The organism is Nocardia asteroides, assembly GCA_019930625.1.
Classification (GTDB): Bacteria; Actinomycetota; Actinomycetes; order Mycobacteriales; family Mycobacteriaceae; genus Nocardia; species Nocardia sputi.
The window spans coordinates 288,358-346,028 of the sequence record CP082844.1; the positions used below are offsets into that span (position 1 = coordinate 288,358).

Genomic DNA, 57,671 nt, shown 5'->3' on the forward strand with positions numbered 1-57,671 from the left:
CATCATGCCGAACATCGACACCATCATCATGGCGGGGAACATCAGCATCATCGGATTCATTGCTCCGCCGCCGCGGAACATCATGACCATCATTCCGGCCATGGCCGCCACCATGACCACGGGCATGATCATTCGCAGCCGCGACGGTGGAACCGGTTTGGGCAGCTCGGTGGGTGGCTGCAACCGCAACTCGGTCACGGCGGGAGCTTTGGGACCGCGCACCATCCGCGCGGGTCGCACGAAGCGACGAGTGCTGGTCACTACGAACCACCGAGCCCGGCGACGATCTTGTTGTTCGGGATACCGTCGTGCTGGATGCGAGCGTCCTTCTGGGAAAGAGGGGGGCCGACCGCGAACAGGGCGATGATGCTCCACGGCGCGGGGACCGGCGCCCGCAGCCCCAGCGCGGTCAAGGTGGGATCGCCGGTGCCACCGCTCGGATCGGTGACCACGCCGTAGCGGACGCCGCTGTCGGAAACCCAGTAGAGCGATTCCCGCAGCGGCGAGCCCGGTTCGCTGCCGGTGACCTGTACGAAACGGCCGGTGTCCCGGGGCAGATAGGCCGCATCGGCGGTCGTGCCGCGCGAGGCGGCCGAGGTCACCAGATCCACCGCACGGTTCTGCTCCTCCTGCTTGAGCGGCAACTGCCTGCCCACCAGCAGCTCGGTGGTCGCGTTCGGATCATTCCCGGACCGCGACCAATGCAAGCAGGTCACGCCGGATCGTTCGGGTTCGACCAGCCGAATAGGCCGGGTCGGGTAACTCGCGGTGCCCGGCCACTGTCCTGGGCGGAGATTCGCAGCGATCACGTCGGGTCCGACAGTCCGGGTGGATACCGCGCCTTGGGAGTCCGCATTGCGAACCATCGCCGCCAACACGGCGCTGATCCGCACCAGCCCCGACTGTGAGACGAGATAGTACGAAACCCCTTGGTCCGGCGTCGACACGGTGAGTACCGACCCGACCGGCGTGGTGAATCCGTTGTTGAGGGTGATCGACTCGCCCTTACCGGGTACGTCGGGTACTCGCAGGGGCGGTGCCTCGGGGATCGCGTTGACCAATCCCTTCGACGCCGCCATCACCGGGGCGGTCGAGTCGATGCCGAGCGCCATGGCCACCGCGGTGCTGGCGAGGTCGATGGAGGCGCGCACCACGCCCTTCTCGGCGTCGCCGTAGACCAGCCAGGTCGTGGTGTCGTCGCGCAGCAGTCGGGCCTCGTTATCGACCAATAGGCGGATGGCCTCACCGTCGACGGTGAGTGGGCCGCCGATCGCGGTCGTCCGCACAGCGGAGCGGCTCACGGTCGGCAGACCGGTCGCCGGGTTGACCGGCGCCGCCGCACCGGTCCTCGCCGTGTCGCACACCGTCCACGACGAATCCCTCTCGTCGGTGTCGGCGATATTGCCGGGCGCTCCTGGAATGCCGACCCATGGTCCGCGCGGATACTTCGACAGCTCGTCCCGGGAAACCTGCACCGGCTTATCGGGGGACCCTACGATCAGCCGAGCCGAGGTGAGATTCAGCGCGGGGAACAGCCGGTTGTTCAGACGCACGAACAAAGCACCGGTGTCCTTCTCCGCCACGATCTTCGAGTCCCCGACCTTCTTGGCCGGTTTGAAGAATGCCAGCACGGCGGCGCCCGCGATGATCACGCATGCCAGCGCGATGCCGATCGCGAGCGCGGTGGACCGACCGCGCTGCGGGTCATCGATCATCGACGCGTCTCGACGGACGAGCGCGTGCTCGATCCGGCGCAGCAGAAATCGCCAGCCAGAGATCTGGTGTTTGGTCACAACCCGGAAGCGCGCCACCGACTATCGTTCCTTCCGCCGCCCTGCTGCCACAGCGCGACCACCGGTCACATCGTGGCTACGACCTTCATTCCAGCATCGGGAATACTGGATCAGCGGACGCCTCACACCCGCGTGCTCGGCGCCAGACCCTCCAGTGCCGCGGTGACGTCGAACGCGTCGATCGTCATGAGTTCCTCATCGGTCATCGCGGCGATGTCGACGTTTTCCCTGGTGAAGCGGTAGTCACGCTCGGCTTCGGCGGCCTCGACCACGTTGCGGACGAAGCGGCCGTTGCCTGCCAGGTCGATCAGCCGACGACCGTTCTTGGTCTGTCCCGCCAATTCCTCACACCGCAGCCGCAGCACCTCGCGCGCCTGCTCGGACAGTATCGAATCCTTCTTCTGCGCGATGTGCTCGGCGATCTGCACCAGTTCATCGGCGTCGTAGCTGGCGAAACGGATGCGCTTGGTGAAACGGGAGGCCAGACCGTCGTTGGACGCGAGGAACCGGTCGATCTGGTCCTCGTATCCGGCGATGATCACGACGAGCTTGTCGCGGTCGTTCTCCATCCGGGCCAGCAGCGTGTCGACCGCTTCCTTGCCGAACGCGTCCCCGCCGGAAAGGCCTTCCTGGATCAGCGTGTACGCCTCGTCGATGAACAGCACACCGCCGAGCGCCGAGTCGATCAGCGCGTTGGTCTTGGGCGCCGTGTGACCCAGATGGGTGCCGACCATGTCATTGCGGGATACCTCGATGACGTCGGCGTTCTCGACGACGCCCAGGCCGGCGAAGATCTTGGCGATCACGCGAGCGATGGTCGTCTTACCCGTGCCGGGAGGACCGGAGAAAATCAGGTGCTGCGATTTCGAATCCACGGCGAGGCCGCGCTTGGCGCGAACCTGGTCCATCAGCACACCGGACTTGAGCCGGTCGACCTGCTCTTTGACCGAATCCATGCCGATCTGCGCCTGCAGCAGATCCGAAGCCTCCGTAAGGAGACTCTCACGTTCGGCGCGGGCCGCGTTGGCGGCCGCTTCGCGGGGGTCGTCACCCGTCTTCGGGTCCCACTTGTTCGTCCGGGAGGCGATGAGTTCGGCGGTGGCGACCTCGAACCGGTAGGACTTGTCCCGGACGGCGCGCTGCCATTCCTCGCGCTCGGGCCACAGCGCCGATCCTTGCAGTCCGTTGAGGATCTTGTCGGCGGCGTCGTGATCGCCGTTGTGCCGCATCAGCATGCCGAGCAGGAAGTGGGCATCGGCCCAGATGTAGGACAGATTGCCCGACGAGCTGTCCTCCACGATCCGCTGCGCGCGTGGCATGGCCTCACCGAAGCGCCCGAGGTGCGCCAGCGACTGGGCGGCCATCAGCTCGGCGGCGATATCCAGCAGGCCGTCTTCCAGCACCGGCCGCGCCGTGCGCGCGGCGAGCACCTCCGGCCACTGCTTCGTCCGGAAGAACAGCGACATGCGCACGAAATCCGCGACATCGTCGCTGGGGACCTCATCGAGAATCGCCGCCGCTTCCTGCCATTCACCGCCTTCGGCATACGAGCAAGCCTGCGCAATCGCGATCTGGTCGCGATCGGCCATCGCGACACGCAGCCCGTACATGCCGATTTCGACCTGGCACCACAGGGCGCGGTCTACCAGACCCGCTCGCTGCTGGTCGCGATAGAGGTTGTGCACCGACCGATAGGCACCGTAGATCACCTCAGAGGTGACCTCCCCCGCCATAGCGCGCCCGAGCCAGGCATCGCACATGTCCGGGTCGAGGTCGGTGGCGGCCCGAAACGCCGCCGCCGCGTGCTGTTCGTTGCGCACGCCACCGGCGACCAACCCAAGATTCTGAACACCCGTGTAGAACGCGTCCTCGGCCGCTGACACTCGGACTTCCCTTCCGCCGAACTAGCCTGCTCGAACGATAGATTCCGGTGGTCACGCTCAGGACTCGACGCCTTCCCAACTATGGGAAGTGGCCCCGGCGGCGGCGCACCCCAGTTCCGGCCCATCGACATGCCAATTTTGAACGTGCCGTCAGTTAACGGTATGTTTACTTCGGGGTCGGCGATCATCCCCCTGCAGACGACCCTTCGGCGGCGGCTGGCCAGCCGCGATCCGGTTCCTCCAGCCGCCGCACAAGCAGGTCACCGAACCTTCCGAAAATTTCTTGCCGCTATTTAGGTGCACACTATTGAACGTTCCGACAGAAGAGGGTACTGTCTGAACACAGATCGCCGGTCCCTCATCCCGACGATCTGAACCCAAAGCAGCGGCCGGTGGCACCGGCAGGTCACCGGCCGTTGTGGGGGTAGGAGACCCGAGGTGTACAGAAACCTCCGGGTTGCCGACTACGTTTACCACTCTCACGGACTTCGACTTCGAGACCCGTTCCCGCCGCTGGGAACGGGTCTTTTTCGCGTGCCCTACCGGGCGGTGGATCGCGCCTCCCCAGCCTGGGGACCGAGTGAGTTCATGCGATCGGAAGGCGGGGCCGTGACCGTCGAAGGCGCAGGCTGCGCGTGACCCGGACCGGCGTTCTCTGCGCTGCCCGTTTCGGTGTCCTTCTCCCGTATCGCGGGCAGCGGGGGCCGATCGACGACGGGAGCGTGCACCACGGCGGGAACCTCGCGGGCGCGGCGCGCTGCGGCCCATGGCGTGACCGCGGGCCGACGCCCTTTCCGAGCGACCTTCCCCGGACGTTCGGCTCTGAGCGGCAGGGCATTCGAGGTAGCCGACTGCTCCCCGGTGCGCCTCCAAGGGGTGGTCGCAGCCCCTGTGCTCTGCTGCGGGATGGGCGCGGCGCCCAGTGGTCCGCCCTGAATCGAGCCCTCGACCGCCGGGTACCCCGCGAGCGAGGCGGATTCGGCTGCCGAGCCGGGCCGGTGGATCCCCGTCTCATGCGCCGACCTCACCGAATCGTCGACTCCCGCACGAGGGGCCGCCACTGTTCCGCTGTCGGAAGCGGCGACCGCGGACACCGAATGCGGAGTCCCGGTTCCCGGCGGTCGTCCCGCCGCATCCGCAGCCGGGCTGTTCGGAATCCCACCCGACACCGGCGCGTTTCGCGCGGCGTCCGTGATCGAGTTGCGGTGCTCCGCCGCCGCCCGCGGAGCCGACGAGTCCATGGCGCCGTTCCGTGCACCCGGATCGCCCGCGACGCCAGCAGCCTTCTCCCCCGCGCCGGCCGCGTTCGCGGCAACCGGGACGCGCGCGTCGTGGGGGTTGTCGGCGGAGTCGCTCGGCCGGACCGGAGGGTTCGGATCGACCCGTGACTCGAAGTGATCACGCGGGCGCAACGCGGCTTCGCCGACGGGTGCGGTGGGACCGACAGGCGGCTTCGCGTCCGGCACAGCCGAGTACTCGGTGGGGTCGATTCGCGATCGCGTGGTGAAGTCGAGTGTCGACACGTTTTCGGCGAACGTCGCCGCGTGCTGCAAGATGTCGTCGGCGTGGTCGTCGAGCACCTTGGCGAAGTGCTGCACCGCGTCGGGCTCCATGTGCAACGGCGGGGGCCGGCCCGAGGACGGGACATCGAGCGCATCGCGAGTGGCGTCGTAGACGACGCCTTTGACCATGTCTTCGATGGCCTGCTCGAGCGGTTCGATCGCCTTGCCGATGACCTCGGCGATGATGTAGCCGATCAGGTACTGCGACATCTCCTCGCACAGCCTGCGCGCCGCGGCGGCCACCAAGGGCGCGGAAGGCGCGAGCGGTGGTGTCAGCAGGATCGAGGTATAGGCCGCGGCCAGCGCGGCGAGTTCGGCCAGCACGACGACCTTCACCACAGTGATGACCGTCGCCGCCGCGTCGAGTGCCTGCCCGACGATCTCGCACGCACTGTCGAGTTGCCGCATGTGGGTGGCGCTCATGCCCGCCCAGGTAGCGAGCAGCTGCTGATACGACTCGCCCGAATAGAAGTCGCCCATCTGATTGATCACGCCGGTAGCCGAGGCGTGTGTTTCCTGCACCTGTTCGGCGAAGGATCGGACGTACTCGGCAAGGGCGCGCACATCGTCTTCGTTGATGTCCGGGTAGGGGACGCCGCATAGGTTCAGGAAGAACGCGACCTCGCTGGGAAGGTCTATGGCCACGCCGTGTTCCTCCCCATGGTCACCCTGTCACAGCACTCGCACGACGACGGAGTTGCTGTCCATGCGTGACCACTTCACCACCGAGCCGGTGTACGGCGCCTCTATGACCATGCCGTTGCCTGCGGCGAGCTGCACGTGCTCCGGTCCTCTGGTGCTGAAGGATGAGCCAGGAAACACCAGGTCTCCAGCACGTACGTCGTCCGGGTGCACCCGAACCCCGCTGTAGATCTGCTCGTATGTAGTGCGGGGCAGCACCACTTCACCGTTACTGGCCTGGGCGATCGCGTACTGTGTCAGGCCCGAGCAGTCGAAGCCGCCGCCACTCGGGCCACCAGCGCCGCCGCCGCCCCAGACATAGTCCGTGCCTAGCCATTTGCTGGCGGCCAGCACCGCGTTCCCGCCCTTCGTCCCGTCCGAGCGCACCATGCCGTCGCGGCGCAGCCGAGAAGCGGACCTGGACCTAGCCCTGGACCTGGTACGCCGCCGCCTGCGCGGCACGCCGCCGTGCCTGGCCTGCCGGGTCGGCGGCGTCGCGGGCGGCATGATCTGCGAGGCTTGCTGCCGCGCGGCTGCGACGTCGGCATCGACCTGCTTCGTGGCATTGGAGATGGTGGTCTGCGCGGCAGCGAGCAGTGCGGGACCGCTGAATCGGGTATCGCCCACCGAGGCGATCGCCTGCATGCGGGCCTGGAAGTCCGCGATGTGGTTGGTCAGGCGGCCACGGCCGTTGACCGTTCCGTCGCCGGACTCGCCCACGGCTTTGCTGACGATGCTGTCCTTGCCCGCATGCGATTCCGCGATCGACAGCTGCATCCCCTGCGCCTCGCCGTATCGTAACGCCACCGCCCCGGAATGAGCACGCATGTCAGCGGCGATCGCCTGGGTCACGCTCGCCGCCTGGCCGGCGGGCTGACCGTCGCCATATAGGGCGACCAGCGATCGAAGTACTCCGTCCAGGTCGTCAGTCAGTGCAGGTGCCATTCGACCGACTCGCCATCGCTCATCACCGACCGCCTCTCACACTTTTCAGCTATTGTGTCGTCTCCACCGGATCGGTCGTATTCCCATTCATGGGTGGGTAATCGAACTATGGACTACTTCCCAAGTTTGAGAAGCCGGGACAATGGGTGTGACTTCTGAGAGGCGGTGGCGACGGTATGGCACCAATTGCGGCGGATACCACAGCGAAGAAGGCGTCGGTGCTGGCGTCCACCCCCCTGGCCAGTGCGGCTGCCGAAGCCAAGCATTTCTGGTTGGTCGACTTGCATTGCCCACCCGGTGCCTCGGAAGGGTTGCGTGCCTTCATCGCATTGGCGGACACCGCCATTCAGACCGCGGTAGATCTGCTCGGCCGCGGCATGACGACTCCCCCGCCGAAAGTCGACGACCTGCTCAAGCCCGCGATCTACGAAACTCTCGGTAAAGGCGAGGCGGACGACGAATACCGCAAGACCATCGACAAAGTCGAGGCCAGGCAGCTGAAGCTGTTGCAGATGGACGATCAGGTCGTCAAGACCTCCGTCACGGTAGCCGCCGAACAAGTTCAGGCCCTGCGCTCCATCAAAACCATCGTGACCGAACTCAACGCCAAGCTGAAGGCGGCGGGCACCGCCAAACTCAAGCCCGCGCAGGAGCTTCCCCTGCTCAAGGCGGTCGCCGCCGCCGTGGAAGCGGTCTACGACAAGGTCACCGCGATCGCCGACCTCAACGAGGACATGGCTAACGGCGGTGGAAAGAACAACTCCGGTGGCGGCCAGGCCGGCGGGGGTGGCGGCGCGACCGGCGGTGGCGGTGGAGGCGGCGATATAGCGAGTAGCTTGGCCTCCCTGCTTCCGATGCTCGCGATGCTGCCGATGGCGGCGATGCCGCTGGTCCAGCAGATACCGGAAATGATGCAGAAAGCCGAAGAGGACAAGGCCAAGAAGGCCGAGGAGAACCGGAACAACGGCGCTCCCGGACAACCTGGCCAGACTCCGCCGGCCAACCAGAACGCAGCCACCGTGCCGCCCCCGGGGAATCCGAATGCTCAACCGGCCGCCCCGCAGCCCGGCGACCCCAATGCGGCTCCGGCTGCGAATACCGCGCCGCCCGGCGAGCAAAACGCGGCTCCCGCAGTTGCCTCGGTGCCCGGTGTGATCCCGGCTCGGCGGACCAGAGACGGCTCGCCGACCGATCGGCCGGGTCGAGGAGATGCCCCGCAGGATGCAGCCGTCGATGACGAAGTGGACCAAGAGGCAGGTCAAGTCATCGAGGCGTAGCCGTATCGAACGGCTGAGCGGACGGCCCGCAGGGGCGTTAGCACGTTACGCGAAGTCTGCGCCGAGTCAGTGCGCTCCGGAAGGTGTACTCCTGACGTTGCCTCGGGCGCGCAGCCCGAGATGGACTGAACCTGAACGGTCGGGCAGATCGTGCGGGTCGCCCCGGGCGACTCGATGTCGGTCTCGCAGCGATCACCAGCGCAGACCGTTCCGGTCCGCTGTGCCTGGCCGATGCTGTTGACCAGTTGTCATAGCTCATGCCGTACCGTCGGATTCCGCTATCCGGCGGCGGCTACCGTAACAGGATCGGCTATCTTCCCCCAAGCCTCTCGTGCGAACACCGGCCACGATTCCGGTTGAAGCTGCGAACACACGGAATCGCGCCGCTAGGGCCGTCCTACCGGAATCGCGTGCGATCCAGGTCGCGGCACCGAAGGAACCACCGTGCCGTGACCCGGATCGCCGGATCTCTTACCTTCGAGTCACCTTCACGACCGCTCCGGCGGCGCCACCGACGGAGGTGATGTCGTCGGCGCGACCACGATACCGGGCGGCGGCCCGCCTGCGACGTCGGGCGCGGTGACCGAGGGAACCGTCGGCCGCGTGACGCGCTCGGGCTGCACGGCGGTGGACACGGGTGCCGGTGTCGAGACGAACTGCGGATGCTGCGTGATCTGTTCGTGCGCGTAGACGGCGTCACGCAGCGTCTGCCTGCTCGGTTCGTTCGCCAGCAGCAGCAACAGCTCGTTGCAACGGCGCTCGAAGACCATGCTGCGCAACGGGGAAACGCCGGCGTCGAGCCGCAGCTGCCCGATCTCCACCCGGCCCACGTCGACCCGCTGCCCGAGCATCGAAGCCGCCAGCAGATCGTCGGCGTCGCGCAGTTCGTCCCACAGTTCGCGTGGCACTGTCTTCCCGGATTGCAGTTCGGCGAGAATCCGTTCGCGAACCCGGCGCGACGTGGCCGCTTCCGCGGGTACCGATCCGGAGCGTCCGACTTGCCCGTGGGCATCCGCGGCGAGTTCCACACAGCGGGAGACCACCTGCGCGTCGGGTACCGACGAGACATGTTCCAGTCCCGCGATAGAACCGGTCAGACCGAGGCGGTCGGCGGTGTCCGGGGTGAACTCGCGCAGGTCGACGTCGTAGGAGGGGCCGACGAGCCCTTCCATCGCCGCCTCACCGAAGCGGGAACGCAGGCCGGGATCGATCGGTCCGGACGACACGAGGGCCGACAATTGCGCGTTCGCCTTCGCACCCCATGCCAAGCCGAATTCCGCCAATACCCGAGCCGGGTCCGTGACGCCCTCCCACGGCGATCCGCTGCCGTCGTCGGCTGTGAGCAATTCGTCCCAGTTCCACGGGGTAGAGACCTCACGAGGCAGGAACAATCCGGCGGGCAGCCAGCCACGGCCTTCGTTCGAGGTGATGAAAATGCCAGTGCCCCCCGGACCACGCATCACCGATACCGCCCAGGCCATGCCCACCGGAGAATCCACTGCGGCGAGCACGCTGCCGAGCAGCGTCCTGGCGAGTACCAGATCGTCGTTCACCTGGTTGCCCACCATGTACGACGGCTCGGCCTCCTTGTCCTTCGCCGAGGCGACAGCGGCGGCGAAGGGACTCGAGACCGGTACGGGCATGGGGGGCAGGTCCGACCGGCCCGTGGCACCGCTGGGCGGCTGTGTCGAACCACGGTCCTCCGCGCCGGAATTGAGCGGCCCCACCCCAGCGGGCGGCATGCCTCCTGTCGTCGGCGACGTCACGCTGGTGCTGGACGGTCCACCCGGTGTCGTCCCGGTCGCGTTCGGTGTGCCGTTGGTGCTGACAGATTCCGTCGGCATGGCAGTCGCGCCGGGCACACCCGTACCCGACGGTGACGCCCCATTCGGCCCGCCGGGCGAGGTACCGAGCGGGTTGTTCTGAGTGCCATCGGGTCCGACGGAAGTGGGACCGGCCGAAGTGGGACCGGCCGAGATGGGCGCATCGGACGGCCCACCGGGCACGGTGGTAGACGGCGACGTCGGCCCGCTCGAACCCAGCGGATCGGTCGAGCTTCCGACCGGCGCCGTCAGGGACGGTTGATCGGTGACGCCGCCCACCTGTCGGATGTGCGAGGCGAAATCCTCGTCGGACTGCTCATAAGCGTCCGCGGACGCACGCAACGAGTCACGAGTGCGCTCGTGCTCGCTGGCCAGCGCCTCGCCCGCACGCTGCCGGGCGTCGTAGTACCGCTCCAGCGCTTCGTAGACCGGATAGGCGATCTTGCCGTAGGTGGGCAGGAAGTTGGCGAGCCAGTCCGCGGGCGGTTTGGCCCATTCCCGCGTGTCACGCGCGACCCGGTCGTGTTGGTCGGCCAGCTGACGCAAAACCGCAGGGTCGATTTCCATGCTGTTCGGCATGCTCGATCAGATCCTTTCCCACCACACGTTCCCCTATTGTCGATCCTTCCCAGACATGGGGAGCCGATTGTCGTGACCGACGCGCCGAGGGGCACCACGTCTTTCCCCTCATTGGTTTCGACGTATCGAGGCGATGGCTCAGACCTGCTCAGCGGCTCGGCCCCGCCGTGATGGTCGGGCGGCGAGCCGGACCGCCGGTGGGAGCGGGAGCCGGAGCGATGAACGACGGGTGGCCCACGACCTGGGCGTGCGCATACATCGCGTCGCGCAAACTCTGGCGTGTCGCGGCCTCCTCCAGCAGCAACACCAGTTCGTCGCACCGCCGCTCGAACACCATGGCGCGCAGTGCGCTCATCTCCGATGCGAAGCGTCCGTCGGATTGTTCGGCGCGCAACTCCCCCAGCGCGACTCTGGACACATCGGCGCGCCGCGACAGCATCGTCGCCGTGAGCAGGTCGTCGGCGTCCCGGAGTTCTTCCCACCACTCCTGCGGCACCTCGCGTCGCTGCCGCAGCGCGGTGAGGATCCGCTCGCGGACAGCGGGCGCACCCAGCGCGGCCGGAGAGCCGAGACCGGCCTTGTGCACGCGAACGTGCGCATCCGACGCCAAGTCCCAGCGGCGCCCGGCGATTTCCGCTTCCGGTGTCGTCACGGCCCGCTGCACCAGCGCCGGGGCCCCCACCAGTTCGAGACGGTCGACCAGACTCGGCCTCGGAGCGCTGAAGTCCATCGCCGACGAGGCGGTCACTTCACCCTCGATCGGCACTTCGCCCAACTGCCGCCGCAACTCGGCGTCGATTTCTCCCGACGCGACGACGGCGGTCAACCGAGCGCCGGACTTACGTCCCCACGCGATCGCGAACTCCGCCAGCACGCGCGCGGGGTCGGCCACACCCTCCCATGCCTGTCCTTCGGAAACCTCCCATACCCAGGGAGTCGAAAGCTCGCGCGGCAGGTACAGCCCGGCGGGCAGCCAGCCGCGGCCCTCGTTCGAGGTGACGAACGCGCTGATACCGCTTTGATGGCGCATCACCGAAACCGCCCAGCCGAGGCCGAGCACCGCGTCGCCCCCTGCCGCCAGGACGCCGCTCAGCAGCGTGCGTGCCAGCACCAGGTCGCCGTCCACCCGCTCACCCAGTACGAATGCCGGGGCCGCTGCCGACGTCATGGCGGCGCCGACCACAGCGCGGATCGAATCGTCGCTGCCGTCGGTCTCATCCCGGTCGGCATTCGCGCGCTGCTCGGTCCGTTCCGGCGGAGGCGCCTTGACAGCGCCGCCCGAACCTGGGGGCGGACCGGCGGTGCCCACCGTGATCTTGGGCGCGACGGCCGGTCCGCGTGCTTCGCTCGGGGGCGTCGCCTGCTTGGCCTGCACTTGCGGCGCACCTGGACCCGCCTGTGCCGCCGGAGCGGAGACCGCCGGCCCCGGCGGATTGACCGATGCCGCCGGTGCCGATGGCGCGAGGTGCGGAGGCGCTACGAGGGGTGGCGGAAGGACGTATGGCATCGGCGGTGACGCACTTTGGTCGGACACGGTCACCGAGGAAGCGGCGTACCGCTCCGGCCCGGCTGCCTCGGGCGCTTCCGTTGCCGACGCGGTCGTGGATCGGTCGTCGGAGCCGGGTTCCGAGCCATCGATCGAGGCATCCGGATCCCTTCGATCCGGGTCGCTGCCCTCCGAAGCCGACTCATCCTGCTGGTCGCCGTCGGTCTGGACATCCCGATCGGCGGCTACGGGCTCGGTGTCCGTGACCTGCGTACGAGGCGTTCCGGCCGCGGACGGCAGGCCCGTGCCGTCGTCGGACACCGCGCCGGGCACGGGGCTCACGGGGACAGGCGTTGTCCCACCAGGCGGGTATTGCGTGGGCTCGGAACTTGTCGGTGAAGGCGGACCGGCCGAAGGTTCATCGGCAGGAAGGGAATTCGGCTGCTCCCTGAGTTCGTCACCGGGCAGGAGCGGGTCGACCGGATCGGCGGCAGGCTCGTCGGCGACGACCTTCGGCAACAGCGGGACCGGAGAAACGTCCTTCGGTCGATTCGTCCCTTGCGGTCCGTCATCACGCGGAGCACCGGAGTGGTCTCCGGCCTGCCGGTGCTCTGGATAGTCGTCGGTGTCTCCTTCGTTGCCGGGCGCCCAAGGTCCCGGCTGTCCCAGCGCGTCGGCGATCAAGCCGAGACTGGGCAGGCCCTGCGGGTTGATCGAGCCGAGCGCTGCCCGGACGACATCCTCCACGTCGTCCCTGGCGGCGGCGATCATGCCGGGAATTCGGCTGCGAATGGCCTGGGCGTCGGATTCGTCGTCCTCCGCGGCGGCCGCGCGTTTGGTCTGGTTGATCCTCGACGTGGTTTCGTCCACGATGTCCAGGATCTTGTTGCGGGTCCGGTACACCAGGTCCGAGAAATCCCGGAAGGTGTCCGCGGCGGCCTCCAAGGCGTCCGCGAACGACTGCGGGTTCATTCTCTGCCGCAGCATGTCGTCCTTGACCGGTTGCAGACCGGCACTGGAGCGGACCCGCTCGTCGAACTCGCGGCGTTTGCTGTCGGCGTCGAGCAAGTCCAACGCCCCCGCACCGTCCCGCGCGAGACGTTCCAGCGCATTCCAGTCCCCCGGCGAGATCACCGGCCAGTTGTCGCCGACGATCGCGTCCCAGTACGGACTGCTGCGCTCCGGTTCCATCAGCGAATCAGATGGATCGGGTCCGACGACGCACCTCGGCCGCACCTGCGCGATCGGCGTCGCCATGGGTGTAGGACACCTGGGCGGTGACCTGAGTCGCCGCGTCCACGCGGCGTCCGTTTGCCCGTTCCGCGCGCTTGAACATGGCCCGCATCCGGTGCGTGAGCGCCACGAGTTGCCGATCGATCTCCGATTCGGGCCGTCGGGGCGCGACGAAGCCATCGCTGATCGTCGCGACTTGGCCGCCCACCGTGGTGATCGCGGTTCGGAACTTGCGCGCGGCGGCGACCACCTCGTCCGGGTCGTCGGTATCGAATTTGTCGGTCATGTCGCTGTCCTATCTCGCCGGCTACGGCGGTCTGCGCTCAGGTATCGCGCCGGAACTCGGCCTCCTCCATGGCGCGGTACGACGCCTCGGTCGGAAGGTCGAACGAGTCGATCGTGTAGGAACGGGTGCCCTTGTACTCCATCTCGGCCCGCAGGCCGACGCGCGACTTCGCATGCGCCAGTCGCGCGAGCTTGACAATCTGGGACGCCAACCAGTCGTCGCCGTTGTCACGAGCGTCGTCGGTGATGTACAGGCCGATGATCTCCCCGTCCCGGTCGCATCCGACGCCGACGCTGTGGTCGGGGTTGAACACCTCGTAGGTCAGGTTCCGCCAGTCCGGTGTGTCGGCTTCCCGCTCATCGTCATCGTCGATGTCGAAGTCGTCCATCTGAAAAGGATGCATGTCGGTCATCGGCTGCTCTCCGAGAATCGTTCGCCGGACTGGGGATCGAGAGAATGGTCGGAATCGTCGGCCGCCGAATCCAGGCGTGCCGCGAGCACGGACCAGGCGGCGTCCTCGATGCGCATGATCTGGCGCATCTGCCAGAACCGGGCACCGAGATACATCTCGCCGGTACCGTCCGCGGCGACGTCGAGATGATCGGGACCGTCCGTGGTCGCGTTCAAGGTCACCGCCGTGACCGGCGGGCGCGTGTCGTCTACGTTGACCAGGGTCGCACCGCCGCCCGGGATGAAACTCTGCCGCAGCCGGGCGCTGGTGCCGATCGCGACGTCGGCGCTGTTGGTAGTAATTGTGATCTCGGGATTCAGCAGCAGTTGCAGCACCCAGGACCTGGCCACCTGCGCGGGATGGTCGGCGTTGATCGCGATCGTCAGGGTGGCCGCCAGATCGATCACGAGCACCGCATCCGTGGACGTGACACCGACGACCACCAGCCGTCTGGCGGTGCCGACCGGGTAGGGCAGATCGTCGGCGGCCAGCGACACAACGTCCGCCCCGACACCACCTCCGGTCGCCGGGTGGGCGGAGACGGTTCCGGTGGCGACATCGATGGTGTAGGCGACGATCGTCTCCGAGATACCGTCCGTTACCCCGGCCAGACGTACCAGCCCTTCGTCGTGCAGCCACCGCACCGTGTCCGCGACGGTGACCTCCGGGGCGGGCTCGGTCATCCGGGCTGCCCCGAAACAGTGGCAACCGGCTCGGTTTCGTCGACGGGGACCTCCATGACGCTTTGGTACTGCCGCGCGGCGTCCGCGGTGCTCTCCCGGATGGCGGCCATGATCTCGGCCACCAGTTCCGGGCTGCTGAGCCGCGCGACGGTGCCCGGCGCCAGGTAGAGATCGGTCAGCCTGCCCATCGCGTCGACCTCCGGGATGACCGCGCCGCTCGGCGAGGGCCTGCGGGCGCGAATGTTATCGATCTTTTCCCGCATCTCGGCGATCCGGTGCCGCAGATCGCGGGCGGCGTCCAAGGCTGCCTGCACGTCCGGGTGGATGGAACTCACGACTCCACCTCGCTGCGCTCACTCATGCGTTACCTCCGGGTTGAGAAGGGGTCTGGTTGCTCGGCGCGGGCGTCGGCGGAGTCACGGTCGGGGCTATGGTCGGCCGTTCACCGATCACCGCTTCGGTGTGCGGTGTGTCGTCCACGTACATCAAGCGGTCGGGATGCCACGCCACGACACGATTGCGGTCGTTGTTGCCACCGGCTCCGTTGCCCATGCCCGGCGCCATCGGCATGTACGGCATCATCGGTGCACCGCCGCGGGCGGCGGCGGCATTGGCGCCCGACGACGCGGCGAGGGGTTCGATCACCGAGGTGCGCGGCATGCCCGAACCCAGGCTGGCCGCCGCGGCCACCGGCAAGGCGCTGGCCTGGATGGTTGCGGCCTCGACATCCGGGATGCCGGCGCCGGGGCTGCCTGCGGGCATCCCACTCGGGCTGCCCGCGCCGAGTCCGCTCGGGATGCCCAGGTTGTCGTAGCCGTATTCGTCGAGGCCGTAGTCGTCGTAGGCCTGCGACGTATCCTGCTGCCCGAGCTGGCTCAACGGCATTCCGGCCGAGGCCATAGCGCTCATCAGGGCCGGCAGCATCTGGGTCAGCGCGCTGGTGTCACCGCTGCCGTTGCCCTTACCAGCGGCTTCAGCGGCGCCCTCGCCAGCACCGACCTTCGAGCCGACCTCGGTCGAATAGCCGGTGATCGTCTCCGCCGAGCGAGCGTTCTGTTCGTTGAACTTCGCCAGAGCGGCCTGGATGCCGAGTTCGTTCTTGGAGCGCATCGCCTTTATGAGCTCCTTGCGCGCGGCGATGATCTCCTCCGGTGTCGGGTGTTTCGCTTTGGCCGTCCGGAATGCGTTGCTGTAGGTGTCGATTCCGTCGGCCAGCAGCCCGATACCGGTGCCGAGCTGGTCCAGCCACCCGCGGCGCTGGCCGAGTTCGGCGGCCGCCGCGGCGCCGACCGGTTCCCAATGCTGCATCGCCTTGGCCGCGGAGTCCACACCATCGACGGCCGCAAGGTGGGGGCCGAGGGCGAACTTGCGCAGCGCGTCCGCGAAACCCTTCGCCGCACCGGGCCCAGGTCCGGAGTGCAGCTGCTGGGCGAAGGTCAACGGGTCGACGGCGCCGCCCGCGACGGGAAACCGCATCGCAGGCGGCCGCCGCTGCCCCAGTTCCTGTACTTCGCCCACCGGATTGGCGACGAGTTCGCCACCGCTGCCGTTGATCTCCCGGGCTCCACGGTCGTCGGCGGCAGTGTAGTCGGCGGCCGCCGCGCCGATGTTGAACGCGGTGCGCTGGACATCGGTGAGCACACCGGCCAATCCGTTGAGCAACGACGCGGCCTGCGCATTGAGCTGGGGCACCGCGGCGGCCGAAATCGGATCAGCCCCCGCGGGCACGACCCATCCGCCGGGCAGCGCCATCCCGGTATCGCGCGCCACCGCAGCGAGTTTCGACGCCGCAGCGACGAGTTCCTGCGGATCCACATTCAGCGCCATCGCGACCTCCTCTCCTCATCTGCCGCCTCTCGCACTTCTCGCGCGATCAGCCCGCCGCGACAACCGGCATTGCCGCGTTCGCGGGCTGATCGGCCGCGCCCGGCGTCACGGGGGGCGCGCCCTTGTCCGCCGGCGCGGTCAGCTCGATGCCCTTCGGGTGTACGAACCCGGAGAACTGACCGAATTCCCCGCCACTGTCGGACATCTCCGGTGTGAACGGTTTCAGCTCGCCGTTGATGACGGCCTCCAGCGTGCCACCCTCCTCGGAACCGAACACCACGAGGATCGCGGTGCCCTTGTCCCACGTGGCGACGTCGCCGGTCATCAGCTGGTAGGGATCGACGCGATCGCCGATCTGCTTCTTGTCCGACCACTTCGCCGGTGTCTTCTCGTAGGCCTTCTGGGCGTCGGTGCCGCTGGCGTTGCCGAACGCCGCGTCGAGCGCTTGCGCGACCATAGCGGACACCTTTTGCGTGCGACCGTCGGGGAAGGTGTAGATCACGCTGCCGTCCGCCTCCGGTGTCCGGCCGGGCGCCACCGCGGGTTGTGTGGAAGGCGCTGTGCCGGCGGGTGCTCCGCTGTGCTGGGTCGCCGGAGCCGTTGTGGCGGGCTGCACGGTGGCGGGCTGTGCCGTAACCGGCGCGGTGACCGGCGGCGGAGGCACCGGAGCGAGTTCGTCGTCGAAGCGGTGCGGATCCAGTTCGGCCCGCCGATTGTTCAAGTCCTGGTCGGCCATGTTCCGCATCATCGCCTGCTGCATCATCATCGGCAGCATCGAACTCATCATGTCCATGCCCGAGCCCATCGGCGACGTGGCCGGGGTCGACGGCGGGATAGGCGTCGTGGGTGTCGCGCCAGGGATGTTACCGATGCCGTCGACCCCACCGGGCGTGTTCACGCCGGGAAGGTCCGTACCGGGGTCACCCAAGTCGGGTGGCGTCAAACCGGAGTTGTCCGGATTATCCAAACCGTCCAAGCCATCCAGGCCGGGCGGGAGGAGACTGTCCGTGCTCGGGGGATTCGGAGGCTGCTGTATGCCGGGCGTCCACGTGTCGATAGGCGGCGGATTCAACGCCGGATTCTTCTGCGCTGCCTCCAGATCCTTGATCTGCTTCTTCAGGTCTTCGATCATTTTGGTCTGGTCGTCGATTGTTCCCGCAACCCCGCGCTGACCTTCACTTACCTTGTCTACCTCGGTAGCCGCGCTGCTGCCCGCGTCGGCAACCCAGTTCCAGATGTAGTCATCGATACGTATTCCCTGAGGTGGGACGGTCGGCGCCAACGCAACGATTTTTGTATCGATCACCGAATTGATTGCTACCTGCCCGCGATTGGACCACTTCTTGGACTCTCGCACCGAGGTCACCAGATTACTGCTGGAAGTGTGGAGCGTGGTCCACGCATTCCGGAGTTTCACCGCGACTATTGCATAGTCCTGAAAACTCCCGATTGCGCCACTCGGGGCGACCTGCGGCACCTGCGGTGCGGCAGGGGGATCTTCCGTGGCATTCTTGCCGAAACTCTTGTAAATATCATCGAAGTTGTTCCACAGATCCTTGAAGATGGACTCGGTGAATTCAGAATAAACAAGTTCACGAGGATAGTTGCCGTTCGCGATCGCCTGCCGATCGGGCATCAGCATTGGGTGCATCTCCACAGAACTGCTCCTCAGCGGGTGAACTGCGTCAATTCATTCAAAACCTTGGTTGGAAGCGTGCCCACCCCCCCAACGATCCCCGTCATCGGCGCAGGAGGCACAGCCTTATGCTGCCCGCCCGCAATGCCGGCGCCCACGCTCGCCCCGCCCAACCAACCGCGGGCCGCATTCAGCGACGCACCTCTCGCATTCCATGCATCTCCAAAGGCCATGCGATTTGCCGGGTTACGAATACTCGGATTCACCGCTCCCGAAAGCGCCCGCCGCGCCAGATTCTGCCCACCCATCGTCGCGAATCCGCCGCGGATGGCGCCACCGATACCGCCTCCCAGCAAGGCAAAGGCGCCGGTTTGAGCGCCATTGGTCACCGCTTCACCGAAGCTGCCGCCCTCGGCCCCGGTTATGGCCGCTTCCGTTAGTCCCGCGAACAAGGCAGCGCCCGCCGCAGTCCCGACGCCAGGAAGGAGCACCGACCCGACCGCGCCACCAACAAAGGTGGCGCCGGTGGTCAACGCGAACTTTCCGACATCTCCCCATGAGATACCGAAGAAGCTCATGAGATCACCTCCCGGTTGCTAGAGCGAGCGCCGGTCCCCGGCCGACCGGCCGGCCAGACGCCTGGTCGTCGGTTACCCCCATTGCGGCCGGCACCAACCGGTGGGCCGAAGGCGCGCAAGGTTCGAGCCTCACCACGGCTGAGTCCGCCTCTCGATCGAACTCATCGCCGAACGGGAGCGACGCATGCCAACGACCGACCATGAGTGAGACCTACTTTCGACGTCTTCATTGTCGAGGCTTCCCAACTACGGGAAGCACGGCGTTGGCAGAACCGGGGAGGCTGGTCCCAATCCCTTTACACTGACAGGCGCGAATCGACCAGGCTGCCTATCAGTTGACAGCAACCAAGAGGATGGGTCGGATGCACCTCTGCCACCTGTGGGTGGAACCTCCGGTTCGGGCGTGGTTCCACCTGCCGATGGCACCGACGACCGGGGGAAGGTCATGACCTCTGCTGAAATCTGGCCTCCCGAGGTCGAGGTAGAAGCGAAAGAGCCGGGCACGGCTGAAGCTCAGCGGCCCGCGCCGGTGACGCCGTGGTCGAGCCGACCGGATCAGCGACGGCCACAGCCGGCTACCGCCATACCGGGACAACCAGGCGGTCCGCCTGTGCCGGGCCAATCGGGTGCTCCGGCGCCCGGTTCCTCCAATGGCGCCGGGCAGCCGGGCCAATCCGGATCGCCAGGTCCTTCTCAGTCGGTTCCGGTTCAGCCGGGTGTGGCTCCTCCGGTTGCTGGTCAGCCTCAATCTGCTCCTGCTCCTGGTCCGGGTGTTCCGGGTCAGTCGCTGCCGGGTCCGGGTGATGTGGTGCCGGGTGGTGTGGTGGCGCCGGGGGTGGGGCAGGCGCCGCCGGTGGGTGCGGGTGGTGAGGGTGGGCCGGAGCCGGGGCCGTTGGTGGATCCGGCGTTGGTGGCGGGTGTGTTGCCGATGGCGGGGATGATGGCGATGGGGATGTTGCCGTTGATCGCGTCGGCGTTGTCGGGGTTGGGTAGTGGTGGTGGGAGTGGTGGGGGTGGGGCTGCGCCGGTGGCGGCGAACGCGGGAGTTGACGGGTCGGGTGTGGCCGGTGGTGGGTTGTCGCCGGAGGCGGTGCGGGCGTTGGAGGTGTTGAAGCAGTTGGAGGGGGTGTATGGGGAGGGGGATCCGTCGGATCCGCGGGTGCGGGAGTTGCAGCAGCAGTTGGGGATTTCGCCGGGTGGTGGGAGTGGTGAGACGGCGCGGGCGGTGCGGGCGAAGCGGTTGTTTCAGCGGAATGCGGCGAAGGCGTTCAATAATGTGGATAACCAGTTGGTGTCGTATATGCGGGGGTTGGCGGGGTCGAACAAGGTCGATAAGAAGGCGATCGTGGGGTTGGTGCGTGAGGTGAATGTGGCGTTGGCGGAGTTGGGGCCGCAGGCGTATACGAAGGCTGGGCAGCAGAAAGTGCATCAGATTTTGACTGCTGCGTTGCGGAAGGCGCATGCGATCGTGTCGGGTGGGCAGGCGAAGTCGGATGATATTGCCGGTGCGATCAATCGGTTGACCAAGCAGTATCTGTACAACATCGCGGGTAGGAATTACACACCACCCAAAACCGGCACCCCCGCGGCGTCCTCGGCCGTGCAGCGGGCGATCCAGATCGCCGCCGGCGAACTCGGCGTCAGCGAGTACGCCGAGGATCGCGTGAACCGGCCGTACAACATCAACGACGCATGGTGTGCCTCTTTCGCCACCTGGGCCTGGAGGCAAGCGGGTATCAACGTGCCTTGGTCCAACAAGAATCATGTGCGAAGCATCTGGTCCGATGCGCAACGTATGGGCCTCGCCGGCAGCTCATCCAGCGCGCGACCCGGTGACCTCGTGATTCTCAACGGCGGCGGTCACATCGGCATGGTGGTGGCGCGTAATGGCAACACCATCACCACCATCGAGGGCAACTCCAGTGATGCGGTACGCCGGCGAACCTACAACCTCGGCGCCAGCGGCATGGTCGGCGTCGTCCACCCACCAGGCTGACTCACCCGCGCCGGCCTTCAGTCGAGCGGCCGAGATTTCCGCGCCGCCCACCGAGTCCAGCGGCCGCCGACGGTCACTACTGGGATGACGCGGGATCAGACACCTCTCGCGCGATGATCTTCATACACGGAGAACTCCGCCAAGAGTTTCTCATCCGGAGCGAGTTCCGAGCGCCGATCGGAACCCAGCCGACGCTCGACGGCGAAAGCCAACGCCTGCGCCACCGAGGTGAGCGCAGTCAGGGAAGGCAGATCCGACAGCCCGCCTGTCTCGGCATAGAAGGTCAGATCGGCGATACGCGCCAGCGGCGAAGACGGCCCATCCGTGAAAGCGATGGTGGTCGCGCCACGTCCGCGGGCCCATTCCACCGCCTGCACCGTGTCGCGCGCGTACCGGTGAATGGATACCGCGACCAGGGTGTCGCCCGCACCGATGTCGCCCAATTCATCGACGAAAAGGCCTGCGGCGGCCTTGATTTGCCTGACCCCCGGCCGGATCGCTCGCAACAGATAGGCCACCTGATAGGCCACCGACAGCGAGACACGCAAGCCCACCACATGCACCGTCTCGGCTGAAATCACCGCGTGTACCGCCCGCTCCCAGTCGTCCCGATCGATCCGGTCGAACGCACGTGCCACATTGGCGGTGTCGTGTTCTAACACGGTGCTGAGGAACTGGTCACGTGAGGTCGGTTCGGCGGCGCGCTCACGATGCACGTTCGCTTCGGCGGCGAGCTGCCTGCGGCAGAGCCGGACCAGGTCCGGGTATCCCGACAGACCGAGCATGGTCGCGAACCGCACCAGCGACGACCGATGCACCCCGGCCAACTGCGCGCTCTCGCCGATGCTGCGAAAAGCGGTGCCCTCCGGGTCGTCGAGCACCAGCCGGGCGATCCGCTGCTGCCCCTCGGCGAGATCAGGAAATCGCTGTTGCAACAGCCCACGCAATTCCCGGTAACTGCTGGGTGCCTCGCTGGCCACGTGTGCCCTACCGGAAAGCCACGTGGGCGCTCTGCCGATCCATTCGTTCGATATTGCCCGCGACGGCTTCGTCCACACCACCGATCGGCGAATATTGTCAGTCTGCACACACCTGCACCTAGGGATCCCATGGGTCCGGCCCCGCGTCCGGGTCGAAACTGTCGAGGTTGGATATCCTCCTGGTCGACCGCATCAGCAGCCGCCGGTTGGCCTCGCTCTGGTCGTTGAAATAGTTCTGTGCGGCGTCCTGATGCTGCAGCGCCAGTTGTCGCCCGATGTGCTGGCGCACGTCTCGCCCGGCGGCGCGCCAATCGTCGGGTGTGATCGTTCCGAGTCGCTGTTCATCGTCTACTGCCGCCATCACCCGCTGCACGAACGGATGATTGTCGGGTACCGCGTTCATCGGCGCGATAGAGTGGCGCACGAAGTTGTCGGCCGCCACCACCGCCTGCGCCGCGAACGCGGGATGCGCTGGGATGCCTACGTGGCTCTCCACGGCACGGGCCGCGGCGACGGCTTTCTGCAACGGCGCGAAGCCGAACGGATTCTGCGACATACTGGCCTTCTGCACCGCCGCCGCACGCTGGGCGTCGACCACCTGCTGATCAGTGGCGTTCATCGCGCGCAGTATCGGCGCGATCATCGAGTCCGGCACCTTGCTGTCGCCGAGCCCGTCGAGTACATTCGCGACCCCGAGGGCGGAGTTGATTCCGCCGTCCACGCCCTGCAACCGTCCAGCGGCTTTGAAGCGCCAGTTCGCCCGAGCGGCATTGTTGTACTCGTGCATCTGCCGCAGCATCGGGGAGGTGACGAAACTGTCGAGTTCCTTCCGCTTCTTCCGGCGGGAGAGCGGGCTCAACGGGTTCGGGGTGGCCGCAAGCAGCCAGGCGGTCATCGGCGACATGTTGATCGTGTTCAGCGCGGACATCCCGGCGACCAACCCGCGACCGCGCATCGCGCCTGCGGCCTGCGCACCACCCATGCCGAGTGCCGTTGCCGCCCCTCCTCCGCCGCCGGGCGGCGGTCCTTGGACAGCCGAGGCAAATCGGTTCGCCACCCAATCGTTTCCGCTGCTCAGGCTCAGATCGAGTTTGCGAAGCTGGGAGATCCCGATGATCTCGACGGCGCCCGCGACGATGATCACTGCCATGACCTGCCCACGGGCCTGCTGGAAGAGGTTGCCGAGGAACAGGACATAAATGCCGAGAAAGATGGTGTAGGCGGCCATGCGCGCGGCGGCGATGAATCCATCCACGATATTGCGGACCAGAAACGTCTGCGTCGGCCCGTACACGAAGCCACCCGCGGCGAATCCGAAGATCGTCATGAAACAGTGGTAGATCGCGTCCATCGCCGCCTTCATGACCCTGATGCCGAGATACGCCGCGAACAGCAGCAGGATGCCGCCGCACAGCAGCAGCAGTAACCCGGTGGCCACCTGGCCCATGCTCGGATTACTGGCCTTGGCGTAGGCGGCCGCGTCACCGCAGCTCTTCAGGCCGTTGCGCACGCGGTCGTCGTCACCGGACCGGACGCCCGCCGACCACGCGGCGCTGCACGACGGGTTCTCATCCAGGACATGCCCGAAGTTCCACACCTGCAGCGGACGCCGCGCGAAATCGTCGGCCAGCGTCTCCTGCATCGTCGGGAGCAACTGGGACGGGTTCGGGCTTTCGTTGCCGTGCAATCCCGCGGCCACCGCGATGCCCAGATCACGGCCCTGCGCCAGCAGGCCGTGCGAGGACAGCACCTCCGAAAGCGGCTCGGCTAGGAAAACCGGGCCGAGCACCGCGACCGTCACCATCGTCACGACCTGCACCGCGGCCTTGGCGTGGTATCCGCGCACGATGAACCAGCCGACGAAGAACGCGCCGATGGCCGCCGCGGTCACCAGCACGACCGGCGTCGCGATCTGGCCGGTCAGAGCGTCGCCTACCCCCCGCAGCGCCGTTGCGAACCAGTCCATCCAACGGAAGCTCAGCGCGTAGCCGATCAGCCAGATGGCCGACGTCACGAGGGCCAGGTAGCCGATGAACTCCAGCCCGAGAATCGCCCACAGAATGGTGGCACCTGGATCGAGTGGACCCCCTCGATCGGTGGCGAAGGTGTAGCTGGACAGCGGAACACCTGAAGAGTCGCGGATATTCATCCAGCTGAGGCCATCGACCTGGGAAGTCCCCGCCGTGGCGGCTGTGTTCTGGGCCGATGCGACCGCGCCCAGCAGACCGGGAAAGGCGACGAAGGCGACGAGGATCACGAGAAGCCCCGCGACTCGGCGGCGACGAGACCGATCACCGAGCCGGGCGCGCGCCCACGCGGCGACGCCGCCGGGACAGCGACCTTCCAGATCATCCGATTCGCGTTCCGGTCGTGCCGACCGGCTTCGCGGGGAACGCGCGACCATGGACTCCAGCATGGCGCAACAATTGTTGCGCATCAACCTCTTAGCGCAACGCTCTGTTCATCTTTCGGACATCTTCCGGAATTCCCGGGCAGTGAACAGGAAAGAACTTCAAAGCGCGAGTTTCACACTGCAGCAATTGAATTGAACAAATGACCACTGCGCAGCACTGACTCGGATCTCGGAAGCGAACCGCTGCCCGTGCGGGCCTACTCCGGAACGAGCTCGGCTCACAACCGACCTCAATACCCCACGTACGAACCTCCGCCGCGCATCTGGACAATACCCGGCACATTGCTCACCGACCCATAGCGTTCGATGGCATAGCGCACGCCGGCGACGATGTTGTCCACCGGGTTCCAAATATCCTTGTGTCCCGGAAGGGAATACGCGTTGAACGTCGGATCGATGGTCTGCATAAGACCTTTGGACGGGATCCCGGCCGCGGCGTTGCTGTCCCAGAGATTGATCGCGTTCGGATTTCCACCGGACTCGTGCTGGATGATTGCCGCGATATCGGCCGGATCGATCTGACGCGTGTCGTAGCCGTGCTGCCGCAACACATGCAGCGCTTCGTTGATCCACTGCCCCTGTTGCCCCGACGGCCGCGTGCGCGGCGGGCCGCCGCTGGGACCGCGTGTTCCCGGGTGTGTCGCGCCGCGTGGCCTGCGCGGCCGGACGGGACCCGATTCCCGCAGGTAGTTATCGGCGAGGGCGGCCACCCGCGCCGCGGTGAACACGGCGGATGCCTGCCCCTGACCGAGGACGGTTCCAGCGCGCTGTAGGGCGGTGTCCAAGGTGGAGATGACCAGCTGCCTGCTCGCGGCGGCGTCCTGGATGGTGCCCAGCGCGGTCAGAGCCGTGTTCACCTCGGCGATTATCGCTCCGATCGCAGCCCGTCCGTGCGTGGTGCTGTCGACCGCGCCGCCGAGGATGCGTTCGAGCTCGGCGTTCATCGACTGCGTCGCGTCGCCGTGCCGTGCCCGGTTCTGATTGCTCATTGCGTACTGAGAGCCCAGCGCGCCGTCCCACACTACGGGCCCGCTCGGCCGACCAGCCGGGATGTCTGGCGGCGCGTACGCCTGCCCTGTCGTCGCGGTCGGCGCTCCGTCACCGTATTGGACCGCAATAGCCGCGAGTGCACCCATCGCCGCAGCCGCCATCGGCGTAGACGCGCCTGCCCCGGCGAATGCATCCGAGCGCGGCGCTGCTCCCGATCCGGAAGCAGTGGAGGAGTTTTCGATGGCCGCAGGATGATTCTGGCTTCGTGGCTGCGCCGCAGCGGCGGGCGCCGTCGACGCGGGCGCACCGGTCAGCGGCGGCGCTGCCGGAGCCGTTCCTCCCCTCGCCGACGACTTGACCGGACGCCGAGGTGACGACGTGGTGGTCGCCCGGAAGTCACGTGTACCGGTGGGATCGTCGGATTCCGGCTCCGAAGGGGTTCGGTTCGTCGGCGCCATCAGTACTCCGTACCGACCTGGGCACTGAGCAAGCGCGGAACCGCGAGCTCGGCAGCGTGAATGCCGGTGCGGCAGGTATCGGCGGCCCCTGACATCGGTGTGGCAACCTCCGTCGATTCGCTGGCCCATGTCACGTGTCGCGCTGTGCACGCACCCCACGGAGGGCCTCGCGCTGAGGCCCTCTCCCGCAACGTATCCGGAGCTTAGCCCAGTTTCCGAGGCTTTCTCACACAGCACGTTCCCGGAGGCGGGCATATCCCCTGAGACCGGCTCGAGCGCCGCGAACAGCTAGACGGCTACATTGCGCATGGCGGCCGCGACACTGTTGGCATAGGCGATACGTTGCCCTCGCGCCGCTCCGTCGCTTCTTTCGTAATATCGATCGAACACCGCCGCCGCGGCAGCGGGCGTTTGCGCACCCCGGAGATATCCGTAGGCGGAGGATTCATTGGTCCGCAGTTCGTACATCATGAAATCGACCTGGACCTTCCAGTCGCTGACCGGCTTACCCTGCGCGGCGGCGTAACGCTCGAGGTTCTTCCGTCGGCCGCCCAGCCACTGGCACAGACCGATCGCGCCCTCGCGCGCGTTGTACGCGCCGGTGTTGAAGCCCGACTCGACCTTCATGTTGCCCACGATCCCCGCCGCCTGCGCGGGTGTGAGCCCGTATTTGGAGACGAGGTACCGGTAGATGTCCGCAGGCTGGGGATTCGAGCCTCCGGGGAGGTTGTCCGTTCCGGGGGTGCCGGTTTTGGGTGGTGTGTAATTCCTACCCGCGATGTTGTACAGATACTGCTTGGTCAACCGATTGATCGCACCGGCAATATCATCCGACTTCGCCTGCCCACCCGACACGATCGCATGCGCCTTCCGCAACGCAGCAGTCAAAATCTGATGCACTTTCTGCTGCCCAGCCTTCGTATACGCCTGCGGCCCCAACTCCGCCAACGCCACATTCACCTCACGCACCAACCCCACGATCGCCTTCTTATCGACCTTGTTCGACCCCGCCAACCCCCGCATATACGACACCAACTGGTTATCCACATTATTGAACGCCTTCGCCGCATTCCGCTGAAACAACCGCTTCGCCCGCACCGCCCGCGCCGTCTCACCACTCCCACCACCCGGCGAAATCCCCAACTGCTGCTGCAACTCCCGCACCCGCGGATCCGACGGATCCCCCTCCCCATACACCCCCTCCAACTGCTTCAACACCTCCAACGCCCGCACCGCCTCCGGCGACAACCCACCACCGGCCACACCCGACCCGTCAACTCCCGCGTTCGCCGCCACCGGCGCAGCCCCACCCCCACCACTCCCACCACCACTACCCAACCCCGACAACGCCGACGCGATCAACGGCAACATCCCCATCGCCATCATCCCCGCCATCGGCAACACACCCGCCACCAACGCCGGATCCACCAACGGCCCCGGCTCCGGCCCACCCTCACCACCCGCACCCACCGGCGGCGCCTGCCCCACCCCCGGCGCCACCACACCACCCGGCACCACATCACCCGGACCCGGCAGCGACTGACCCGGAACACCCGGACCAGGAGCAGGAGCAGATTGAGGCTGACCAGCAACCGGAGGAGCCACACCCGGCTGAACCGGAACCCCGGCCTCCCCGCCACCATTCGGCTGACCAGACCTCGTTTGCTCCGGCCCGGGAGATCCGGGTTGCCCCGCTCCAGGGGAGGGACTGCCAGGCTGACCCGGCATCCCACCCGGTCGCGGCCGCTGCTGATCCGGCCGGTGCGTCCACGGTGTCACGGGTCCCGGCGGCGTCTCGGGATCCTCACCGGTCTCTACCTGGGGCTCTACGTCTGTCGGGGGCATCGCTTACTCATCACATTCCACTGCCGAGTACTCGCTTCACCCGCACGTCGTTCGCGTTCGGGATGGCCAGCTCGACGAGTTCACCGGTCGGCGCATCGGTGGTGACGAGCCGTGTGTCACTGACGGCGATGCCTACCTGGGTCGGCGCGTTGTTCCGAAAATTCCAGAAGACCAGGTCGCCCGGAGATACCGCGGCGAGATCCACCCGATGACCACACGCGCCTTGTGCCGCGAGGGTGTTCGGCAGCACGACTACCGCCGCATCGCCGATCTCCCCACATGCCCGCCGCGCCGCACCGCTCGATTGCCCCGCACCACCTCCGGCCGGCGGCTGCGCCGCCGTGCCCTCGGTAGTCGCGCATCGACCTGTCGTTTGCGCGGCCGAGGCGTGGTAGATCACCGATCTGGTGAACTCCGCGGCGGTCTCACGGCCACCGGAGCCGCTGCGGGCCCCACTCGCCGCCAGCTGTGCCAGCGCGAGCTGACGCGCACACTCCGCGCCGATGCCCGAGTTGCCGGTCAGTAGGGGGACATTCTGGCGCGGCGCGAGTCTCATCGCTGTGGAGCAGGAACGCAGCCAATCGGAGGCGTTGGTGTCGTCGGGTGCGATGGTGAGTTCGGCGTACGGATTCGTGGTGGGCGCGGTGGTCACCCCCGCCGCCGGTGTCCTCGGCGCGGTCGGCCGTACCGCCGCCGCGGCGCGAGTGGGCGTCACGGTCAGGGACGGGTCGGGCCCTACCGCACTGTCGCACTGATAATGCAGGTCGGAGGCGATCGCGGAGGCCGTGTTGCCGATGATCACCACCAAGGCCACCAGGACGGCCGACACGACACTCGCGGCTCCCAGCATTGCCCATATCCAGAACGGCATCACCACGAGCGTCCAGAGACGTCCGATCATCGCGTACCTTTCTGTGTAGTCCGAGTCCTCGTCCGGAATTCGAAATGTCGAGGCGGGTCAGCGGCTCCGGGCATTCCTGAACTGCTCCAGCAGGTGGTTCGGAATCGGCTGAAGCGGCTGCGCCGGGTTCGGCTGCGGGAGCGAGACCACACCCGTCGTATGCCGTTGCGCCTGCCACTGATCGGTCTGGGTGGCCTTGTCGATCTCCGAGCGGAGCACACGAATCCGCTCGAAGTCGGTCGGATCCTCAGCCACCCACGCTGTGGCCGCTTGCACCCGCAGCGCGTGCTCGTTGGCGATCCAGCTCCTCAATCGATCCGCGTCCACCTGAGTCAAGTCCGTACCGCCCATCCGGATTCTCGCAGCTCCTGCCTCGGTGATCGGCCCGTCCACATGGTTCTGCAGCGTTTGGATCCATTGCTTGGTCGGATTATCGATGTAGCCCTCGCCGAGCGCGCGCAGGTCGTCCGAGATGCGGACACCGCCGGGGTAGTCGCCTCGGTACCGCGCGACGCTGGCTTCCAACCCGTACAGCCTGGGCCTGGCCCATTCCGGATTCAGGTAGTCGCGCTCGAAATGCTTGTGCGCGGCAAGCACTCGTCCGAGGTGCTTGGATGCCAGTGGCTCATCATCGGCGTGCCGGATGATATCCGCTCGCGCGATGGTCGCCTTCTGCCCTCGGCCCCAGCTGAAACCGGCCATCCGCAGGGCGGACTGCACGCCGCCCATCATGCCTGTGACGTGCGCGACGTTCTCCGCGGCGAAAGCGGCGGCTCGTTCGCTACCGCGGCGAGATCGAGACCTGGCGATGCCGGACCGCGCGACATCACCGGCGGACACGCGATCGTACAGGTTACCGAGCCCAGCCTCTCTCATGTCTCGCGTACTCATGCTCTTCGCCTTGTTCCGCTTGTCGAGGTGATCCACCCGCGAGAAGGGATTCAACGGGTTGAGGCGGCCGCCTGCGATCCATGCGGTGAGCGGCGAGCTGTTGATCGTGCTCAGCGCGCCGAGCATCGCGAGCGGGGCCAACGAGTTGGCCGCACCCGCGTTGCCCATTCCCAAACCCATACCGAGCGGGCTGCCACCGGCAGCGCCTACCCCCTGTCCGGCATTACCGGACTGTATCGCCGCCCCGATGCGGTTGACCACCCAGTCGTTCGCATCGTCGATGTTCCTGCTGATGCGGCGCAACTGAACGATAGCGATGACCTCCACGCCCGCGCCGATGACGAAGACCACCATGATCGAGTCGCCCGCCGATCGAAACAGACTGCCCAAGAACAGCTCATAGAACCCGAGGAAGATCACGAAGAAAGCCATTTTCGCGGCGGACATGAAGCCGTGCACCACGCAACGGACGGTGAATGTCTGCGTCGGGCCGTAGATGTACCCGCCCGCGGCGAATCCGAAGATCGTCATGAATCCGTAGTAGACGAGATCGAGGACCGCCCACATGATCTTGATGGACAGGTAGGCGGCGAAGGCCAGGAGGATGATCGAGCACAGCAGCAACAGCAACCCGGCTCCGATTTGACCGACGCTCGGATTCTGGGTCGCGGCATACGCGGTGCTGTCGCCGCACGACCTCATCCCGTTCTTGACCCGGTCTTCGTCACCGGACCTCATGCCGGCCGTCCACATCGCCCGGCAGGATGGGTTCTTGTCCACGACGTGCCCGAAATTCCACACCTGCAATGGAAGACGGGCGAAGTTGTCCGCCCTGCTCGCCTGCATGGTGCTGAGCAACTGATCCGGGTTCGGGTTGCTGTTCCCGTTCAGACCCGCGGCCACAGACAGCCCGAGGTCTCGGCCCTGTACCAGCACTCCGTGGTCGGAGAGAGCTTTGGACAGCGGATCGGACAGGAAGACCGTCCCGAAGATCGCGACCATCACCATCATGATGACTTGCCACGCGGCCTTGGCATGGTAACCGCGCACAATGAAATACCCGACGAAGAACGCGCCGATCGACACGGCCGTCGCCGCCATCAAAGGCGTCGCGATCTGGGCCGTGACGTTCGTGGCCATCCCTCGCAACGGTGCGCTGAACATGTTCATCCACCGGAAATCCAGCGTCTGATCGGGAAGCCAGAGCCCGGCCGTCACCAACGTCAGCCACGGAACGAAGACGAGAATCAACAGGCCCCACAGCAGCATATTCCCCGGATTGAGCACTCCGCCGCGATCGGTCACGAACGTATAGCTCGAAACATTGACTCCCTGGGAGTCTTTGATGTTCATCCAGCTGGTCGCACTGTTGGGCGCCGACGTCTGGACCAGTGTGCCGTTCTGCGCGATGGACACCGCGTGAATGAAGCCGGGGAAAACGAACAGCAGGAAGAGCGCGATGAGGATCCACGCGATTCGGCGACGACGACGGGACGCGGCGACCCAGGTCCGGAACCGTCGGAATATCACCTGCGGCCGCCAACGCTCGGTGTCCCAGAACTGTGGTTCCCAAGGCATCCCGAAGGAAGGCTGGTCTCTTCGAACGCTCGAGGCACGCAACGATCTCATGAACGTACCGACCGCTCCGGTAGCGCCGATCGCATGCCGCTGACGCTGGTGGGGGTGCTGGTGATGGCCGCGGCGCGGTCCGGACGCGCCGGACCGAGAACTTTGCCCCGACCGATGCGGTTGAGTGCGTCACGCATGAACATCTCGCCTCGTCGCTCCTCGGGAATCTGGCGACCGGGTCCGACCGGAGGCGAGGTCTCTTCCCGTAGGATCTGCAACAAGAAGGGAGCTTCGTCCAGGTCGACGCCCAGCCACTCCAAGCTGTTGCGCGCCAGTGTCTCGTCGCGCTGACGGAAGACGAACCGGTTCGGGATGAGGTTGTGCGCCGCGCCCTGGAAGTCGGTGGCCGGGTCGTGCGAAGCGAGCCCGATCGCGGCCAAATGCTTACGGCCGTCGCGACTGAAATCCGACGTAACTGCCGAGCCGACCTGCGTCTGCGTGAAATGGTGCGCTTCGTCGCCGACCAGCAGGCCGAATCTGCCGTTGTCGGAGAGGAATGCCTCCCGCGCCGCGACACCGACCAACTCGTAGAGCGCGGTACCGAGCCGCTTGGTCAACGGCAGCCGGTTGTACAGGTGCGGAGTGGTCAGTTCCTCGGCGGTGGGCAGTTGCAGGTGGTGGCTGCGCACGACGGTCGCGGCGGCGTCGAGGCGCAGCGGTCGCAGCGTGGGGTCGAACAGCACCGGCACCCGCTCCACCACGGTGCTCAGCCGTGCGGCGAGATCGGCGTACTCCTCCCCCCGTTCGGGGTGCTCCCGTAACCGGCGTACGACGTTGAACAGATCGAGCAGGCTCTTGATCTTGTGCTCGGCCATGCCCCTGGCGGACAACAGATTGCTCACCGCTGCGCCCGCGCCCGAGGTCGGTGAAAGATCCAGCAGCGGAAGGATCGAGTCCAGCGCACGCTCACCCGCGATCCGTGGGTTGAACAACCGTAGCGGGTCCAGCGACACCGTGGGATTGGCCAGGTCGATGATGACCGCGTCATCGATCGACCGCGCGAAATGCTCCCATTCGCCGACCTGACTGCGGTCGATAGCGAGGAACTGCCCGCCCATGTCGTGCACGAGCACAGCCATCAGCTTGAGAAAATACGACTTCCCCGAGCCGAGTTCGCCGGTCACCGCGAACGAGGCGGACAGGTCGTGCAGCGCGGCCTCCATGATGCCGAAGTGGATCGGCTCGAAATGCCCCGACAGCAGGTTGACCCCGATCACCGGGCCGCTGTCGTCACCGATCTGACTGGTGGTGAACGGCACGAAAGCGGCCCACATGTCCGAGGGGACGATGTGCGCGAAGTCGTCGAAAGCTCGGCGCGGCGGGCTACCGGGGATCAGCATCGACCAGAGGTCCACTTGCGCGCCGACCGGAGCCGTCATGTCGACCTGGAATCGCTTGTACCGACGCTTGAGGGTGTTGACCGCGTCCATCGTGGCGTCGCGCGAGGGGCCGCCGATGGCGATCACAGTGGTGAACGAGACTTCCGATTCGCCGCCGTTGACTTCGAAATGATGGTTGTACTCACCGAGCATCTGCGCTTTCGAAGCAAGCGTGTTCTGCGCGAACGAGACCTCCTGATCGCGCTGATCCATTTGCTCGCCCAGCCTGCGCAGGTTGAGTTCGTTGTTCTTGAGCACCAGTTCGGCGGGCTTGGTCGAGATCCGCATTCCCCAGTCCACGGTGACGTCCCCGAGACCTTCGAGCACGTTCAAGAACTCACTGCCGCCGGGAAACGTCATGCCCGAGTAGGGGAAGGAGTGGGGCGTCAGCATCGCCTGATAGGACGGGCGGTACTCGAAATCCGGCTGTACCACCTTGATCACAGGGACGAACGACGGCCGGATACGCCGGTTGCTATCGGCTTGGGCCCCCTCGTCGAGCGCGGCGGAGCGGAACACCGCGGCCGTCGCGTCGTCCAGCGCGCCCGCACGGGTGGGCGCCACCGGATCTCCGGCCGCGCCGCGGGAAAGATAATGCTCCCACAACCATTGGAACAACGCCGCGGGTACCGGGACCGGATCGAAGTCTCCGCCGATCCTGGACAGGATCTGGTTCGCCTTCTCGTCGTACTCATCCAGGTCGGCACGGGAGATCGCTGTCGCATCGATGGTGGTGGTGCTGCCACGCCACAGGCGCGACAACGCGGACATGCTGGAGTTGCTGGTCCCTACCGGGATCGAGAGCAGGAAGACGCGGGTCTGCGGCATGATCGCATGCACGCGCTCATAGGAGGCCACCACCTCGTCGGCGTAGTCCTCGCACTCGTCCAGGTCGACGCCCTCCACCATTTTGGTGAGCACGTCGATCGTGTTCAGCCGCGCCTGGATGCCCAAAAGCAGCGACCCACTGGGCAAGTTCGTGATCAGCGAGTGGTGCGCCATCTTCACGTCATATTTGTCGCTCGCCTTGCGCAATCCGTAGCCGAGCGGATTGATGAAGTAAGTGGCGGTGACCAGGCCGGAATGGGTGAACTGGAGATTGCCGCGGATCGCGGCCGTGGGCTGTAGATCTCGTCCGAGTGCCATCAGGGGCTTCCTCCGGGGGCTGGATCGCTGCCGTTGCCGTCGTTTCCATTCAGTCGCCGCCACAAGTCGGTCGCCTTGCCGCCCCCGCTCATCACCTCGAGCAGCCGGATACCGGATTTCGGCTCCGGGGTCTCCACCGCGTCGACGCGGTCGGGCAGCAAGAGAACCACCGTCTCCTCGATGAACATGGTGTGGCGGGCCGAGTCACCGGTGATCGGCATGCCGGAGGCCGATACGGGCTTGCGGTAGACGACGAGCCTGCCCAGCCATAGAGCACGGGAGGTCATCCGAACCCCGGTGTACGGCACGAGTCCGAGGACGAAGACCGCCAGTATGGTCATCGCCAGACCCGCGATGAAGGTGACGGCGGGATTGACCGGGAAGGCCATCGCGCACACCGAGGTCACCGACATCATCACCACGGCGGCGGCGACCTGGGGCAGGGTGTAGGGGCCGAACGGGAGTTTCTGCCCGTTCTGCGCCTTGCCGATCATCGTGGGCACACGTTTGATCGGCGTGAACACCTTGATCACTTGGGTCATCGATACCCGCCGATAGGGTGATCGGGGACGATGAGGTTGGCGTCCGTTCGCGCGTAGTTGATGGTCGTGGGCAGAATCCAGATCACCACCCCGGCCATCAACCCCGAGCCGAAGACGACGATGATCCGCGCCGGCGACAGCCTGGATTTCGCTGCCTCGGAGATCACCACGCCGATCGTGACGATGGCGATGATGATCATCCCGCCCCACCGGACAAAGATAAGGATGCCATAGAGGATGTTGCTGAGATTACCCATCGGGCTGCCTCTCGGATCAGTTCTGCGTCGCCGGCGGAATAGTCACCGACGGCGAGGAAGACGAGGTCGAAGTGGGCGGCGCTCCGCCGCGGGAATCCTGGCCGACTACCACCGCCAGCGGACTCGACAATGCGGGAATCGGATCTATCGACACCACCTGCCACTGGCCCCCGTTGCGGATCATGGTGAGCGGGTAGGCCAGTGTCGCGGCGGCGCCGGTGTCGGCTTTGGGGTTGACGGTGGCCAGCACTTGGGCCTTCGCGCCACCGGAGCCGCAGCTCGAATCATCCGTGGTGAGCGAGGTCAGCTCGACGGCGGTGTAGGGAGCGGGCTTGAGCGCGGCCAGCCCGGCATCCGGTGTGGTGTATCGCGCCACGTCGCCGCTGCCTGCCAGCATGGCGCTCAGGAAACCTGCGGCGACCTGACCGAGCGGTGTGTCCGGTGCGCAGGGCGAGCCGTAGGCAAGTTTGAGGTCGACGCCCTTCGCGGGAGGCTGCACCACCGCGGGCATCGACAGCGCACGAAGCCGCCCATCCGATACCGACACCGCGACGCGGTAGAACTGCCGATGATCCGGCGCGGTGGCGGCGCCGGCTTTGCCGACTCGCACCGAGACCGTCACCGACCAGACATCGACCGCGCCGGTCGACATCACGCGCGACACATAGGCGACCGACGGGTCGGACACTTGACGCGCGGACGAAGGCAAGGTGATCTGCTGGTTGGAGCCCACGAATTCGCCGATCCGATCCTGTTGCCCCGCAACGGCGGTCAGATAGGTGACGACGAACTGCTCGGCGAAAGAGCCCGCCAATTGGGCACGCCCGACAATTGCCGTCGTCGAAGCGTCCGACGGCGGAGGCGGGGGGGTGTCGAAGACGCTGAGAACAGCGTGGCCGCCGCCGAGCACGGCGAGTACCGCCAGTACGGCGACCACAATGTTGTCGCGACGGCGGCGTGCGGCCATCCGGCGAAGCAGTGCCTCACCAGAATCTGCCGGACTACGAACCACTGTCCTCACTCTCGAAATGGTAGAGAGCACAGTCGTTCTTAACCGGCCGGTAGTTCCCAGCGATGGGAATCAAACGTCAGCAGGCGGGGTTGCTTTTCATCCTCCCCGCGAGCCAATGCCGCAATTGTTCGTCATAGCCGATCGGCGCGCTGCGCTGCCGTGACTCCAGTACCTGGCGATGGGTTTCCAGCAGCGGGACGTCATCGGCGGCGCGAACCAGCTGCGCGATAGCCAGCTGTCTGCTCGAGTACCCGGGATAGGGGTAGAGCAGTAGCGATGTGGGCGTGTAACCACCGCCGTAGTTGAGCACCCGCAGCGTCACGCCCGCGCTGTCACCGGATCGCAGCCGCTCGCCGAGTTCCGCGAGCCGGGGACGGTCGTCGGGATGGAACACGTCGACCGGCCGGAAGAGATAATCCCAACGAACCCACGGTGCGGGATCGGTGAGCCAGTGCGAGATGCTGGTGCGCTCGAGTTGCACCACGGCCAGGTGCGTTCCCGCCCGGCGATGCGCCTCGCGCAACCCGATTCGCTCCAAGGTCGGCCACGCCGGCGGTGCGTTCTCCGAGGTGACATCCTCGATCAACCACCAGGCGCCGCGGGTGCGCTCGTCGTCACGGGCGCGAATCGTGATCCGCCACTGCGCCGGGCGGCCGAACCCGTGCACCACGGTGGTGTCGAACTGCATCCGGTCACCCGGCTTGGGGTCGTAGAGGAGATCGAGAACCTCCGCATGCCGATCGAAGCTCGACACCCGGTGGAACAGTTCCGCGATCGACAGCCTCGGGACGTACTGTTCCGCGGCGCTGCCGGACAGCCGCGTGATACCGCTCGGTTGCTGGATTGTCTGACTACTCAAGTCCCAGATGGCGCCCACCGCCGGGCGCAAGGTGGGCACCCGTTCGGACGCCGGGCCGAGCCACAGCCGCACAGCGTGCACGTCACCGGCCGGTCCGAAGATCGGACGGATGAGCAGTTGGTGCTTGCCAGCGCGCGTTTGAATGACCAGGTCGACATCCTTGGCTTGATCATGCGCGGTGTGAATCGCCTCCGTCAATCCCGCAGTCGTTAGCTTGTCGTACAGGACGGGCGCTTTCGACAGCGTTCGCTGCAATACCCGCTGCCAGCTGGCGAACTCACGCGGCGCATCCCCCACCGACGCCACGGACATGCCGTCCGGCGCCAACGTCTCGATAGTCACCCATGGAATCACTGCGCCACTTCGCTTCGCACTTGCCCGTACCCAGCCGTTCCTCCGGATCCGCTCCAACCCGGATGAGACAACATGTGACGCTAGGCAATGTACCGTTGTTCAGCGGCTCAATCAACTCCTAAGGAACACGCCGCGTTGCTATGAAGTGTGCAGCACGTTCATCGAACACCATGGGGATGTTCATTTTGTTCACGTTAAGTTCAGTGCCGACCTGGCCGAGACCGGCACGCGACCTGACGGCACACCGAGCGCAAACCTGCGGCAGTGACCCGAACAGCGGCTGAAAACGAGGTAGATGGCATTCACGTAGCTAATCCTGCAGCTAGCTATATCCCTCTCTCGCGGCGGGATACCCCGGAAGTACGAACGGCGTCACGCTCCGATGTTTGCCGCCAACACGCCGGCGCCCGCGAGCACTGCGATATCGCCGAGTTCGGAAGGAATGACTCGCAACCCCGGCAGATAGCTCAGTCTGGCGTGCGTGGCGACCGCCTCGCCCAGCGGTTTCCACAGGGCGGGACCGCCTTCGGCCATCGAGCCGCCGATGACGACGAGGTCCATGTCGAGCAGCGCTGCTACCGATGCGACAGCTCGGCCGAGCGCCGTACCCGCTCGGCCGAGCGCAGCGGCGGGAATGGCGTCACCAGCACGGCCGGCCTCTACGAGGTCGGATACCGAGGTGCCGGTCCATCCCTGCTCCCGAGCCCAGCGCACCGCCGACGCCCCACTGGAAACGGCCTCCAGGCAGCCGCGCCCGCCGCATACGCAGCGTTCGTCGAAACCGGGAACGAGAACATGGCCGACATGTCCCGCGTTGCCGGTCCGCCCGACCACCGTGAATCCGCCGACGACGACTCCGCCACTGATGCGGTCGGACACGGTGATCACCATGGCGTCCATCACCGTGTTCAGGACGCCGAGGCTCCGCTCGGCCAGCGCCAGGCAGACTCCGTCCAGCGCCAGCTGAATTTTTGCGGTTGGAAACAACTTTCGCGCAGCGTCCACGATCGCGAAACCCGCACGCCACTCGGGCACGTCCGCGGGTGCGACAACACCCGCCGCCATATCGATCGGTCCCGCCGAGGCGATGCCGAGGGCAGTGACCTCGCCCCCACCCGCGGCTTCGAGCAGGATGTCCCGGCAACGGTCCCACGCGCCGGAGCTGGGGATCGGGATCCTCCGGATCTCATCCTTCTCGACGTCGTCGGCGACTCGGCACGCCGCGAACGTGGAGGACCCGATCTCCAGGGCCAGCAGTGTCATGACTTACGCACCGTTCGAGGGACTAGGCGGCAAAGGTTCACGCAGCATAGTCACAGACCGTCGGTACCGGTCGGCTTCAGGGGTTGCCCGAGCACGATGTGCCTGCGGGGCGCGGGAAGCGTGGACACGGTGCGCAGCGGACGTGAGCCGTTGCGGATGATGCGCATCGGGCGCTTGTGGTCGATCGGAGCGGCGCGGTGCCGGTCGAGATTCTCGATGACGCTGCCCGAGTTGTCGTAGGCGACGCCCGCCCAGATCATCGCGCGGGGACCGTCACCGCGGGTGGTGAGCGTCTGTGCCAACTGACGGCACTGCACGAGCAGGGGGCAACTCTGACAGGTGCGCACCGCCGCTCGCCAGGCATCCGGATTCCCGGTGTCCATGTCCCAGTTGTCAGGGACGTCTGCGCACGGGGGTCGCTGGTTCGACTTTGCCGGAATCGACGAGATATTTGCTGGCGCAATGGATCTCGTGTCCATCGGAAGGGTTCGCGTAATGCTCATAGCCATCTCCGGGGATGCCTTGCACACACCTGTGGCAGGTGCGTGGCCCATGAATCGGACGGTCATCAGGGCTGCTCAACAGTCCCCGGTAGCCAGCCGCGATAAGCTGGTCTACGCCACGGTAGCCCACTGTTGCCCAGCACACAAGATCTTGTACCGCTGTGTAACGGCTCGTTGACCTCCGAGCAACACCTGGCTACCGTCTTTAACGGCACGTTATGAAACGGACCATTTTCCAGGCGGGCCCGACTATGGTTTCCTTTTAAACATGGCTGCAGACTCTGAATTCACGATCGACGAACTGGCGCGGGCAGCCGAGACCACCGTGCGCAGCGTCCGCGTGTACCACGAGCGAGGTCTCCTGCCCTCGCCGGAGGTGCGCGGGCGGATCGGGTATTACGGGTCCGACCACCTCAACCGGCTGCAAACGATCAGCCGCCTGCTGGGGCGGGGCATGAAGCTCAACGGCATCAGGGAGTTGCTGGAGGCCTGGGATCGCGGCGACGGGCTCGCCGACGTACTCGGCGTGAAGAACGCGAACGCGAACGCGGCCGAAGCGGACCCGGATGCCACCACCGAGCCACAGGACAGCTACGCCGAGCTGCCCGACTACGCCAAGCAGGCGCTGGCCTCCAGCGAGGATCCGCTCGAGGCCTACCGCGTGACGAACCCGCGCTGCTGCGATCTTGCCACCCGGCTCACCGACACCGGGCTGCCGATGCAGGACACGTTCCAGTTGGTCGAGCGTCTGCGCGCCGATTGCGATCGCATCGCCGACCGCTTCGCCACCGAGTTGTTCTTCCGGCTGGCCGGGCAGACCTACGAGGAGTCCGGCCGGACTCCCCGGGATCGCACCAAGCTGGAGACCGACCTGGCGATCGCTCGCTTGATCGTCACCCGCGCCGCTTCCGAGCTCATCGATCAGGCTTTCGCCCGGCACTCCGAGCTGCCGCCGCCCTCGGTGGCCTCCAGCCCGCAGGCCCAAGTCGAGCAGTGACGCCGCGGCCACGAACTTCGGATACCTTCGACCGTTCTCGTATTTCCCTACCGCCCTGTCGAATACTTACGTAGACAATCCTGTTCACGTCATTCCGGCAGCGCGGCGAGGAATGTGCGGTAGCCCGGCTCGGTTCGTCGAACACAACGCGCCCGGCGAATGGCCGAACCCACCTACGCATGGCCTGTGCCGAAGAGTTGCCATGAGATGCCCAGCGGCAGGCCCCACAGGCTCAGCCGGAGGCGACACCGCCGCGTCGACTCCGTGCACCCCGTTCCGCCTTCCCGCCCGCGAAACGCGCTGGCACACCTACGCCTACCGCTCCGAGCATCGAAGAGGCCGAAGCGTTCGGCACTACTGACGACGCCGGACGAAAGCCGAGCGCGAACCCCACCCCCGAACGATGGTCGGGGTGACAGGATTTGAACCTGCGACCCTCCGCTCCCAAAGCGGATGCGCTACCAAGCTGCGCTACACCCCGTGGCCCTCGCGGCGGCGGGGCGGCCGCCGACGAGGATGAATGCTCCGTGGAGCGGGTGACGGGAATCGAACCCGCACCATCAGCTTGGAAGGCTGAGGTTCTACCATTGAACTACACCCGCAGGCATACGACACCGATGGGATCGCCACGATGTCGTGTGCGATCCGACTGTACCGAACCCGGCTTGCGAAACGCCAATCAGGCCCCCGCGCAGCGAGATCTCGCAGGTTGCCCGTCGGAGCGCTCCGCGGTTGCCACACCCAGTGTGGCACGGCTCGCCCGACCGGACGCGGCGGCACGCTGGGGAAAAATTTTAGAGGTTATTTTTCATTGAAACTCTGGCGTGTCGGATTGCGGTGGGCGAAACTCGAGTGACACGCTGGCCCCGGCCGGGGAAACGTGGCTCACCCGCCACCTGTTCACGCCAGGAACTTCGCTCGAGGGAATTCCGATGAGGACCGCACGACTCGCCGTCACTGCCGACACGCTCGGCGTGCCGGGGAGCCACGGCCACGACACCGGGAGCCAACCGGTGCGATGCGCGCCGAGAACGAGTCCACCCCTCGAATCGTCGGCTCACGACACGGCAACCCCGGCTCCGGCCGCGACGCCGCCGCGACCGGCCGGCGCGCACACTCCCCGGCCGTACACCACGCGGTCGACCGATGCGAGCTGCGGCGTCTCGGCTCGCCCCAGCGCACGCTGCCACCCGAGCCCCACGGCAGGGAAGACCGCGAGTAGACGACCATCTACCCTGGAACGCCCAGGACATCGGCTCGGAACTCCGAACGGAAGACGAGGACGTCGCGTGCGAGAACAGATTCTCGTGACACCGGCGCCACGGGGCCTGCCCGGACCACCCCCGTGGCGCGCGCATCACTGTCCGCACACCTCCTACAGCGTGTCGTCAGCGCGTCGCGGCGCGATTTTGCAGCGAACGACAATCGGGTGTAACACCTACGCGACGGGAACGAACACGTACCCGATCGCTTTTCGCGAGGCATCGAGAACACGTTGCAAATCATCGCTTTTCGATGCCGAGTGGCTTGCTAGGATCCTTTTTGCCGGACGGGGGTATCTGGAAAGGGGGCGGTGAGCGTGCGCCGAACCAGGTGGACACAACCGCGTAGCAGTGGGAACGATCAGGGTGACGCCGGCGCCTGTGTGAGTACAGCGCATCTGGGTACCGACGTCGCTCACACCGGGTGAGTCCGATGTCGACCGGCATCGAGCCCCCGGTAGCCACCATGGCCCGCGCCTGGGCACGGGCGGTCTGCGCCGAGCCCGGGTCGGGCGCGGCGCCCCATCAGCTGGAACCGGTCCTGATCGAGATCGTCCAGCGCCTGCTCACCCTCGCCGCGTCCGAGCCGTTCCCCGTGCTCGAAGCGCGAATGCTCGGCGCCCGGCTCGCCGAGGCTCCCTTCGACCGGATCCGGATGCTGGCGCAGGCCACGCGCTGGCTGCTCGGTTTTCCGTCCGGCCCGCCCGGCTCCCTGGTGGCCACGCGCTGGCCGTTCATCGCCAGTCAGGCCATCGACAGTTACGCCCAGGCACTGCAGGAGCGAGCCCTCGCGCAGCAAGAACAGAACCTGTCGGCGAAGGTGTCGCTGCGGGTGCAGGAGATCGCCGCGTTGCAGCACCGGCTGCGCCACGAGGCCACTCATGACGCGCTCACCGACCTGGCCAACCGGACGCTGCTGCAGGACAAGGTGCGCATGATGGCCACCGACCCGACCCGCGGCGTCGGACTGCTGCTGATCGACCTGGACCGGTTCAAGCAGATCAACGACGGATACGGGCACGCGATCGGTGACGAGGTGCTGGTCGAACTGGCGGTCAGGCTGCGCGAAGCCTGCCCGCCGGACACGGTGATCTGCCGGTACGGCGGCGACGAGTTCGTGCTCGCGACCAATCCGCACCGCAACAACCTCGGTGACCTCGCACACCGGATCGTGGCCGCACTGCGCGACCCGGTCTGGTCCTCGGCGGGGCCGGTTCCGGTGTCGGCCAGCGTCGGCACCGCCTACAACCCGCCGGGCAGCCCGTTCGATTTCACCGATCTGCTCCGCCGCGCCGACCGCGCGATGTATTCCGCGAAGACGGCCGGTGGTCGCCGCTTCGCCCTCGCGGACGAGCCGGACATCGACACCGCTGTCGCGGGCTGACAGGCACGGCGATCCGGCGAGCTCACCCGGGTTGACAGGTGGGGCACCAGAAGAGATTCCGGGCCTGCATCACCTGATGGGCGATCGGCGTTCCGCACAGCCTGCAGGGCTCGCCTTGACGGCGGTAGACATAGGTGCGCGGACGGTCCGGGGCGTAGGAAGGCTCGCCGTGATCGTGTTCGGGGCGCACCACGACCATCTTTCCGACGCGTACCCCCACCCGCATCAGCGCGACGAGATCGGTCCACATCTGCGCCCATTCGCCCGCGGACAGATCCGCGCCGGGGCGATGCGGCGAAATCCCATGGCGGAACAACAGTTCCGCGCGGTAGACGTTCCCGACCCCGGCGACCACCTGCTGGTCCATCAGGAGCGCGCCGATCGGTCTGCGGGAGCGATGGATGCGCTGCCATGCCCGGTCGGTATCGGCGCCGCGCCGCAGGGGATCCGGGCCGAGCCGGGCGGTGAGCGCGGCGACCTCCGGCGGGAGCAGGATCTCGCACGCGGTGGGCCCGCGCAGGTCGGCGCCGAAACCCGGCTGGCCGTCCGGTTCCCCGAACATGCGCATCCGAACCTGCCCGACCGGCTCCCCCATCGGCAGCCCGGATTCGGTGAACGTGCCGTAGAGGCCGAGATGCACGTGCACGACCAGTCCCGACTCGTAGTGGTGCAGCAAGTGTTTGCCCCACGCCTCGGACCTGGTCAGCACCTGGCCGTCCACCCGGGCCGCGCCCGCGGCGAACTTGCCCTGCGGGCTCGATACGCGCACCACACCGCCCGCGAGGCGACGCTGATGCAGCCGCGCGAGGCGGTGCAGCGTATGTCCTTCCGGCACAGCCGGTTACGACCCCGGTCGGCTCAGTACGCGGGGACTTCCGGGGCGACGCCGGTCTTCTCGTACTCGGCGAGGATGTCGATGCGACGCTGGTGGCGCTCCTCGTCCGACCACGCGGTGGTCACGAACGCGTCCACGATGGCCAGCGCCTCCTCGGTGGAGTGCATCCGGCCGCCGATGCCGATCAGCTGCGCGTTGTTGTGCTCGCGGGCCAGCTTGGCGGTCTCGACGCTCCAGGCCAGCGCGCAGCGGGCGCCGGGCACCTTGTTCGCGGCGATCTGCTCGCCGTTGCCGCTGCCGCCGAACACCAGGCCGAGGCTGCCCGGGTCGGCGACGGTGCGGCGGGCCGCCTCGATGCAGAACGCGGGGTAGTCGTCGAGAGCGTCGTATTCGAGCGCGCCGCAGTCGACGACCTCGTGGCCCGCCTGCTCCAAGTGGGCTTTGACGTGATTCTTCAGTTCGAAACCGGCATGGTCGGCACCCAGGTAAACGCGCATGGCAGGCATTGTGTCAGGCGGCCGGGAGGGGACGGCCAAGAGGGCATCCCCGGCGATTGACACTGCGGTCTGCCTGCGCGAATCGGCTGATACGCCAGTTGTGTTCGCGCCATGGGCCCGGCGACACGGCGACGCACCGACCCCGTTCCCGGCAACTGAATAGAGTTCATCCCATGCAGCCGTTCGAACCCCAGCCACCCGACCAGGCGGGCCCACAGACCGATCCGTATGCCCCGCACGGTGGGTGGGCCCCGGCTCCGCAGACACCTGCCGCGCCCTACGGCCAGCCGTACACCTCGGGCTCGTATCCGGCCGCACCCTCGTCTCCGGCTCCGTACGGCTCCCACCCCGGCGCCCCGGTGCCGCCCGCGATGCCGCCGCAGCGGCAGCCGCGGGGGCTGTCACCGTTCGGCATGCCCGCCCGGCACAGCTGGGAGATCCCCATGCTCGTCATCGTGGTGGTGCTCACGGTGTTCGCGTATGTGATCGCGCTGGTGCTGTTGGCCACCGGCAACTTCGACCAGTACGTCGTGGCCTTCGCGGCCGCCCCGCTGCTGCTGTGGTTCGGCCGCGGCGTCAATTACGCCAGTCAGCGGGTGAACGGCGTGAAGATGTCGCCGACCCAGTTCCCCGAGGGCTACCAGTTGGTGGTGGACGCCGCCGCTCGCTTCGGCATGGCGAAGGTGCCGGACGCGTACGTGGTGCTCGGCAACGGCCAGATCAACGCGTTCGCCAGCGGACACGGCTTCCGGCGCTATGTGGTGGTCTACAGCGACCTGTTCGAGATCGGCGGCGCCGCCCGCGAACCCGACGCGTTGGCCTTCATCATCGGCCACGAGGTGGGCCACATCGCGGCCGGGCACACCTCGTATTGGCGGCAACTGGGCATGTTCCTGGTGCCGTTCCTGCCGATCATCGGCAGCAGCCTGATCCGCGCGCAGGAGTACACCGCCGACAACCACGGCTACTGCAACCGGCACACCGGAGCGCCCGCCGCCATGGGCACCCTCGCCGCGGGCAAGTACATGAATCGGCTGGTCGGCTTCGACGAGATGGCCGATCGGGCAGCTCTCGAGAAGGGCTTCTTCGTCTGGATGGTGAACGCCCTGTCCAGCCACCCGGTACTCACCTGGCGGATGTGGGCGCTGCGCGATCGCAGCAGGCACGGAAAAATGTTCCTGCGCCCGGAACCACCCGCGGGCGCAGGCGCGCCCGCGGGTGGTTATCCCACTTCCTACGGTCAGGCGCCGGCGAGCCCGCCGAAGTCCGTGCTCTGACTGGGGCGGTCGCCGTCCGGCGCTCAGTCGAACGACGGGTCTTCGGTCCGCGTGCGCTTCAGCTCGAAGAAGTGCGGATAAGAGGCCAGCGCCACCGCGCCGTCCCAGACCTTGCCCGCCTCCTCGCCACGCGGAATCCGGGACAGGACCGGACCGAAGAACGCGGTGCCGTTGATGTGGATGGTCGGGGTGCCCACGTCCGGGCCCACCTTGTCCATGCCCGCGTGGTGACTCTCGCGCAGCGCCTCGTCGTAGTCGGCGCTCTCCGCGGCCGCGGCCAGTTCGGCGGGCAGGCCTACCTCCGCCAGCGAGTCGGCGATCACCGCGGCGAGGGACTCCTTGCTGCTGTCGCGTTCGTACTCGGCGCGCCGGTTGTGGATGCGGGTGCCCATCGCGGTGTACAAGGGCAACAGCACCTTGTCGCCGTGCTCCCGCGCCGCCGCGATCGCGACGCGGACCGGTCCCCAGCCCGTGTCGAGCAGTTCCTGGTACTGCTCGGGCACGTCCTTGCCCTCGTTCAGCACCGCCAGGCTCATCACGTGGAAGCGGGCTTCGATGTCGCGCACCTGCTGAACCTCGAGGATCCAGCGGGACGTGATCCAGCACCAGGGGCACAACGGGTCGAACCAGAAATCGGCGACGTCCTTGGCGGCTTTCTCGGTCACAAGCGGCTTCCTCTCGATCGCACGCGGACGGACGGCGCGCACACGCTCGCCGCCCTACCGAGCAACCACGGCGGCCGGCGATTCGTTCCCACCCGGCGCGCCGTTTTCCCGAGCCGCCGCCACGGCTGCCAGTAGGGTTGGGCGGCAGGAGCCTGGTTCCCTTCGGAGTAAGGAGTCCGCTATGAGTTCTGACCAGCGTTTCGTCATCGTCGGCGGCGGACTGGGCGCGGCCAAGATCGCGGAAACGTTGCGAGCCAAGGACTTCCCCGGCAGCGTGACGCTGATCAGCGCCGAGGAGCACTTGCCCTACGACCGGCCGCCGCTGTCGAAGGACCACCTCGCGGGCAAGAAGTCGTTCACCGAATTCCTCGTCGCTCCCCCGCAGTGGTACCGCGACCACCACGTCGAAGTCCGCCTCGGCACCACCGTCACCGGCCTCGACCCCGCGGCGAAGACGATCACCCTGCCCGACGGCTCCACACTGCCCTACGACAAGCTGGCGCTCGCCACCGGTTCGACGCCGCGCACACTGTCCGTTCCCGGCGCCGACGCGCCGAACGTGTACACGCTGCGGACCATCGAGGACTCCGACACGTTGATCGAGTTGTTCGGCAGCGCGCGCCGGATCGTCGTCATCGGAGCGGGCTGGATCGGCTTGGAGGTCACCGCGGCGGCTCGGGCGGCGGGCGTCGAGGTCACCATCGTCGAACGCGCCGACTTGCCACTGCGGGCGGTGCTCGGCCCGGAGATGGGCCGGGTGTTCGCCGACCTGCACCGGGCCAACGGTGTCGACTTCCGGTTCGAGGCCCAGGTCGAGGCGATCACCACCGAAGATGCCATCGCGACCGAGGTGGCCAACGGTGTCCGGCTCGCCGACGGCAGCACGATCGAAGCCGACGCGGTGCTGGTCGCCGTCGGCGCGCGGCCGAACGTCGATCTGGCCGCCGATGCCGGGCTCGCCGTGGAAGACGGCGTGCTCGTCGACGAGCGCCTTATCACCAGCGATCCGGACATCGTCGCGGTCGGCGACATCGCCGCGCACCAGCACCCGGTCCTCGGCAGGCGCATCCGGGTGGAGCACTGGGCGAACGCGCTCAATCAACCAGCGGTCGCGGCCGCGACCATGCTCGGTGAGCAGGCCGCTTACGACCGGCTGCCCTACTTCTTCACCGACCAGTACGACCTGGGCATGGAGTACACCGGCTTCACCACGCCGGGCGACTACGCCAGGGTCGTCGTGCGCGGCGACACGGCGGCTCGCGAATTCGTGGCGTTCTGGCTGGACTCGGACAACCGCGTGCGCGCCGGGATGAACGTCAACGTCTGGGACGTGACCGACCGGATCAAGGAATTGATCCTCGCGGGCGAACCGGTCGACCCGGATCAGTTGGCCGACACCACGACGCAACTGTGATGTGGATCACCGGAAAGACATGTCGGATCCACGCGCTGGGCTCCGACCTCTTCGCGAGCGCCACCGAGGCGCTCGATACGGCCCAATGCCGCAGGAGAGGAAACGAATCGTGAAGTACATGCTGCTGAAGACCTACGGGCGCACCGCGTACTGCGACACACCGATCAACGAATGGTCCCCGGAAGAGATCCAGGCGCACATAGACTTCCAGCGCGCACTGGGTGCGCAACTGGCCGAGGCGGGCGAGTTGGTGGAGGCACAGGGGCTGGCCGGGCCGGAGGACGCGCGGATCGTCAGTTCGGACGGCCGGTCGGCCCCGGTGGTCACCGACGGGCCTTTCCCGGAGACCAAGGAATTCTTGGCGGGGTACTGGATCGTCGACGTGGACAGCCCCGAACGGGCCTACGAGATCGCCGCGCAGGCCTCCGCCGCCCCCGGCCCCGGCGGTGCACCGATAGGCGAGTACATCGAAGTTCGCGCGGTGATGGGCGCCCCCGCCACCGAGCAATGAGCGACCGGCGTGCGGTGCCCGACGACACACCGCTCCCGGCGAGCACCGAGGACCTGCTGCGCGCGCTGGCGCCGCAGGTCCTCGGAACGCTCGTCCGCCGCTTCGGCGACTTCGACACCGCCGAAGACGCACTGCAGGAGGCGCTGCTCGCGGCCGCGACGCAATGGCCGCGGCAAGGCCTGCCGGACAATCCGCGGGCCTGGCTGATCCAGGTCGCGCAGCGGCGCATGGCCGACGCCGTGCGCGCGGAAGTCGCGCGGCGGCGCAGGGAGACCACCGCCTTCGATCGCGAGGTGACCGACGCCGTCCCTGTGGACCACGACGACACGCTCACCATGCTGTTCCTGTGCTGCCACCCGGCGCTGTCGCCTGCCGCGGCCATAGCGCTGACGCTGCGCGCGGTGGGCGGGCTCGGCACCGAACAGATCGCCCGCGCCTTCCTGCTGCCGGAAGCGACGATGGCGCAACGGATCACGCGGGCGAAGAAGAAGCTGGCCACGGTGGAGCGCCCCTTCGCGCAACCGGGTGACGAGCGGTGGCGCGAGCGGCTCGGCGCGGTGCTGCACGTGCTGTACCTGATCTTCAGCGAAGGACATACCAGCAGTTCGGGGCCCGACTTGCAGCGCACCGATCTGTCCGACGAGGCGATCCGGCTCACCAGGGCGGTGCACCGGCTGTTGCCCGCGGACCCCGAAGTCACCGGGTTGCTCGCGCTGATGCTGCTCACCGATGCCCGGCGCGCGGCACGCACCGGAGCGCACGGCGAGCTGATCCCGCTGGCCGAACAGAACCGCGAGCTGTGGGATCGCGGGCTGATCACCGAAGGGACGGCCCTCATCACCGGCACGCTGGCGCAGGGCCTGCGCGGGCAGTATCAGATCCAAGCCGCCATAGCGGTCCTGCACGCCCAGGCCACCCGCGCCGAGGACACCGAGTGGACCAAGATCCTGGCGCTGTACGACCGGCTCGAGCGACTCTCGGACAGTCCGATGGTGACGCTCAACCGGGCGGTGGCGACGGCGATGGTGTCGGGACCGGAAGCCGGTCTCGCGCTGGCCGCCACGCTCGACGACCGGCTGGCGGGCACGCATCGGCTCGACGCCGTGCGCGGCCATCTGCACGAGATGGCGGGCGACATCGATGCGGCCGTCGCCTGTTATGCCAAGGCCGCGGCCCGCACGACGAGCACCCCAGAACGCGACTACCTCACCATCCGCGCCGCACGGCTGCGACACGCTCGTACGGATCTCGTCCGGTAGTTCCGGAAGGCTGCTCCGGCCTCGCGCCTCTACGCTCGACCTCTCGCCTCGGGAGGCGATGTCGCCAGTTCATGCGGCGATGTTCGCCAGTCCATGCGGCGAGCGCGCCTCGCGCGCGACAGTACGCGGGGCGATGGCGGCGCGTTCGTACGAGCACGCGCCGCGCAGCAGTGGACGAGACGTGCCCCTGAACGGCGGCGACCAGGCAGACTACGCGTATGGCAGACAAACACAGCGCCGGAGTCCTGCTCTTCCGCCGCGACTCGGACGGCGCCGTCGAGGTGCTGCTCGGGCACATGGGCGGCCCCTTCTGGGCGCGAAAAGACGCGGGCGCGTGGTCGATTCCGAAAGGCGAGTACGAGCCGGACGCGGAGGACGCACGGTCCGCGGCGAGCCGCGAGTTCACCGAGGAACTGGGACTGCCGGTCCCGGACGGTACGTGGCTGCCGCTGGGTGAGGTGCGCTACGGAAGCGGCGCGGGCAAGAAGGTCCTCACCGTCTGGGCCGTCGAAGGCGATCTCGATCCCGCCGCCGTGGTGCCGGGAACCTTTCAGCTGGAGTGGCCGCCGCGCTCCGGACGGTTCACGCAGTTCCCCGAGATCGATCGCGCCGAGTGGTTCGACCCGGCCACCGCACGCGACAAGCTGGTCGCGGGCCAGCGGCCCTGTTTGGAACGGCTGGCCGAGCGACTGGCGGACTGACCGCTACCTCGACACGCCCGCCCAGGTCCGGCCGGTGAGGAGTTCGTAGGCTTCCACGTACTTCTGGTGCGTCGCCTCGACCACATCGGCCGGGATCTGCGGGCCGGGCGGCTCCTTGTCCCAGCCGGTGGAGGTGGACCAGTCGCGGACGAACTGCTTGTCGAACGAGCGCTGCGGCCGGCCCGGCTCCCACTCGTCGGCGGGCCAGAAACGCGAGGAATCCGAAGTGAGCACTTCGTCACCGAGGGTGAGAACGTCACCGTCCCAACCGAACTCGACTTTGGTGTCGGCGACGATGACGCCGCGTTCTGCGGCGTGCGCAGCACCGCGGGCATAGATGTGCAGGGTCAGTTCGCGCAGTCGTTCGGTGACCTCGCGCCCCTCTTGGTGCGCCACGTCCGCGAAGGTGATCGACTCGTCGTGCCCCTCGGACGCTTTGGTGGTCGGGGTGAAGATCGGTTCCGGCAGCTTGTCGCCCTCGCGCAGCCCGGGCGGCAGCGCGACCCCGGACACCGAGCCCGTCCGCCGGTATTCCACCAGCCCGGAACCGGTCAGGTAGCCGCGCGCGATGCATTCCACCCCGACCATCTTCAGCGGTTTGACCCGGATGCCGCGGCCCGCGAACTCGGCGGGCACGTCGGTGGCGGAGACGACGTGGTTGGGCACGTCGGTGAAGAACTCGAACCACCAGTTCGACAGCTGGGTCAGCAGGGCGCCTTTCTCGGGGATCGGCGTCGGCAGCACCACGTCGTACACCGACACCCGGTCGGAAGCGACCAGCAGCAGCGTGTCGCCGTCCTCGTACAGGTCACGCACCTTCCCGGCGTGCACATGCTTCAACGTCGAGCCTCCGAATCCGTGGTGGTGAACCTGCGCTGCACCAGGCACAATACCGCCGCTGTCCGGCCGTGGCCGTCGCGCCGTCCGCATCACTAGGGTTGGTCGGGAAAGTCCCGCGCGACCTGCCACACCGAGGTGGCATTGTGGGTGTCGCCCGTGCCAGTTCTTCGACCACGAAGGAGCCTTATGTCCGCACCCAACCTCACTCGCGACCAGGCGATCGAACGCGCCGCCACGGTAGCGGTCGAGAACTACCGCGTCGAGCTGGATCTGACCGACGGGGCGGGCAAACCGGGCGAGCAGACCTTCTTCTCCCGCAGCACCGTGACCTTCACCGCTACGCCGGGCGCGAGCACGTTCATCGACATCGTGGCCCGTAGCGTGCGCTCGGCGGTGCTCAACGGCACCGCCCTGGACGTTTCCGGATACGACGAGTCGACCGGGATCACGCTGACCGACCTGGCCGAGCGCAACGAGCTGGTGGTGGAGGCCGACTGCGAGTACTCACACACCGGAGAGGGCCTGCACCGGTTCGTCGATCCGGCCGACGACGCCGTCTACCTGTACTCGCAGTTCGAGACCGCCGACGCCAAGCGGATGTTCGCCTGCTTCGACCAACCGGACCTGAAGGCCACCTTCGACCTCGCCGTCACCGCCCCGGCCGACTGGCAGGTCGTCTCCAACGCCGCCGTCGTGGAAACGCTCGCGCCGGAGCCGGGCAAGCACGTCTTCCGCACCACCCCGAAGATGAGCACCTACCTGGTCGCGCTCATCGCCGGCCCGTACGCGCAGTGGACCGACGTCTACACCGACGAGCACGGCAGCATCCCGCTGGGCATCTACTGCCGCGCCTCGCTGGCCGAGCACATGGACGCCGAACGACTGTTCACCGAGACCAAGCAGGGTTTCGGCTTCTACCACCGCAACTTCGGCGTCCCGTACGCGTTCGGCAAGTACGACCAGCTGTTCGTCCCAGAGTTCAACGCGGGCGCGATGGAGAACGCCGGCGCGGTGACCTTCCTGGAGGATTACGTCTTCCGGTCCAAGGTCACCCGGGCCTCCTACGAGCGCCGCGCCGAGACCGTGCTGCACGAGATGGCGCACATGTGGTTCGGCGACCTGGTCACCATGAAGTGGTGGGACGACCTGTGGCTGAACGAGTCGTTCGCCACCTTCGCGTCGGTGCTGTGCCAGTCCGAGGCGACCGAGTACACCAACGCCTGGACCACGTTCGCGAACGTGGAGAAGTCCTGGGCCTATCGGCAGGACCAGCTGCCGTCCACCCACCCGATCGCGGCGGACATTCCCGATCTCGCCGCGGTCGAGGTGAACTTCGACGGCATCACCTACGCCAAGGGCGCCAGTGTGCTGAAGCAGCTCGTCGCCTACGTCGGTCTGGAGCCGTTCCTGGCCGGCCTGCGCGCGTACTTCGCCGACCACGCCTACGGCAACGCCACCTTCGACGATCTGCTGTCGGCGTTGGAGAAGTCGTCCGGACGCGATCTGTCCACCTGGGGCGCGCAGTGGCTCAAGACCACCGGCTTGAACATTTTGCGCCCGGACTTCGAGGTGGACGCCGAAGGCAGGTTCAGCTCGTTCGCGGTGGTGCAGGAGGGTGCCCAGCCGGGCGCGGGCGAGCGGCGCGTGCACCGCCTCGCCGTCGGCGTGTACGACGACCAGGACGGGAAGCTGGTTCGCATCAAGCGGGTCGAACTCGATCTCGATGCCGCCGAACGCACCGAGGTGCCCGAACTGATCGGCGTTCCCCGCGGCCAGTTCGTGCTGGTCAACGACGACGACCTGACCTACTGCTCGATCCGGTTGGACGCCGATTCGCTCGACGTGCTGGTCAACCGCATCGCCGACATCGCGCAGCCGCTGCCGCGCACGCTGGCCTGGTCGGCGGCCTGGGAGATGACCCGTCAGGCCGAGTTCCGCGCCCGCGATTTCGTCGCGCTGGTCGGGCGGGGCGTCGGCGCCGAGACCGAGATCGGCGTGGTGCAGCGGCTTCTCATGCAGGCCAACACCACCTTGGGCAGCTACGCCGATCCGGAGTGGGCCGCCACCACCGGCTGGCCGGAGTACGCGAACCGGCTGCTCGAGCTGGCGCGCGAAGCCGAGCCGGGCTCCGACCACCAGTTGGCCTTCGTCAACGCGCTGACCGGCGCGAAGCTGTCGGCCTGGCACACCGAGGTACTGCGCGAACTGCTCGACGGTGATCCGGCGAAGGTCGGGCTGCCGGGCCTGGTGGTCGACACCGACCTGCGCTGGCGGATCGTGGCCGCGCTCGCGGCGGCGGGCGAGATCGATGCCGAGGGGCTCGATACGCCGGTCATCGACCAGGAGTTGTCCAACGATCCCACCGCGGCGGGCAAGCGGCAGGCGGCCGCCGCGGCGACGGCGCGTCCGATCGCCGAGGTGAAGGAGCAGGCGTGGGCGACGGTGATGGGCGACGACTCGGTGCCCAACGTCACGGCCCGCTCGATCGTCGGCGGCTTCGCGCCCGCTGGGCAAGATGAGCTGCTCACCTCGTACGTGGAACGGTACTTCGCCGAGGTCCCCGGCGTCTGGGAGCGTCGCTCCAGCGAGGTCGCCCAGACCGTGGTGGTCGGCCTCTACCCGCACTGGGCGATCAGCGAGGACGCGGTGGCCGTCGCGGACAAGTTCCTCGCCGGCGACCACCCTCCGGCGCTGCGCCGCCTGGTCAGCGAAGGCAAGGCGGGCATCGAGCGCTCGCTGCGCGCCCGCGCCTTCGACGCACAGCCGTAAGAACGAAACCGGCGCGTCCACCCGGTGATCGGGTGGACGCGCCGGGAACATCCAGCGCCGCAGGCGCCGGCGGAGATTACCGCCCGATGGCGGCGGCCATCACGCGGACGGCGGAGACCACGCCGTCGATCAGCTGGCCCTGCCGGAACGAGCTCAGCGCGGCGGTGACGCCGAGCTGGCAGACGCGATCGTTCGCCCGGTCGGCGACGTCCCGGCCCGAGCGAACCTCGATCGCCTTCTCGTTCGGCGAGACGGCGATGAGCACCGAACGCTCCGCCTCGGGCGTGCCGGGGAAGATCGCGTCCGCGCCTGCGGCCGGATCGGCACCCAGATCGCCGATGTAGACGGTGAAGCGCACCTTGGTCGCGCGGGTCGCCTCGGTGAGCACGTTGTCCATGGTGAGCCGCTCTTCATCGTTGAACGGCGCTTCCTTGAACACATCGCCCGCCTCGTGCACGCCAGAGACGCGCCCGCTGCTGGTGATCGCGTATCCGTGCGGCAACTCGGCTTCGACCACCGCGGGCCACTTAGAACCTGCCACTTGCCCGTCCTCCGATCAGCTCCACCTCGGTGGACTCGATGGCCGCATGCTGCTGTCCATGCGGCGTTTCCGGAAAGTGGTGACCCGAGCCGATCACCTCTTCGGTGGCACTCCACAGCACCGGCGGCTGGGTCCACTCCTGACCGAGGGCGAAGTGGACCGGCTTCTCGCCAGGCAGTGGCTTACCGAGAAACGACAATCCGGCGATTACGCCGTAGATCACCAGTGGAATGCCGACGAAGATCAGCACTGTCTCGAGAATGCTCACGGATCAAAGGTAGACGATCCTCTGTAGTAGTTCTCCGTCCGGTAGCGCCGGGCCGCCGTCCGTGTCGGCTGCACCCGGCCCGAGCTGGGACTTCACCGAGCGCCTCAGACCAACCAGGCCGACGCGTTCGGCGGCAGCTGCCCGCCCTCGGTCGGCGCACTGGCCAGCAGCACGTCTCCCGGCGGTAGCTGGATGGGAGCGTCGGAGGCGTTGAGCACGCAGACCAGCCCACCCGGCCTGCGGAACGCCAGACACCCCTGGGGGCTGCCGTACCACTCGATCCGGTCCCCCGCGAACTCCGGCCGCTGTGCCCGCAGTTCGATCGCCAGTCGATACAGCGACAGCGTCGACCCCAGCTCCTCGAGTTGCGCCTCGACGGTCAGCGGCGCCCATTCGGGCGGGATCGGCAGCCACGGCGTCGCGGTGGTGAACCCGAACGGCGGCGCGGCGCCTTCCCAGGGCAGCGGCACCCGGCAACCGTCGCGGCCGCGCTGCGTGTGCCCGGAGCGCTCCCACACCGGGTCCTGCAACACGTGGTCGGGGAGGTCGTCGACGTTGGGCAGCCCCAGCTCGGAGCCGTTGTAGATGAACACCGCGCCGGGCAGCGCGAGCTCCAGCAGGATCATCGCCCGCGCCCGCGCGACGCCGAGCGCGCCGCCGCCGTACCGGGTGACCTCGCGCTCGATGTCGTGATTGGACAGCGTCCAGGTGGGCACGGCGAAGACCGGTGCGACGGCGGCGAGCGAGTTGTCGATCGCGTCGCGCACCGCCTCGGCTTCGAACGCCGATTCGGCGAGACGGAAGTTGAAGGCCAAGTGCAGTTCGTCGGCGCGCACGTACTCGCCGAAGCGGGTGTTGTCGTTCACCCACACTTCACCGATGAGCACCGCGTCCGGATACTCGTCGACGACCTTGCGGATCCGGCGGTGGATGTCGTGGACGGCCGGATTGTTGAACCGCGGGTCGCTGTCGTCGTGCGCGAGCAAGGCCGAGACGCTCAATTGGGGCATGTCGGGCAAGCCGTCCGGCTTGGCCATGCCGTGTGCGACGTCGATCCGGAACCCGTCCACGCCGCGCTCGAGCCAGAACCGCAGTGTCTGCTCGAAATCGGCGGCGACCTCGGGATTCGACCAGTTCAGGTCGGGCTGCTCGCGGGCGAAGATGTGCAGGTACCACTGGCCGGGCGTGCCGTCGGGCTCGGTGATCCTGGTCCAGGCGGGTCCGCCGAAGATGCTCGGCCAGTTGTTCGGCGGCTCGGCGCCACCGGGCCCACGGCCGTCGCGGAAGATGTACCGGTCACGTTCCGGACTGCCGGGCGCCGCCGCCAGCGCCGCGCGGAACCACGGATGCTGGTCGCTGGTGTGGTTGGGCACCAGGTCCATGGTGACCCTGATCCGACGGGCATGCGCCTCCGCGATCAGGGCGTCCATCGCGGCGAGCCCGCCGAAGAGCTGATCGATGTCGCGCGGGTCCGCAACGTCGTAGCCACCGTCGGCCATCGGCGACCGCATCACCGGGCAGATCCACAGCGCGTCGACGCCGAGCAGTTCGAGATAGCCGAGCTTGTCCCTGACTCCGCCGAGATCACCGACCCCGTCTGCGCCCGAGTCCGCGAAGGATCTGGGATAAACCTGGTAGAACACGGCCGACCGCCACCACGACTGCGTGGTGCGATCCACCGGCGCCGTTACGGCTGGTGCATCACTCACACCCGCAATAGTGCCAAAGTTCTGCGGCGAAAGCCTTCAGGCGACGCGCGGCCACAGATGACGGGCAAACATTCAGCACCTTAGCCATAGAGACGAAAAACCTCGCCCCACATCGTCTCTCACGCGCAAGGTTCCCGTCACCCGTGGTTCATCAGCGAATTCACCGCCACCTCAACGCGGTAGAAAACACATTTTTCACAGAGGTGGTCGGCCCAGAGGTGAACGCGTTGTCAGAACGGGGCATTCACCAAAGAGTTGGCCGCCATCTCCAGATAGTCGAGCAGCGCTGTGCGGTGCTCCTCGTCCAGGGTTTCCGGCTCGATCTCGGCGACCGCGATACGCATGCAGCGCAGCCACGCGTCACGCTCGATCGGTCCGATGGTGAACGGCATGTGCCGCATGCGCAGGCGCGGGTGGCCGCGCTCGTCGGAGTAGGTGCGCGGACCGCCCCAATACTGCTCGAGGAACATCCGCAGACGACGCTCCGCCGGGCCGAGATCCTCCTCCGGATAGAGCGGGCGCAATACCTCGTCGGCGGCCACCTCGCGATAGAACGTCGCGACGAGCCGCCGGAACGTCTCCGCCCCGCCGACCGCCTCGTAGAACGACGTCGCCGTTTGCTCGCCCGAAGTCATAAACCCTCTCGATTCACCGGATGCGCCGCTGTCCATTGTGCCCGCGCCAGGGCGACGCCGCCGCACTGCCCGTATGCTGCCGCTCAGCGGCTGGAACATCGCACCTCAACGGCACTTCAGCCACAGTTAACCGGACATTGTTGAAAATCACCGTGCAATGCCCGACATTCCATGGTCAACTGGGTGACAGTCTCTGCTTTGCAGATACCACATGATCCTGCCAATCATGAAATCGAGGTCGAGATGAAGCAGCGGCACAGCGCCCGGTCACACGAGGCGCGAGCGCACCGACAACTCCAGCCCGCCGACGTCCACAATCGTGGGTCGGGGGCTACTCCGCTGCACATCTTGTCCGAACATTATCCGGGTGGACATCGTGGCCATCACGACCACGGACCCCGCCCCACCGCCCCGCTCGTCGAGGGCACGAACTGGCTCAAAACCAGGGTGCTGCTGTTGAACGCCACCTACGAGCCGCTCACCGCTTTATCCGCACGCCGCGCGATCGTCCTGCTCATCTGCGACAAAGCCGACGCCGTCCACCACAACGACGAAGGGCCGATAGTGCACTCCGCCGAGACGTCGGTGGCCATTCCTTCGGTGATCCGCCTGCGCAGCTACGTCCACGTCCCGTACCGGGCCCGGGTCCCCATGACCCGCGCCGCCCTCATGCACCGGGATCGGTACCGCTGCGGTTATTGCGGCGGCAAGGCCGAGACCATCGACCACGTCATCCCGCGCAGCCGCGGCGGGGAGCATTCGTGGGAGAACTGCGTCGCCAGTTGCGCGCCGTGCAACCACCGCAAAGCCGACAAACTTCTCAGCGAGCTGGGCTGGACGCTCCGATCGCCTCTGGTCTCGCCGAAGGGCCCGCATTGGCGCCTGCTGTCCACCACCGCGGAACTCGACCCCGTCTGGTTGCAATATCTGGGCGAAGGCGCGGCCTGAGCGGATCAGGTGTACTCGACCACCAACGTCGCCCAGGTCCGGGGAGCCAGCGCCTCGAACACGTGCGGCTGATCGCCTGGGTAGGCGATGTAATCACCAGAATGTAGTTCGACGGGGGCCTCGACCGGTCCGACCAGCGCATGCCCCTGCGCGAGCAGCACGTGCTCGACGACACCGGCGATATGTGGCTCCGATCGGCGCGCATGCCCCGGCTCCGCGGTGATACGAAACAGGTCACGGCGGGAATTGGCCGGCCCGGCCGCCAGCAGGGTCGCTTGGTACTCCGACCGCTCGGCCGCGACCACCGGGCCCTCACCGGCCCGGATCACATGGACGCTCCGGCGCGGTGGATCGAGCAACCGGGAGAACGGCATATCCAGCGCGACGCACAATGCCCACAACGTTTCCAGGCTCGGGTTGCCGGTTCCCGATTCCAACTGCGACAGCGTCGATTTCGCGATGCCCGCCCGATGGGCGACCTCACTCAACGACAACCCGGCCCGGGTGCGCTCGCGGCGCAGCGCGGCGGCGATCACCGCCTGAGGTGTCGTCGTCGCGTCTTGCCGCGTCATTCTCGCTCCGTGTCTGCGTCCTGCACCTTGACTTACTCGACAGGAAACCAGATCGATGAGCCGCCTCGCTATGCGACCGCCTCTTGCGCCTTGCTCGTATCCGCGGTGGTCACCGAGAGGAGCCTCCGGAGCCGAACGGATTGACGAAGCCGCTCACCATGTTCACTATAAACAACATGCGTTCGATATGGCGAACACTCGATCGGGACACCTTGCTGGGCATCGCGGCGGTGTGCCTGGCCGTGGGCGTGATCGGGATCTCCTACGGCGCGACGGCGGTGAGCGCGGGCTTTCCGATCTGGCTACCGATTCTGCTCGGGTGCGTGGTGCTCGCCGGGAGTTCGGAGTTCCTGTTTCTGGGAATCGTCGCCGCAGGGGGTAGTCCGATAGCGGCGGTGCTGGCCGGCCTGCTGGTGAACGCCAGGCACGTGCCGTACGGATTGTCG

At 67.1% G+C, this 57,671-nt stretch carries 47 protein-coding genes, 2 tRNA genes and 1 pseudogene (2 of these 50 only partly in view); 12 read left to right on the forward strand and 38 right to left on the reverse strand.

The annotated features are described in order from the left end of the window. The 5 genes from eccCa to K8O92_01370 all read right to left on the reverse strand — a co-directional run. Nucleotides 1-261 carry the 5' portion of a type VII secretion protein EccCa gene (gene eccCa, locus K8O92_01350; GenBank protein ID UAK32709.1) on the reverse strand. Its footprint begins 3,747 nt before the window's first position, so 261 of the gene's 4,008 nt are visible here — the first part of the coding sequence; the start codon lies at nt 259-261; the stop codon falls past the left edge of the window. Beyond that, the gene (eccB, locus tag K8O92_01355; protein ID UAK32710.1) at nt 261-1,811 is read right to left on the reverse strand and encodes a type VII secretion protein EccB; all 1,551 of its coding nucleotides are present in this window, start codon (nt 1,809-1,811) and stop codon (nt 261-263) included. The genes eccCa and eccB overlap by 1 nt, the downstream gene beginning before the upstream one ends. A 104-nt stretch (nt 1,812-1,915) precedes the next feature. Beyond that, nucleotides 1,916-3,676 (reverse strand): type VII secretion AAA-ATPase EccA, encoded by a 1,761-nt coding sequence (gene eccA / locus K8O92_01360; GenBank protein UAK32711.1) that lies wholly within the window; start codon nt 3,674-3,676, stop codon nt 1,916-1,918. A 539-nt stretch (nt 3,677-4,215) separates the two neighbouring features. After that, nucleotides 4,216-5,883 (reverse strand): hypothetical protein, encoded by a 1,668-nt coding sequence (locus K8O92_01365; protein UAK32712.1) that lies wholly within the window; start codon nt 5,881-5,883, stop codon nt 4,216-4,218. 27 nt (nt 5,884-5,910) lie between these two features. Continuing rightward, nucleotides 5,911-6,864 carry a C40 family peptidase gene (locus K8O92_01370; GenBank protein ID UAK32713.1) on the reverse strand — a complete coding sequence of 318 codons (954 nt, stop codon included), beginning with the start codon at nt 6,862-6,864 and terminating at the stop codon, nt 5,911-5,913. Nucleotides 6,865-7,040: 176 nt separating this feature from the next. Between K8O92_01370 and K8O92_01375 the strand changes: the two genes are divergently transcribed. After that, nucleotides 7,041-8,141: a hypothetical protein gene (locus K8O92_01375; protein ID UAK32714.1), complete on the forward strand. Its 1,101-nt coding sequence runs from the start codon at nt 7,041-7,043 to the stop codon at nt 8,139-8,141. A 488-nt stretch (nt 8,142-8,629) separates the two neighbouring features. Here the strand turns inward: K8O92_01375 and K8O92_01380 are convergent, their stop codons facing one another. The 9 genes from K8O92_01380 to K8O92_01420 form a co-directional block, all read right to left on the reverse strand. Next, nucleotides 8,630-10,543 (reverse strand): hypothetical protein, encoded by a 1,914-nt coding sequence (locus K8O92_01380; GenBank protein UAK32715.1) that lies wholly within the window; start codon nt 10,541-10,543, stop codon nt 8,630-8,632. Nucleotides 10,544-10,691: 148 nt separating this feature from the next. Further along, nucleotides 10,692-13,220, reverse strand: coding sequence for a hypothetical protein (locus tag K8O92_01385; protein ID UAK32716.1), 2,529 nt, complete (start codon nt 13,218-13,220; stop codon nt 10,692-10,694). 7 nt (nt 13,221-13,227) lie between these two features. Then, nucleotides 13,228-13,548, reverse strand: a complete 321-nt coding sequence (locus K8O92_01390; protein ID UAK32717.1) for a hypothetical protein — start codon at nt 13,546-13,548, stop codon at nt 13,228-13,230. Between the two features lie 37 nt (nt 13,549-13,585). Then, nucleotides 13,586-13,936 (reverse strand): hypothetical protein, encoded by a 351-nt coding sequence (locus tag K8O92_01395; GenBank protein ID UAK35371.1) that lies wholly within the window; start codon nt 13,934-13,936, stop codon nt 13,586-13,588. A 20-nt stretch (nt 13,937-13,956) separates the two neighbouring features. Beyond that, nucleotides 13,957-14,682 (reverse strand): hypothetical protein, encoded by a 726-nt coding sequence (locus tag K8O92_01400; GenBank protein ID UAK32718.1) that lies wholly within the window; start codon nt 14,680-14,682, stop codon nt 13,957-13,959. Further along, a complete protein-coding gene (locus K8O92_01405; protein UAK32719.1) occupies nt 14,679-15,017 on the reverse strand; it encodes a YbaB/EbfC family nucleoid-associated protein in 339 nt (112 codons plus the stop codon). The genes K8O92_01400 and K8O92_01405 overlap by 4 nt, the downstream gene beginning before the upstream one ends. A 22-nt stretch (nt 15,018-15,039) precedes the next feature. Then, the gene (locus K8O92_01410) at nt 15,040-16,509 is read right to left on the reverse strand and encodes a PPE domain-containing protein (protein UAK32720.1); all 1,470 of its coding nucleotides are present in this window, start codon (nt 16,507-16,509) and stop codon (nt 15,040-15,042) included. Between the two features lie 46 nt (nt 16,510-16,555). Continuing rightward, complete coding sequence (locus K8O92_01415; GenBank protein ID UAK32721.1) at nt 16,556-18,166, reverse strand: hypothetical protein; 1,611 nt, start codon at nt 18,164-18,166, stop codon at nt 16,556-16,558. 11 nt (nt 18,167-18,177) lie between these two features. Further along, nucleotides 18,178-18,723, reverse strand: coding sequence for a hypothetical protein (locus K8O92_01420; protein UAK32722.1), 546 nt, complete (start codon nt 18,721-18,723; stop codon nt 18,178-18,180). Nucleotides 18,724-19,615: 892 nt separating this feature from the next. Between K8O92_01420 and K8O92_01425 the strand changes: the two genes are divergently transcribed. Then, entirely contained in the window at nt 19,616-20,719 is a 1,104-nt protein-coding gene (locus tag K8O92_01425; protein ID UAK32723.1) for a DUF4226 domain-containing protein, read from the forward strand. Between the two features lie 95 nt (nt 20,720-20,814). On the opposite strand, the gene K8O92_01430 is transcribed toward K8O92_01425, so the two are convergent. The 13 genes and pseudogenes from K8O92_01430 to K8O92_01490 form a co-directional block, all read right to left on the reverse strand. Next, on the reverse strand, nt 20,815-21,699 hold the full coding sequence (locus tag K8O92_01430) for a MurR/RpiR family transcriptional regulator (protein UAK32724.1): 885 nt from the start codon (nt 21,697-21,699) through the stop codon (nt 20,815-20,817). Nucleotides 21,700-21,817: 118 nt separating this feature from the next. Next, entirely contained in the window at nt 21,818-24,115 is a 2,298-nt protein-coding gene (locus K8O92_01435) for a hypothetical protein (GenBank protein UAK32725.1), read from the reverse strand. Nucleotides 24,116-24,342: 227 nt separating this feature from the next. Further along, nucleotides 24,343-25,263: a transglycosylase SLT domain-containing protein gene (locus K8O92_01440; protein UAK32726.1), complete on the reverse strand. Its 921-nt coding sequence runs from the start codon at nt 25,261-25,263 to the stop codon at nt 24,343-24,345. Between the two features lie 585 nt (nt 25,264-25,848). Beyond that, a complete protein-coding gene (locus K8O92_01445; protein ID UAK32727.1) occupies nt 25,849-26,976 on the reverse strand; it encodes a DUF4226 domain-containing protein in 1,128 nt (375 codons plus the stop codon). 439 nt (nt 26,977-27,415) lie between these two features. Next, nucleotides 27,416-28,306 carry a hypothetical protein gene (locus K8O92_01450; protein UAK32728.1) on the reverse strand — a complete coding sequence of 297 codons (891 nt, stop codon included), beginning with the start codon at nt 28,304-28,306 and terminating at the stop codon, nt 27,416-27,418. Nucleotides 28,307-28,363: 57 nt separating this feature from the next. Further along, nucleotides 28,364-30,775: a hypothetical protein gene (locus K8O92_01455; GenBank protein UAK32729.1), complete on the reverse strand. Its 2,412-nt coding sequence runs from the start codon at nt 30,773-30,775 to the stop codon at nt 28,364-28,366. A gap of 47 nt (nt 30,776-30,822) precedes the next feature. Continuing rightward, nucleotides 30,823-33,351: an ATP-binding protein gene (locus tag K8O92_01460; protein ID UAK32730.1), complete on the reverse strand. Its 2,529-nt coding sequence runs from the start codon at nt 33,349-33,351 to the stop codon at nt 30,823-30,825. A 149-nt stretch (nt 33,352-33,500) separates the two neighbouring features. Continuing rightward, a pseudogene (locus K8O92_01465) lies at nt 33,501-33,893 on the reverse strand (hypothetical protein). Then, nucleotides 33,890-34,150 (reverse strand): hypothetical protein, encoded by a 261-nt coding sequence (locus K8O92_01470; protein UAK32731.1) that lies wholly within the window; start codon nt 34,148-34,150, stop codon nt 33,890-33,892. The pseudogene K8O92_01465 and the gene K8O92_01470 overlap by 4 nt, the downstream one beginning before the upstream one ends. Before the next feature lie 16 nt (nt 34,151-34,166). Further along, a complete protein-coding gene (locus tag K8O92_01475; protein ID UAK35372.1) occupies nt 34,167-35,117 on the reverse strand; it encodes a conjugal transfer protein in 951 nt (316 codons plus the stop codon). Between the two features lie 121 nt (nt 35,118-35,238). Then, nucleotides 35,239-36,363, reverse strand: a complete 1,125-nt coding sequence (locus K8O92_01480) for a DUF5593 domain-containing protein (GenBank protein ID UAK32732.1) — start codon at nt 36,361-36,363, stop codon at nt 35,239-35,241. Between the two features lie 384 nt (nt 36,364-36,747). Beyond that, nucleotides 36,748-37,638, reverse strand: a complete 891-nt coding sequence (locus tag K8O92_01485; GenBank protein ID UAK32733.1) for an ROK family protein — start codon at nt 37,636-37,638, stop codon at nt 36,748-36,750. A 50-nt stretch (nt 37,639-37,688) separates the two neighbouring features. Next, the gene (locus K8O92_01490; GenBank protein UAK32734.1) at nt 37,689-38,021 is read right to left on the reverse strand and encodes a hypothetical protein; all 333 of its coding nucleotides are present in this window, start codon (nt 38,019-38,021) and stop codon (nt 37,689-37,691) included. Nucleotides 38,022-38,409: 388 nt separating this feature from the next. Between K8O92_01490 and K8O92_01495 the strand changes: the two genes are divergently transcribed. After that, nucleotides 38,410-39,138, forward strand: a complete 729-nt coding sequence (locus tag K8O92_01495; protein UAK32735.1) for a MerR family transcriptional regulator — start codon at nt 38,410-38,412, stop codon at nt 39,136-39,138. A gap of 404 nt (nt 39,139-39,542) precedes the next feature. On the opposite strand, the gene K8O92_01500 is transcribed toward K8O92_01495, so the two are convergent. Together K8O92_01500 and K8O92_01505 are read right to left on the reverse strand one after the other, a co-directional pair. Then, nucleotides 39,543-39,619 (reverse strand) — tRNA-Pro (locus tag K8O92_01500). Between the two features lie 47 nt (nt 39,620-39,666). After that, nucleotides 39,667-39,740: transfer RNA gene (locus K8O92_01505), tRNA-Gly, on the reverse strand. Between the two features lie 1,093 nt (nt 39,741-40,833). Here K8O92_01505 and K8O92_01510 point away from each other — a divergent pair. Beyond that, nucleotides 40,834-41,784, forward strand: coding sequence for a GGDEF domain-containing protein (locus tag K8O92_01510; protein ID UAK32736.1), 951 nt, complete (start codon nt 40,834-40,836; stop codon nt 41,782-41,784). Nucleotides 41,785-41,806: 22 nt separating this feature from the next. Here the strand turns inward: K8O92_01510 and K8O92_01515 are convergent, their stop codons facing one another. Both K8O92_01515 and K8O92_01520 read right to left on the reverse strand, forming a co-directional pair. Further along, nucleotides 41,807-42,619, reverse strand: a complete 813-nt coding sequence (locus K8O92_01515; GenBank protein ID UAK32737.1) for an Fpg/Nei family DNA glycosylase — start codon at nt 42,617-42,619, stop codon at nt 41,807-41,809. Nucleotides 42,620-42,642: 23 nt separating this feature from the next. Then, entirely contained in the window at nt 42,643-43,116 is a 474-nt protein-coding gene (locus K8O92_01520) for a ribose-5-phosphate isomerase (GenBank protein UAK32738.1), read from the reverse strand. A 413-nt stretch (nt 43,117-43,529) separates the two neighbouring features. Between K8O92_01520 and K8O92_01525 the strand changes: the two genes are divergently transcribed. Next, nucleotides 43,530-44,393, forward strand: a complete 864-nt coding sequence (locus K8O92_01525) for a M48 family metallopeptidase (GenBank protein ID UAK35373.1) — start codon at nt 43,530-43,532, stop codon at nt 44,391-44,393. A gap of 23 nt (nt 44,394-44,416) precedes the next feature. Here K8O92_01525 and K8O92_01530 read toward each other — a convergent pair whose 3' ends face one another. Beyond that, nucleotides 44,417-45,058 (reverse strand): DsbA family protein, encoded by a 642-nt coding sequence (locus K8O92_01530; protein ID UAK32739.1) that lies wholly within the window; start codon nt 45,056-45,058, stop codon nt 44,417-44,419. Nucleotides 45,059-45,239: 181 nt separating this feature from the next. Here K8O92_01530 and K8O92_01535 point away from each other — a divergent pair, with 181 nt between their 5' ends. From K8O92_01535 to K8O92_01550, 4 genes are all read left to right on the forward strand, one after another. Beyond that, nucleotides 45,240-46,472, forward strand: a complete 1,233-nt coding sequence (locus K8O92_01535) for an FAD-dependent oxidoreductase (GenBank protein ID UAK32740.1) — start codon at nt 45,240-45,242, stop codon at nt 46,470-46,472. Nucleotides 46,473-46,581: 109 nt separating this feature from the next. After that, nucleotides 46,582-46,983 carry a YciI family protein gene (locus K8O92_01540; protein UAK32741.1) on the forward strand — a complete coding sequence of 134 codons (402 nt, stop codon included), beginning with the start codon at nt 46,582-46,584 and terminating at the stop codon, nt 46,981-46,983. Beyond that, complete coding sequence (locus K8O92_01545) at nt 46,980-48,242, forward strand: RNA polymerase sigma factor (protein ID UAK32742.1); 1,263 nt, start codon at nt 46,980-46,982, stop codon at nt 48,240-48,242. Before K8O92_01540 ends, K8O92_01545 begins: the two co-directional genes overlap by 4 nt. Before the next feature lie 218 nt (nt 48,243-48,460). After that, nucleotides 48,461-48,943, forward strand: coding sequence for an NUDIX domain-containing protein (locus K8O92_01550; GenBank protein UAK32743.1), 483 nt, complete (start codon nt 48,461-48,463; stop codon nt 48,941-48,943). A gap of 3 nt (nt 48,944-48,946) precedes the next feature. Here K8O92_01550 and K8O92_01555 read toward each other — a convergent pair whose 3' ends face one another. Beyond that, nucleotides 48,947-49,873 (reverse strand): phosphoribosylaminoimidazolesuccinocarboxamide synthase, encoded by a 927-nt coding sequence (locus K8O92_01555; GenBank protein ID UAK32744.1) that lies wholly within the window; start codon nt 49,871-49,873, stop codon nt 48,947-48,949. A gap of 96 nt (nt 49,874-49,969) precedes the next feature. Here K8O92_01555 and pepN point away from each other — a divergent pair, with 96 nt between their 5' ends. Further along, nucleotides 49,970-52,552: an aminopeptidase N gene (pepN, locus tag K8O92_01560; GenBank protein ID UAK32745.1), complete on the forward strand. Its 2,583-nt coding sequence runs from the start codon at nt 49,970-49,972 to the stop codon at nt 52,550-52,552. A 76-nt stretch (nt 52,553-52,628) separates the two neighbouring features. On the opposite strand, the gene K8O92_01565 is transcribed toward pepN, so the two are convergent. The 4 genes from K8O92_01565 to K8O92_01580 form a co-directional block, all read right to left on the reverse strand. Then, nucleotides 52,629-53,069 carry a DUF5130 domain-containing protein gene (locus K8O92_01565; GenBank protein ID UAK35374.1) on the reverse strand — a complete coding sequence of 147 codons (441 nt, stop codon included), beginning with the start codon at nt 53,067-53,069 and terminating at the stop codon, nt 52,629-52,631. 10 nt (nt 53,070-53,079) lie between these two features. After that, nucleotides 53,080-53,361: a hypothetical protein gene (locus K8O92_01570; protein UAK32746.1), complete on the reverse strand. Its 282-nt coding sequence runs from the start codon at nt 53,359-53,361 to the stop codon at nt 53,080-53,082. A 104-nt stretch (nt 53,362-53,465) separates the two neighbouring features. Continuing rightward, nucleotides 53,466-55,040: a glycoside hydrolase family 13 protein gene (locus K8O92_01575; protein ID UAK35375.1), complete on the reverse strand. Its 1,575-nt coding sequence runs from the start codon at nt 55,038-55,040 to the stop codon at nt 53,466-53,468. A 260-nt stretch (nt 55,041-55,300) separates the two neighbouring features. Next, a complete protein-coding gene (locus K8O92_01580; protein ID UAK32747.1) occupies nt 55,301-55,705 on the reverse strand; it encodes a globin in 405 nt (134 codons plus the stop codon). A 243-nt stretch (nt 55,706-55,948) separates the two neighbouring features. Between K8O92_01580 and K8O92_01585 the strand changes: the two genes are divergently transcribed. Beyond that, nucleotides 55,949-56,653 (forward strand): HNH endonuclease, encoded by a 705-nt coding sequence (locus K8O92_01585; GenBank protein ID UAK32748.1) that lies wholly within the window; start codon nt 55,949-55,951, stop codon nt 56,651-56,653. Between the two features lie 5 nt (nt 56,654-56,658). Here the strand turns inward: K8O92_01585 and K8O92_01590 are convergent, their stop codons facing one another. After that, nucleotides 56,659-57,225 carry an XRE family transcriptional regulator gene (locus tag K8O92_01590; GenBank protein ID UAK32749.1) on the reverse strand — a complete coding sequence of 189 codons (567 nt, stop codon included), beginning with the start codon at nt 57,223-57,225 and terminating at the stop codon, nt 56,659-56,661. Between the two features lie 176 nt (nt 57,226-57,401). Between K8O92_01590 and K8O92_01595 the strand changes: the two genes are divergently transcribed. Further along, nucleotides 57,402-57,671, forward strand: the start of a protein-coding gene (locus tag K8O92_01595) for an AzlC family ABC transporter permease (GenBank protein UAK32750.1). The gene runs 426 nt beyond the window's last position; only the first 270 of its 696 coding nucleotides appear in the window; the start codon lies at nt 57,402-57,404; its stop codon lies off the right edge, out of view.

What these genes read in the sequence shown, in the direction of transcription:
- K8O92_01495 (UAK32735.1), top strand. Translation starts at nt 38,410, where the DNA reads ATGGCTGCAGACTCTGAATTCACGATCGACGAACTGGCGCGGGCAGCC.
- K8O92_01440 (UAK32726.1), bottom strand. Translation starts at nt 25,263, where the DNA reads ATGGCGGCTGCGGCGATGGGTGCACTCGCGGCTATTGCGGTCCAATAC.
- K8O92_01535 (UAK32740.1), top strand. Translation starts at nt 45,240, where the DNA reads ATGAGTTCTGACCAGCGTTTCGTCATCGTCGGCGGCGGACTGGGCGCG.
- K8O92_01490 (UAK32734.1), bottom strand. Translation starts at nt 38,021, where the DNA reads ATGGACACCGGGAATCCGGATGCCTGGCGAGCGGCGGTGCGCACCTGT.
- K8O92_01510 (UAK32736.1), top strand. Translation starts at nt 40,834, where the DNA reads ATGTCGACCGGCATCGAGCCCCCGGTAGCCACCATGGCCCGCGCCTGG.
- K8O92_01390 (UAK32717.1), bottom strand. Translation starts at nt 13,548, where the DNA reads ATGACCGACAAATTCGATACCGACGACCCGGACGAGGTGGTCGCCGCC.
- K8O92_01555 (UAK32744.1), bottom strand. Translation starts at nt 49,873, where the DNA reads ATGCGGACGGCGCGACGGCCACGGCCGGACAGCGGCGGTATTGTGCCT.
- K8O92_01395 (UAK35371.1), bottom strand. Translation starts at nt 13,936, where the DNA reads ATGGACGACTTCGACATCGACGATGACGATGAGCGGGAAGCCGACACA.
- K8O92_01545 (UAK32742.1), top strand. Translation starts at nt 46,980, where the DNA reads ATGAGCGACCGGCGTGCGGTGCCCGACGACACACCGCTCCCGGCGAGC.
- K8O92_01370 (UAK32713.1), bottom strand. Translation starts at nt 6,864, where the DNA reads ATGGCACCTGCACTGACTGACGACCTGGACGGAGTACTTCGATCGCTG.
- K8O92_01420 (UAK32722.1), bottom strand. Translation starts at nt 18,723, where the DNA reads ATGAGCTTCTTCGGTATCTCATGGGGAGATGTCGGAAAGTTCGCGTTG.
- K8O92_01525 (UAK35373.1), top strand. Translation starts at nt 43,530, where the DNA reads ATGCCCGCCCGGCACAGCTGGGAGATCCCCATGCTCGTCATCGTGGTG.
- pepN (UAK32745.1), top strand. Translation starts at nt 49,970, where the DNA reads ATGTCCGCACCCAACCTCACTCGCGACCAGGCGATCGAACGCGCCGCC.
- K8O92_01485 (UAK32733.1), bottom strand. Translation starts at nt 37,638, where the DNA reads ATGACACTGCTGGCCCTGGAGATCGGGTCCTCCACGTTCGCGGCGTGC.
- K8O92_01520 (UAK32738.1), bottom strand. Translation starts at nt 43,116, where the DNA reads ATGCGCGTTTACCTGGGTGCCGACCATGCCGGTTTCGAACTGAAGAAT.
- K8O92_01450 (UAK32728.1), bottom strand. Translation starts at nt 28,306, where the DNA reads ATGATCGGACGTCTCTGGACGCTCGTGGTGATGCCGTTCTGGATATGG.
- K8O92_01590 (UAK32749.1), bottom strand. Translation starts at nt 57,225, where the DNA reads ATGACGCGGCAAGACGCGACGACGACACCTCAGGCGGTGATCGCCGCC.
- K8O92_01400 (UAK32718.1), bottom strand. Translation starts at nt 14,682, where the DNA reads ATGACCGAGCCCGCCCCGGAGGTCACCGTCGCGGACACGGTGCGGTGG.
- K8O92_01435 (UAK32725.1), bottom strand. Translation starts at nt 24,115, where the DNA reads ATGCTGGAGTCCATGGTCGCGCGTTCCCCGCGAAGCCGGTCGGCACGA.
- K8O92_01455 (UAK32729.1), bottom strand. Translation starts at nt 30,775, where the DNA reads ATGCCTTGGGAACCACAGTTCTGGGACACCGAGCGTTGGCGGCCGCAG.
- K8O92_01385 (UAK32716.1), bottom strand. Translation starts at nt 13,220, where the DNA reads ATGGAACCGGAGCGCAGCAGTCCGTACTGGGACGCGATCGTCGGCGAC.
- K8O92_01475 (UAK35372.1), bottom strand. Translation starts at nt 35,117, where the DNA reads ATGGCCGCACGCCGCCGTCGCGACAACATTGTGGTCGCCGTACTGGCG.
- K8O92_01585 (UAK32748.1), top strand. Translation starts at nt 55,949, where the DNA reads ATGAAGCAGCGGCACAGCGCCCGGTCACACGAGGCGCGAGCGCACCGA.
- K8O92_01460 (UAK32730.1), bottom strand. Translation starts at nt 33,351, where the DNA reads ATGGCACTCGGACGAGATCTACAGCCCACGGCCGCGATCCGCGGCAAT.
- K8O92_01470 (UAK32731.1), bottom strand. Translation starts at nt 34,150, where the DNA reads ATGGGTAATCTCAGCAACATCCTCTATGGCATCCTTATCTTTGTCCGG.
- K8O92_01375 (UAK32714.1), top strand. Translation starts at nt 7,041, where the DNA reads ATGGCACCAATTGCGGCGGATACCACAGCGAAGAAGGCGTCGGTGCTG.
- K8O92_01550 (UAK32743.1), top strand. Translation starts at nt 48,461, where the DNA reads ATGGCAGACAAACACAGCGCCGGAGTCCTGCTCTTCCGCCGCGACTCG.
- K8O92_01380 (UAK32715.1), bottom strand. Translation starts at nt 10,543, where the DNA reads ATGCCGAACAGCATGGAAATCGACCCTGCGGTTTTGCGTCAGCTGGCC.
- K8O92_01410 (UAK32720.1), bottom strand. Translation starts at nt 16,509, where the DNA reads ATGGCGCTGAATGTGGATCCGCAGGAACTCGTCGCTGCGGCGTCGAAA.
- K8O92_01580 (UAK32747.1), bottom strand. Translation starts at nt 55,705, where the DNA reads ATGACTTCGGGCGAGCAAACGGCGACGTCGTTCTACGAGGCGGTCGGC.